Origin of the sequence: Micromonospora sp. NPDC048935, assembly GCF_043197875.1 — a bacterium.
Lineage (GTDB): Bacteria > Actinomycetota > Actinomycetes > Mycobacteriales > Micromonosporaceae > Micromonospora.
Genome location: NZ_JBICTZ010000018.1, coordinates 1 through 57,335, shown reverse-complemented (window position 1 = coordinate 57,335; position 57,335 = coordinate 1). Strand labels below are relative to the sequence as shown.

Genomic DNA, 57,335 nt, shown 5'->3' with positions numbered 1-57,335 from the left:
CTGTTGTACCAGGCCGAGGTGATCGACGAGCCGGGCGCGAAGATGTCCAGGCAGGTGCCGACGTTGGAGAACGACGACCGAGCGTCCGAGCTGGTCGTCGAGCCCACCGTGATGGCCTCCGTGGTACGCGCCGGTGAGGTGTTGCACGCGTTCGCGCCGTTGTCGTTGCCGGCCGCGAGGCCGTACGTGACACCGGAGGCGATCGAGTTGCGCACGGCGTTGTCGAGCGAGCTGTTCGCCCCGCCACCGAGGCTCATGTTCGCCACCGCCGGCTTGATCGCGTTGGCGGTGACCCAGTCAACGCCGGCGATCACACCGGCGTTGGTGCCGCTGCCGGAGCAGTTCAGCACCCGGACGCCGACGAGCTGGACCGCCTTGGCCACCCCGTACGACGATCCGCCGACGGTGCCCGCGACGTGCGTGCCGTGTCCGTTGCAGTCGTCGGCCGCCCCGCCGTCCACCGCGTCGTAGCCGGACGTGGCCCGACCACCGAAGTCGTTGTGGGAGAACCGGATGCCGGTGTCGATGATGTAGGCGTGCACGTTGCTGGCCGTGTTCGGGTAGGTGTATGAGCTGTCCAGCGGCAGGTTGCGCTGGTCGATCCGGTCCAGGCCCCAGGAGGGCGGGTTGGCCTGTGTGCCGGAGATGGAGACGGTGTGGTTCTGCTCGACGTACGCCACCGCCGGGTCGGCCGCGATCCGCGCCGCCGCGCTCGCGCTGACCTTGACCTCGAAGCCGCGCAGCGCCGCGCCGTAGGTGCGGGCCACCGTGCCGCCGTGGCGGCCGGAGAGCCGCTTCGCGGTGTCACCGACCCGGTCGCGGGCCACGGCGCTGTCCTTGAGAACGACGATGTAGCTGTCCGGCACGGCGGTGGCTCCGCCGGCGGCCCTGACCTCACCCGCGGGTTCGGCGGCCAGGGCCGGCGTGCCGACGGCCAGCACGGTCGCCGTGGCCACCCCGACCAGTACGGACCTTCGTGGAAGACCCATTTCCTACCTCCCTCTGACCGGTGGTGGAACGTGACCACCGGTCCCAACATCAATCGACAGTTGCCGATCTAGCTGAGAGTAAGTCAGTGACCAGGTAGTTGGACATGCCGGAACGTCCATATCTCGGTGCGATGACCCCTACGGGCCTGCGGTCCGGGGCGAACAGGGGGCCGGCCCGGATTCGCACCGGCGCGATTCGGGAAAGACTCTCGAGCATGGAGAGTCAACTCACCATCCTGCTTCCGGTAGCCGCCGTCTGGTTGGCCGCCGGCGTTGTGGCCGACGGGCTCCCCCGGCTGCGCACCACCTGCATGCTGCGCCGGCGTACCGGATGGTTGCTGGTGTTGGCTCTGACCGGCACGGCGCTCACCGCGGCCGTGCTCGGCGCGGGCCTGTTCAGTGCCGGCACCGCGCCGGTCGACCGTGCCGCCGCCGGGCTCACCCTGGTCGCCGGTCCGGCGCTGGTGGCGACGGTCTGCTCCCTCCGGCGGATCAGGCGGCTGCGGGCCGGGGCGGGAGCGTTCGTCAGTGCCCCCGGCACGCCGACGCCCCACGGGCTGCGCGCCGCCGCGGCCCACCCGCTCGTCGGCCTGCCGCTACAGGTGACGGCCCTGGCCACGGTGCCGGCGGTGATCGGGGCGATCGGCACCGATCTCGGCGCCGACCCGGGTGTCACCGGGCCGGCGATCACCGTGGGCGCGCTCGCGGTGATCGCCATCGGGGTCCGGCACGCCCTGCGGCACAGCCGGTTCGCCGAGCGGGCCCAGCCCGACGTTCCGCGATCAGCGCGGGCGGCCGGCCCCCTGCACGTATAGCAGTTCCAGGATCGCCCTGGTCGCCTCGAACCAGCGGTCCAGCCAGCCGGGCGGCGGCACGCTGCCCCTCGGCGGCAACTCCATCAGCAGGCCGCGCAGCAGCGGGTGGTCGGCCAGCGACCCGCTGGGCTCCATCGGCCAGCCGGTGGGCGGAAACGACGGCTCCACCAGCGGGTTCGGGTCCAGTGAGGGCAGCGAGAGCGGAATATCGGCCGACTCGGAGGCCGACGCGTCCCGCCCGTTCATCTCCTGGTCGGTCGACACCACCTCGGTCAGTACGCTGTCCCGACGCGCTCCGCGGTACTTTCCACCGAACCGCTCCGGTTTTCCCGGACCGCTGGTGAGATTGTCTGACCCGATCGTCGTCATCCGTCTCGCCTACCTCGCTCGGTTGCCGGTCGGGGCGACGGGTCGTCGACCCGCGCCGTACCGACCGGTTCAACGAGACGGGCCGGCTGTGGCGACGGGAATCCCGGCGGAACCTCGCCCAGCCGCCCCGGGCCCGGTCCTCCCGGACACGGCAAGGTCCCCGTCCGGATCCGAATCCGAACGGGGACCTCGGTTGACCACTCGGTCAGACCGCGCCGAACGCACCGCCTCGGGTGCCGCCGACGAAGGCATGCCAGTCACTCGGTGCGAAGACCAGGGCTGGGCCTGCCTTGTCCTTCGAGTCCCGCACTCCGACCGCCCCCGTCACGTACGCCACCTCCACGCAGTTGTCACAGTTCGGCCCGCTCTTCGAGCTCTTGAACCATGCTGCCTGCGTCAGGTCCACGGGGAACCCTTTGGTCGCCATTTCCACAACGGCTCCTCTGCCAGTTTTGCGATGTGTGCGACAGACTCCTCTGGACGTATGGCCGCAGCGCGGATGTGATCGAAGATGAAGCTGTACTTCTGCAGTTCGTCGCTCTTCTCGAGGAAAAGCCCACCCGTGGCGTTCTCCGCGTACACAACATCCGGATCACCGGGCTCAGGGAAGCTGAGGATCGTGAAGGTGCCGTCCATGCCGGCGTGCGCGCCCACCTCGAAGGGCAGGATCTGCAGCGTCACGTTCGGCAACTCGGCAGCCTCGACCAACCGCTTGAGTTGGCCACGCATCACCTCATCCCCGCCTACCGGCCGACGTACCACCGCCTCATCGAGTACCACCCACAGATCGACCGGATCGTCCTGGGTCAACAACGACTGACGGCCCAAACGGACACGCACCCTCTGGTGCACCTGATCGGCGGTGAAGTCCGGCCGGGCCGCGCGGATCATCGCCGACGCGTACTCCTCGGTCTCCAGGAGACCCGGCACGACCTGCTGTTCGTACGCCCGAATCGAACTCGCCGCCGCCTCCAGACCGACGTACGCGCCGACGAGCACCGTGCTGTACGGATGCCACCAACCTTTTTGTCGGGCCTCCCGGGCGATCTGCACGAGCTCGTCACTCTCAGCGCCGACCACCCCGTAGATCCGCAGCATGTCCCGGACGTCGCGCGGGGTGGCGGTGGTGTGCCCGGTCTCGATCCGGGAGACCTTCGACGCCGAGCACTCCAACTGCTCGGCGACCACCTCGATGGTGATCCCGGCGGACTCACGCTGGCGGCGCAGCTCGGCACCGAGCCTCCGCCGCCTGATGGTGGGACTGCGCCGCTCACTCATCGCGCGAACCGCGAATCGCTGATCCCCGCCGCTGGCTGCTCGACCCCACTCGGGCTACCTCCGGTCGCCGCGCCACTGATGACACCCGCCGGGGGCGCGACCGTCGTCCGGCAAGCGTTCGCGACGAGGGGTGGTGCCGGTCCTCGGCCGGCCGCGACGGGCGAAACCGGCTCCCAGTGTGCCGTCCGTACGCGGAAGGCTTCAATAGGCCTTTCGCGGGACCCGCTCACGTATCGGCAAAAGTCGACGTGCAACTTGCATGTGGCACGTCCCTCATGCACTCTGTCCGTATGGCCCGGGTTACACAGCGTCTCCGTCCACTCCCTCGCAGTGGTGACCCCACCGAGCCGGGAGCACCGGGCGCGACGCGGGCCCGGCCGACAAGACCCAGACCTGCTCCGGGGGTAAAGACCCCGCTGCTGCAAGCCGGCAAGCTGCGGCGGCGGGCGCGGTCCCCGGAAGCATCCGGGTGGTGGTCGGGTGGCGGCACGCCACCAGCGAGGTACGGCCCGGCCACCGCCATCCGCACCACCGGTTCACGAGGCACGACCCCGTCACCGGCCGAGACGTCCCCCGTTCAGGCACCGCCGGCACAGCTGCCGGCCAATCCTCCCCAGGAGCCCATGTGCTTCCCCGCACCGGTGACGTACTGCTCGTGACTCGCGCGGCGAGTGTCCAGTTCCTCCGGCCCATCAAGTTCCGTGTGATCCGGGTGTTGGACTGGCCCACCTACGACGGCTGGCTCTGGCTCGACGGCTACGAGTTGAACGCCGCGGGCGACGCGGTCAACAGACGGTCGATCTTCGTCCAGCGGGCAGGGCTGCAACAGCTACAGGCAGCCCCCGAGCCGCGCCCGCACACCGTACGCGGCCGACGACCGGTCACCCGTACCCCGATCCGGGTTGGCTGACCGACCCGATCCGCCGCCGGTGGGCGTGCCGCCACCATAGAATTGGTACGCCCACCCCGGCACTGTTCCATCCGTGCGTCCAGGACCCTGACCCTGGGATGGTCATGGTCAATCAGCCCGCCCTGCGGCGGCACCACCGCTCCCTCATCGCCTACGCAATCGGACTGCTCGCCCTCCTCGGGGCGGTGGCCACGATCCTGGTCCTCGTCCGCGACCCGGCGATGTCGTCCACCCGGCTGACCACACCGGTGCCCGCACCTGAGATCACCGTGGTCGACGCCGACCCGTCGGCGGACGACGGTCCACCGGCGCACGAGGAAGCCGACTGGATCGGCGCCGACGACCCGGGCGAGCACGCCGCCGGCACCGACCCGACCGGGCCGGTGGTCGGCGGTGGCGCCGGCGGCCAGTCCGACGGCCGTCCGGCACTCACCGAGGCGGCTCCGGCCCGGGACACCGCGCCGGACGTCCGCCGCTCCCTGTTCTGGTCCGGGATCGTCGGTCTCGCCATCTCCGCCGCCGGCCTCAGCCTGGTCGGCACCCGCCGGCGTAGGTGGTGACCACCGGGATCAGGTCAGCGTCGGCCTGATCGGCACCCGTCGGCGGTGGCGGTCAGCACCGGTCAGGGCGTGCTCGTGACCGTCGGACTCGGCGCGGTCGGGCTCACCCCGGTCGAGGGCCGGGCCTGGGAGACGATCAACGACACCTCGTCGTCCGTCGACACCTGCGTGCCCGTTCCCGGCTCGGTGCCCACCACGGTCCCCGGTGGCAGCTCCGACGGACGGTATACCACCTGGTAGGTGATGCCGAGCCGGCTCAGCAACCCCTCGGCGGTGGCCTGCGGCAGCCCGGCGAGCGGCGGCACCGGCACCTCGTCCGGCGCGCTGGTGGTCGGCGAACTGCTCGGTGTCTCACTTGTCGGTGCCGCCGAGCTGGGGGATGCGCTGGTCGGTGCGGCACTTGTGGCACGTGTCGCACTGGCTGACGGGGCTGACGGGGTGACACCCGGGTCGTCCCGGTCGTCATCGCGCTGGGCGAGCACCAACCAGAGCGCTCCCCCGAGCAGCCCGACGAGCAGCAGCGCGAGCACACCCCACAGGATCGGCAGCCACCAGCGCCGGCCGCCCTGCTCCTCGACGTACCACTCTCCGCCGGATTCCGGCCGGGACGGCCGCACCTCGGCCCGCCCGGACCACGACGACGAAGTCGACTGCTCCACAGGTATCCGGGTCGTCTGGTCCGCAGGCGTGCCCGGCGTACCCGGGGTGGCCGGCGGCGGGCCCGACCCGACCGGCGGGCCCGGCTGGGTATCGGCGGAGCTGTCGATCGGCATGGTCTGGTCGGGCGACGCGGCGGGATGAGCCGGGACGGCCCGGTCGACAGGCGCCGTCTCGTCCGGTGCGCTGGCGGGTCGGGTCGGTTGGGACGGCTCCGCCCGCTCGGTGGACGGTGGCAGGGGGCGGGTCCGGTCGTCGTCGTCCTCGCCGGCGTGCGGCTCCTGGCGGTCGTCGCTCATCGCACGTCCTTTCCCGAACCGGACGGGCGTCCTGGCCCTCGACCGTCAACCCAGGGCCTGTGTCAAACCCCTGGCTGGCCTGCGGCGGGCCTCGGCTCGACCGAGGACTCTGACACAGACCCTAGTCGCCCAACCGGCCATCGGTGGGGATCAGCCGGCCGAGCCGCGCCGCCCGCGCGCAGGCGCGGCGCGGCGATCCCGCCGGACCGCCCCGAGAGTCGGCTCGCCGGCCCGAGATCAGGGAGTGGGCTTCGCCGTCGGTTGTTCGGGGGCACCCGACCCGCACCAGATGCTGACCTCGTCGTTCCAGCGGGCCGGGCCGTCCTCCACCGGATCCTGCCGGGCGACCTTTCCGTTGCGGCCGCTGATGTAACGCGGGTAGAGGCCCTCGTCGATCAGATCGTCGGCAGCCTTGGCGCAGTCCTTCCCGACCACGTCCGGCACCTCGGCCGCTGGCGCCGGCCCAGCCACCTGGAGTTGCACGGTCGTACCCCGGGCGACCTCGCTGCCCACGGTCGGTAAGGTGCTCTCGACCGTGCGACCGGCCCCGCCGCCGAACACCAGACGCCAGCCCAGCCGCTGCTCGCGCAGCATGTCCCGGGCCTGTTCGAAGTCGGTCCCGATCACCGGTGGCACGGTCAGACCGGACCCCTTGGTCGCCGCGGCGGACGTGCGGACCGCCGACGGCGTGGCCCGGCCGGTGCTCGGCCGGGTCGCGGTGGTCCGGCTGGTCGGCGGAGCGGTCGTGGTCGCGGCGGCCAGCGGATCCCCCGAGGGCGGGTCACCGTCGCCGGCCAGCAGCCAACCGCCGGTCGCGCCGATCGCGGCGAGCAGCACAACGGCCAACCCACCACCCAGCAGCACGCTGGCCCGGCTCGTGCCGCCGCCCGCGGCGTCCTGCGAGCCCGTGCTCGTGTCCGTCATACCGCCCACCGCCTCATCACCGCCGACCGTACCGCCCGCCGCCCAATCCGCCGCACCGACGGTCCGTCCATACCGGCGGGTCGTTGCGACTCGCCGCGCCGACGACGGGACGTTACGCTGCCCGGCATGGCCAGACAGGGCTGGGGAGTGTCGATCGCGACCGCGATCGGAATCGCTGCCGGCGCGGGCGCCGCGCAACTGGGCTTCGGCTACGGGCTCGGCGTCATCACCTGGACGCCCACCGACCTCGGGGCCACCGACACGGCCTGGGCTGACGGCCTCGCCTGGGCCACCTGGCTCGCCGCCAGCTCGACGGCCCTCGGGGCGGTCTGGGCGCAGCGGCTACACCAGCGCGGCGCACCCTCGACGCCCACGCCGCCGGTGACCGGTCGGGAGGCGACCGAGGTTTCCGACGCCGCGCGTCCACCCGCCACCGACACCGCCGACCCGGAGGCGACCGACAGGCGATCACCCCAGCCGACCGAGGTGCCGGCCGACGACCGGGCCGACCCGGAGACGACCGGAGGGCGATCACCACATCCGGCCGAGGTGCCGGCCGGCGATCGGGGCGGCCTGCTGCGGCGGGTGGTCCTGGCGGTCGGTGCCGGGGTCGGCGGGCTGGTCACCGTACTCCTGATCGCCGTTCCCGCGCGGGTCGCGACAGGTGCCGACACCGGCGAACCGCAACGGACCGCCGCCGTGCAGGCGACGCTCGGCGTCCTGATCGGTGTGCTCGTCGCGGTCTGGGCGCTCCGCTCCCGGGCCGCCGCGGTCAACGTGACCGCGACCGCCGCCTGGCTGTGGCTGCTCGCGGTGGTCTCGGTGATCGACGGGGTACGCGTCGGACGAGGGCTGACCGGTGCCCAGCTCGGCACCTGGCAGCTCGATCCGGACCAGCCGCGGTACTGGATCGCCGACCAGCTCTACTGGCCCGGTGCACTGTTGGCACTCGTGCCCGCGCTGCTGATCGGTGTGCTGGCCGCCCGGGGCAGCGCCCGGTCGGTCGGGCACCGCGTCGGGGCCGCGGCCTCCGGCGCCGCCGGTCCGGTGCTCGTCGCGCTCGCCTACCTGACCACCCTGCCGCACTGGTCGACGCTGGGCCCCGCGCAGCTGTCCACCCAGCTGATCGCCCCGTACGCGGTGCTCGCCGGCATCGGCGGGTCGGTGCTGGCGGCTGTCCTCGCCGAACGCGCCGAGCGGAGTCGGGGTGCGGCTGCCCCGGTCCCGAGGACGGACGCGCGCCCGGCTGCTCAGGTGGACTCGGCCCGGGCCACCGTCGACGGGCCGACCCCTCGGACCGATCCGGCTCCGAACGCCGAACCCGACTCCGAGCCGTCGACTTCCCGCTCGTCCATCGCCACCTCGGGTCGACGCGGCAGGACCGCCGCCGCACCCCGGACAACCACGGCGGGCGCCGCACCGGGTGCGGAGGCAGCGTCGGGTGCGGAGGCAGCGCCGGGTGCGGAGGCGGCGCCGTGGGTGCCCGCACCGAGGGTGCCCGCGCCGCGCACCGAACCATCCATCTCCGCACCCGCGGAGGAGCCGACACCAAGCGCCCGTCGCCCCCGCGCAACCCGCCGATCCACCCGGCCCACCTCCGACTGACCCACCCGCCCCCGGCCCCTCCCCGCCTCATTGATCATGAGGTTGTTGCCATCCGGCACGGGGCGTGTCGCGGCAATAACCTCATGATCGACGCGATCGGGGGTGGGGTCAGGGGACCGGCCAGGTGTGGACCGGTTCGTTGGTGCGCTGGAGTTCCGCGTAGCGCTGGACCATGTGGTGCAGCGCGGCCGACCGGTCCATGCCGAGGCGCCGCTGGGCCGCCCACACCGCCTCGGTCTGCCAGACGGCACCGTTGCGGCCGGTGCGGCAGCGTTGCTCGATGATGCCGAGCAGCCGGTCCCGCTGGGCCGGTGCGACGCCGAACCCGTCCAGGCCGGCCGCGGCGGTGGGCAGCAACCGCTCCAGCACCAGCTTGGTGACGGGCACGTCGCCGAGCCCGGGCCAGTGCAGCACGGCATCGAGGCCCCGCCGGGCGGCGGCCTGGAAGTTCTCCTCGGCGGAGCTGAAGGTGAGCTGACTCCAGATCGGACGGTCCGCCTCGGCCAGACCTCGCGCCAGCCCGAAATAGAAGGCAGCGTTGGCGAGCATGTCCACCACCGTCGGGCCGGCCGGCAACACCCGGTTCTCCACCCGCAGGTGCGGTCGGCCGTTCATGATGTCGTAGACCGGGCGGTTCCACCGGTAGACAGTGCCGTTGTGCAGCCTCAACTCCCCGAGCTGCGGCACACCGCCGGCGTGCAGCACCTCCACCGGGTCCTCGTCCTCGCAGATCGGCAGCAGCGGCGGAAAATACCGAACATTCTCCTCGAAGAGATCGAAGATCGAGGTGATCCACCGCTCACCGAACCACACCCGGGGCCGTACGCCCTGGGCCTTGAGTTCGTCCGGGCGGGTGTCGGTGGCCTGCTGGAACAGGGCGATCCGCGTCTCGGCCCACAGTTGACGCCCGTACAGGAAGGGGCTGTTCGCCCCGACCGCCACCTGCACGCCGGCGATGGCCTGGGAGGCGTTCCAGTAGTCGGCGAAGCTGTCCGGTGCCACCTGGAGGTGGAACTGGAGGCTGGTGCAGGCGGCCTCGGGGGCGATCGAGTCGGTGTGCGTCCGAAGCTGCTCGACACCGCGGATGTCCAGCTCGATGTCCTCGCCGCGGGCACCCACGATCTGGTCGTTGAGCACCCGATAGCGTTCGTTGGTGGAGAGGTTGTCCTCCACCAGGTGCCCCTCGGTGAGGGTGGGCAGGATGCCGACCAGGACGATCTTCGCGTCGGACGTGGCCGCGCGCTCGTCGGCTCTGGAGAGGCTGCCCCGCAGGTCGTGCTCGTAGTCGGCGAAGCCGGTGCCCTCGATCAGCCGGGGTTCGGCATTGAGTTCCAGGTTGAACTGCCCCAGCTCGGTCTGGAACAGCGGGTCGGCGATGTCGGCGAGGATCTCCTCGTTGCGCATCGCCGGCTCGGCCGCCGAGTCGACCAGGTTGAGTTCGATCTCCAGGCCGGTCATCGGCCGGTCGGCGTCGAACCCGAAGTCGTCAAGCATGAGGGCGAAGACATCCAGGCACCGTCGCACCTTCTGCCGGTAGCGGACGCGATCATCGCGGGTGAAGGCGCCCTGCACGACGTCCCTGCCCATGTGTCCTCCCGACAGCCGGCGCGGTCGGGATTCTGCCCTCCCGGCAAGCGCATTGTGAACCCTTCACGGTAAGAGCGCCCACCTGACCGGGCCAGAGGCCGACGGGGGTGATCCGACGTCGACCGGAGCGGACGCACTCGTGGCGCCATCTGTACCCCGTCGTCGACCGGCAGGACCCGGGAGCGGTGCGAACAAGTCGTGACAATTACCACGACCTCGACGGTGGCGGTGGAGACGACGCCGGGCCCGCGCCGACGTGCGGCGCGGGCCCGGCGTACCGGCGTTCCGGGGCAGGTCAGGCCTGACGGACTGCCTCGCCCTCGATCTCGATCTTGATCTTGCGGCTGACCAGCACGCCCCCGGTCTCCAGGGTGACGTTCCAGGTCAGACCGAACTCCTCACGGTCGATCTCGGTGCTCGCGGAGAAACCGAAGATGTCCTGACCGAACGGGCTGCGGCCGACACCCTCGAACTCCACCTCCAGCTCGACCGGGCGGGTGACGCCCCGGATGCTCAGCTCACCGGTGAGCACGAACTCGCTGCCACGACGGGACTTGACCCCGGTGCTGCGGAACTCAAGCGTCGGAAACTTCTCCGCGTCCAGGAACTCGGGGCTGCGCAGGTGCGCGTCCCGGTCGGTCTGGGTGGTGTCGATGCTGGCCGCCTGGATGGTGGCGGCGACCGACGACTGCATCGGGTCCTCGGCGATGGTGATGGTGGCGGTCGCCTCCTTGAACTCACCGCGGACCTTGCTCACCATCATGTGCCGCGCGACGAAGCCGACCCGCTTGTGCGCCACGTCCAGCGCGTAGGTGCCAGCCGCCGGGATGGTGAGGCCGTCCCAGTCGCGGGTAACCACATCGGTGCTGCTGGTCATGCTGCTGTCCTCCAGGGGGAATGTTGAATAGCCCAACGACTGCCGGAGCAAATATAACCGCAACAATATTCCCCGTGTCAAGTACTGCTAGGATGTACGAGTGACCAACGTCTTCGACGATCCCCGGATCACCGCCGTCGGCCTGCTCTTCGAGGCATACGCCGGGCTGTCAGCCCGGTTCACCGCCCAACTCGAGGAGCATGGCCTCTCCGCGGTCGAGTTCGAGGTCATCACCCGACTGGCCCGCTCGCCGGGCAACCAACTACGGATGACCGACCTCGCCGCACAGACCTCGTTGTCGACAAGCGGCGTGACGCGCGTGGTCGACCGGATGGAACGTGACGGGTTGCTCACCCGGCGGGCCTGCCCGAGCGACCGGCGCAGCTCGTACGCGGTCGTCACCGCCTCCGGAATGCAGCGACTGAACGAGACGCTGCCCGGGCACCTACAGATGATCGAGCAGTGGTTCACCGGCCAGCTCGAGCCGGAGGCACTGGCGGCCCTGCTCGACGGGCTACGCCGGGTCCGCGACGCCGCGCATCCGTGCGCCACCGCCGGCAGCGACGACATCATCCCCGAGCAACAGACCGGTGCCACCCAGCCCTGAGCACCCGGGGCGGTGATGGTCACCAACAGCGGCAGAAAAAGCGGCAGAACTGAGCCGGCCAAGCCGAAGAATGCCACCTAACCCGACTTTCTGCCTCCCTCGCGGTGGCAGGCTTCCTACACCGGGGATCAACCGGGGGGTGACGGCGCGGGCGATCAGCGAGGGGTAGCACCAAGGGGGCTCTTCGTCCGCGCCACTCTCCCCGCCCCGACGCCCATCAGCCGCGCTCGCGAGCGGCAGATCCTAGGGTGCCTCCGGGCCACTCCGGGTGGCGGTCAGCGCGTAGAGCAGGCCCGACTCCTGTGGCAGCAGCCGAATGCCACTCTCCTCGCAGACCCGCTCCAGCCGGTCCAGAACGGCCGGGTTCGCGGTGCTGGCCGCCAGTCCCACAAGCGCCTCCACCACATCTCGATGATCCTGACCCTTGGCGTCGACGGCGGCGGCGAACCACTCGGCGGCCAACTCCCGGTCACCCTGGTGCAGCGCCAGATTGCCCTCGATCAGCGCACAGAGCCCAGCCTCCGGCCCACCCGAGGACAGCGCCGCGTCCTCCGAGCGTTGTCGCGGCACCACGCCCCGCCGAGCCGATGCTCGCGCCGATTCGGCCGCCATCGCGTCGACAGTCCCCCCGCGCAGCTCGGTGAGCACCTCTGCCGCTTCCGCGCCCCGCCCGTCCTGGGCCAGCGCCAACCCGAGCTTCCCGAGCACCCGGCGGCGTCTCGGATCACCCAACTCGGACAACGCCGCGATCGCCCGCCGGCCCTGGTCGACGGCGTCCGCGTACCAGCCCTCCAGGCGGGCGACCTCGGCCCGGTTGGCCCAGGCCAGCACCCGAAGTCGCCGCTCGCCACTCTCGGCGGCGAGTCGGTCCACCGCGGCGAGCCTGCGCCGGGCCGCGGCCAGGTCACCCGTCCGGATCTCGTGCCAGGCGAGACTGTTCTGGGCTACCGCCAGATCCCGGGTACGTCCGTTGCGGGCCGCCAACCGCAGCGCCGTCTCGGCCTGCTCGCGGGCCTCGTCCTGCCCGCCGACGGTGATCAGCAGGATGCCGAGCATGTTTCGCGCCTCCAACTCGCCGGTGACGTCGCCGGCCTCCCGGAAGATGTCCAACGCCGCGCGTGCCGTCGACAGCTCCTCGGCGCCCGCGCCGTGCTCGGCCGCCAGCCGGGCAACCCCGAGCGCGGCCCAGCCCCGCAGGATCGGATCGGCGTGCACGGTCCGCGGGTCCGCCAGCAACCGCCGCAGCCACTGCCGCCCGGCGACGTCGCGCCCGCGGAACCGCCACCACCGGGGCAGGCACGCCGCCAGCCGCAGCGCGGTCAACGGGTCGTCGGTGGCCGCGTGGACCAGCGACGAGCTGATGTCACTGCTGATCTCGTCCAGCCGGTGCACCGCGTCGGGCAGCCGGGGGCCGACCAGGTCGCTCGCCGTCCGGGCCACCAGCCGCGCGATCACCTCGGCGTGCCGACGTCGGATGCCCGTCAACTCACCCGCGCCGGCCGCCTGCTCGACGGCGTAGTCGCGGACCGCGTCGAGCAGCCGGAACCGGAACGGCCCGGTGCCGCGTACGCTCAGCAGCCCGAGCTCGACGAACCGGTCCAGCAGTGCGACGGGGTCGATCGCCACCGTGCCGTCCCGGTCGGCCTCGTCGCCGAGCATCTCCTCGGCCAACTCCACCGACCAGCGGTCGCCGAACACGGCGAGCCGCCGCAGCGCTGCCTGCTCGTCCGGGGCGAGCAACCGGTAGCTGGTCGCCACCGCCTCGCGCAGGGTGACCGAGCCCGCCGCCGAACTCGTGTCGGCTTCGCCGGTGACGCCGGTGAGCGCATCCGGGGCGTCCCAGCCGGGGTGGACCGCCGGCTCGGCGGGGGTGGCGAGGTCGAGCACCCGGTCGCCGTACCGGTCGAGCAGTTCGACGAGGTCCAGGAGTCGGCCCCGGGCGGCCATCAGCTCGATGGCCAGCGGCAGCCCGCCCAGCCGGCGGACCAGCGCGGCAAGCGCTGGCAACTCGTCGCGGGTGGGCGGCTCCCGACGGACCTGGGCGAGCCGGGAGATGAACAACGCGACAGCCGGCCACGTGTCGAGCGGGGTCGATCCGGAGCGTTCGGCACCCAGTGGCGGCACGTCGAGAGGCGCGACCGGCCACACTCTCTCGCCCGGCAGTCCGACCGGGTGCCGCCCGGTGACCAACACCCGCAGCGAGGGCAGTGCGGCGAGCAGCCGGTGCAGCGTCGTGGCCACCGGGCCGGGCGCACGCTCCACCGCGTCCATCACCAGCAGCGCCGGCTGCCCGGCGAGCCGGGTCACGAGTTCCGGTAGCCGCGCCGCGCCGAGTACGCCCGTCGAGGCGGCGAGCACGTCCGGCCCCTCCGAGCCCTCACCGACAAGCATCCCGGCCACACCGGCCGGGTGGTCGACGGCCACCAGATGCGCCACCGCCGTCGCCAGGGCGGTCTTGCCGACCCCGGCCAGCCCGACCAGGCTCACCAGCCGGGGCCCCCGCTCGGCGGTCAGCATCTCGGCCAGCTCCGTGAGGTCGCGATCCCGGCCGACGAGCGTGATCGGCGGCGGGAGTGCGGCCGGCAGGTCGATGGGTGCCGCCTCCGCCGGCGTCCTGCCCTCGATCCCGAGCGCCGTCGGGGTGGCGTCCCCCCGGGGTGACTCGACGCCGGCGGGGCCACGGGCCGCGGCCAGGAACGCCGCCCGGCTGGTGCCGGTCAGCGCCAACGCCGCGGCGAGCAGATCGACAGTGGTGCGCTGCGGCCGGACCGACCGGCCGCGCTCCAGGTCACGCACGGTCCGCACACCCACCCCGGCCCGGGATGCCAGCTCGGCCTGGGTCAGGCCGGCGGCGCGTCGATGCCCGCGGAGCAGCTCCGGCAGGGAGGTACGCCCAGCCGGGCTCCGTGACCGATCATGATCCGGAGTCATGGCCACGAAGAGTACGGATGGACTACGACCGTCGGCAGCCGAACGTCGGGCTACCGACGTCCGTCGGCCGATAATCCGACAGCCCTACGGACAGCCCGCTCGGGGCCGATTGGTCGGCCTACCCGGTGGGCCTCTCAGAGGCCCAGATCACGAGCGATGATCATACGTTGCACCTCGCTGGTGCCCTCGCCGATTTCCAGGATCTTGGAGTCCCGCCAGAATCGGGCCACCGGGTACTCGTTCATGAAGCCGTACCCGCCGTGGATCTGGGTGGCCTCCCGGGCGTTGTCCACCGCGATCGTGCTGGCGTGCAGCTTGGCGATGGCGGCCTGCCGTTTGAACGGCTCGCCGGCCAGCATCCGGGCGGCGGCGTCGTAGTAGGCCAGCCGGGCGGTGTGCGCCTTCAGCTCCATGTCGGCGATCTTGAACTGGATGGCCTGGTTGGCACCGATCGGCTGGCCGAAGGCGTGCCGCTCCTTCGCGTACTTGATGGACTCGTCGACGCAGCCCTGGGCGAGGCCGACCGCGAGCGCCGCGATGGCGATCCGGCCCTCGTCGAGGATCCGCAGGAACTGGGCGAAGCCGCGGCCCCGTTCGCCGAGCAGGTTGGCCGCCGGCACCCGGCAGTCGTCGAAGGTCAGCTCGTGGGTGTCCGACGCGGTCCACCCCACCTTGGAGTAGCCGGGTGCCACGCTGAACCCGGGCGTGCCGGTCGGCACGATGATCGTCGACAGCTCCTTGGAGCCGTCCGGGGTCGTGCCGGTCACCGCCGTGACGGTCACCATGGCCGTGATGTCGGTCCCCGAGTTGGTGATGAACGCCTTCGAACCGTTGATCACCCACTCGTCACCGTCGAGCACCGCCCGCGTCTGGGTGCCGGCGGCGTCCGAGCCGGTGCCCGGCTCGGTGAGCCCGAACCCGGCCAGCGCCTCGCCGCTGAGCAACCGGGGTAGCCACGTCGCCTTCTGCTCGGCGGTGCCGAACCGGTAGATCGGCATCGCGCCCAGCGAGACCGCCGCCTCCAGCGTGATGGCCACGCTGGAGTCGACCCGGGCCAACTCCTCCAGGGCCAGGCAGAGCGCGAAGTAGTCGCCGCCCATGCCGCCGTGCTCCTCGCCGAAGGGCAGCCCGAACAGGCCCATCTTGCCCATCTGCCGGATCACCTCGTACGGGAAGGTGTGCTGCTCGTAGTGCTCGGCGATGACCGGGGCGACCACCTCGCGCGCGAAGTCCCGCACGCTCTCCCGCAGCGCCGCTTGGTCGTCGGTGAGCCGGAAGTCCATCTCATCCTCCTGTGGGGACGGTGCCGTCGGGCGCTCGTGACGCCGGGGACGGGTGGCGGGACGCCGTCGGGTCAGACCGGGGTGACGCCGTGCCGACGACGGGAGAAGTGCCGATCCTTGGTACGCGCCGCCGCGAAGCGACGGACCAGCTCGGTGCGCAGGTCGTGCGGCTCGACGATGGCGTCCACCACCAGCTCGCTGGCGAGCCGGACGACGTCGATGTCCTGCTCGTACTCGGCACGCCTGGCGGCCACGAAGGCGGCCCGTTCGGCCTCGTCCTCGATCGCGGCGATCTTGTTGGCGTAGACGGCGTTCACGGCGGCCTCGGCCCCCATCACCGCGATCTTCGCGCTGGGCAGGGCGATGGTGGCGTCCGGCTCGAACCCGGGGCCGGCCATCGCGTAGAGGCCGGCGCCGTACGCCTTGCGGACCACCACGCAGATCTTCGGCACCGTCGCCTCGGAGATCGCGGTGATCATCTTGGCGCCGTGCCGGATGATGCCCTGCTTCTCCACCGCGCTGCCGACCATGAAGCCGGGGACGTCACTGAGGAAGAGCAACGGCACGTTGAACGCGTCGCAGAGCTGCACGAACCGGGTGGCCTTGTCGGCGGAGTCGACGAAGAGCACGCCGCCCTTGAACATCGAGTTGTTGCCGAGCACGCCGACGACCTGACCGTCCAGACGACCGAAGCCGATGGTCAGCTCCCTGGCCCACAGCGCCTGGATCTCGAAGAACGAACCCTCGTCGAGCAGGCCCTTGACATACCGTCGCATGTCGAACGCCTGCCGCTCGCTGGCCGGCACCAGCGCGGCCAGGTCGACCTTCGCGGACGCCGGGACCGCCGGTGCGGCCGGCGGCGCCTGCGTCCAGTTCGCCGGCAGGTACGACAGGTAGGTCTTGACCACGTCGAGCGCGTCGGCCTCGGTCTTGCAGAGGAAGTGCCCCACGCCGGACTCGGCGGTGTGCACCTTGGCCCCGCCCATCGCCTCCAGGGTGGTCTTTTCGCCGGTGACCATCTCGACCATCCGGTCCGAGCCGAGATACATGCTCGCGTTGCCGTCGACGAGCGCCACCACGTCGCAGAACGCCGGAATGTACGCCCCTCCGGCGGCGCTCGGGCCGAACAGCGCGCACACCTGCGGGATCGAGCCGGAGGCGCGGACCTGGTTCCAGAAGATCTTGCCGGCACCGCGGCGGCCGGGGAAGAGGTCGACCTGGTCGGTGATGCGCGCGCCGGCCGAGTCGACCAGGTAGACCATCGGCACACCGGCGCCGTACGCCCGCTCGATGATCCGGATGATCTTCTCGACGGTGCGGGCACCCCAGCTGCCGGCCTTGACCGTGGAGTCGTTGGCCATCAGGCAGACCTGCCGGCCGTCGATGGTGGCGGTGCCGGTGACCACGCCGTCGGCGGGCAGCCCCTCGGCGAGCGCGTTGGCGTAGAGGCCGTCCTCGACGAACGAGCCCTCGTCGACAAGCAGTGCGACCCGCTCGCGGGCGAAGAGCTTGCCCTTGGCCGCGTTGGCGGCATGGTATTTGTCCGCGCCGCCGGACCGGGCTCGCTTGCGCAGCTGCTCCAGTGCCTCACCGTCGAGCGTCACGCCGACTCCTCCGCCATACTGACCTGAACGATCGTTAGGCTAGCGCATCGGCGCGACCGACCGCGACCCATGAGCGAATCAGACGGGCGAGGCCCAGCGCAAGACATTGAATAACGTGAATACTTGTCGCTAGGCTCCTGGCACCCCCTCCTCCCGGATTGGAGTCAGCGATGACCTCACGACTCAGTCGGCTCGCGGTCGCCCTGGTGGCGACGGCAGGTGCCACCCTCGGCGTCACGGTCGCCAACCCCGCGCCCGCGTCCGCCGCCGCGACCATCTGCTACAACACCAGCCAGGCAGGCGCCTACGCCGGCACCGCCAACCAGGCCGCCTCGATCTGGAACAACGCCACAGTCAACCTGACCCTCTCCGCCAACTGCGGCTCCAACCTGCGGATCTACCAGATCACCGGCGGGGGCTCGTACGCCGTGCGGACCAGCCTCGGCAACGGCCGGGTCTACATCGACACCCAGCAGGCCGCGCAGTACAGCCCGCTGCGGATCATGACCCACGAGATCGGGCACATCCTCGGGCTGCCGGACAACTACAACGGCAACTGCGCGATCCTGATGTCCGGCGGCAGCGCCGGCACCGGCTGCACCAACCCGTACCCGAGCAGCGCCGAGGCGAACCGGGTGAGCAGCCTCTTCGCCGGCACGTTCAGCGCTACCGACCGTAGTGCGGACATCTTCCGGGACAGCTGGCCGAGCGTGCTCACCCCGGTGAGCTGATCGACCTGGCAGGTGGGAGGGGCCGGCGCGTGCGCCGGCCCCTCCGTCGCGTCCTCAGCTCGGCAGCGGCGTCAGCCGGGTACGTGGGCCGGCCCGCAGCACGCCGGACGGCAGCTTCTTGCCGAGCAACTCCTCGGCCAGCTCCGCCACCTCGATCAGAGCCGCCAGGTCGATGCCGGTGTCGATGCCCATGTCGTGCAGCATGTGCACGGCCTCCTCGGTGGCCAGGTTGCCGCTCGCCCCCGGCGCGTACGGGCAGCCGCCCAGACCACCGACGCTGGCGTCGAACTCGGTGACCCCCAGCTCCAGCGCGGTCAACAGGTTGGCCAGCGCCGTACCCCTGGTGTTGTGGAAGTGCAGCAGCACCGGCACCCGCGCGTCGCGGTCGCGTACCGCCGTCAGCAGCTCGCGCACCCGACGCGGCGTGCCCATGCCGGTGGTGTCGCCGAACGCGACCCGGTCCGCGCCGTCACGGACGACCCGGTCCACGATCCCGGCCACCCGCTTCGGGTCGATGTCCCCCTCGTACGGGCAGCCGAAGCTGGTCGCCACGATCACCTCGACCCGCGCGGAGGCGCCGTGCAGCAGATCGATCAGCTCGGCGATGTCGTCGAGTGACTCGTCGGTGGACCGGTTGACGTTGCGCCGGTTGTGCGTGTCGCTGGCCGAGACCACCACCTCGATCTCGGTGAAACCGGCCGCGAGGGCGCGCTGGGCACCCCGGGTGTTCGGCACCAGCGCCGAGTAGCGCACCCCGTCGGCCCGCACCGCCCGCTGCCACACCTCGTCGGCGTCGGCCATCTGCGGAATCGCCCTGGGGTGCACGAACGACACCGCCTCGATCCGGCGTACGCCGGTGCCGGAGAGGGCGTCGAGCAGGCGCACCTTGGCCTCGGTCGGGATCGGGTCCTCGTTCTGCAACCCGTCCCGTGGCCCGACCTCGCGAATGGAGACGAAATCTGGCAATTCCGCCATGGGGTCACCTCACTATCTGCCCTGGTGGGACAACGGTAGCGACACCCCGGCCCGCATAACCGCCAGCGTCGAGGGCGGTACGGACACGGTGTGCGACGGCCGCACGCCGGGGTGGCCCGTCCAGTTGGCGCCGGACCACCCTTCGGCGGATGAATCAGGCCAGAAGGATGCCATCACGGGCGGCGGAATGGAACTGCGAGCGGTCGGGTGGCTACCTTGATGCCGGCGGGACTGCGGGGCCAGCCATCGGCTCGACCCCGCAGTCCGGACGCCTCCGGTGGTCAGCGCTGCGACGGTCCTTCCAAGAGCTCCGCAGCGCATCGGAGTGCGGTCGAGAGGGCGCCTGCGCACGCGGCGGCGCCCTCTCGACCCACGAGCAGGGCCACCACCACGGCGCCATCGGTGCCGAGCGACGCTTTCCGCAGAATGCGGACCGCACGCCGCCCCTCACTCAGCCAGTCTGCACCAATACTGTTCATCCCTCTTCCTCCGGCAATCGGTCCGCATTGCGGCGCTGCGGTTAACGTCGATGGAAGTTCCACGACTTATTCCACGATCAACAACCAATCTGGATCGGGTATTGGACGTTTCCATCCCCCTGGCAACGACCCGACCCGACGAACATGACGATCTTGTGACCGGGTTGCCGAAGGACTACCCGGCCAAACCCGACAGATGGCAGCGCCGCGAACACGGCCCGGCCAAATTGGTCTGGTGTAAGGGCTGAACGCAGGCTCATCGTGACAACCCGGCCAGCCACCCGGCCAGAATCTGACTTACGACACAGCTTCAGATACCCGATTGCTCGATCTGAGGCGGTAGAAATGTTGATCCCGGCGTCATGTGAGCTCTTGGAAGGACCCTCATGGCGCGGTTTGCGGGGGAGTCCATGACCACCGGATCGAAAGGAGCGATGTGAACGCCGAGGAAAATCTGCCACCCTCAGCAGAACGCACCCAAAGGCACCGGCTGGTCCCGCGGTCGACGCTCGAAGCGCAATATCGCCAGCGCTATCACAACCCCGCCGTGTCGGCGTACGCGCTGGCGGTCCGCGAGATCGTGGAGACCTGCCCCGAGATCGGGCCGATCGACACCTGGCAGAAACTGGCGGACCGGATCTACACGCCCCAGTCCGATCCCGACCGAGCCAGTCGGAGCAGGAAACAGTCCCTTCTGCGCAAGAAGCTGTCGCGACACTTCACCGCCGAGAGCAAGGGGCCGCCCTGGCAGACGGTGATGCTGGTGGTGAAGCACGCGCTGCCGCCGGAGTTCCGACGACAGTGGCTGGCCGACCTCGCCGAGTTGTACGAACTGGCCCGCGGCGAGCGGCCCCCGAATGGCGTTCGCGACGAACCCGCCGAGAACAGGACCGAGGTGCGGGACGGCCATGATCTCGAACGGTGCCTGCGCCAGAAGATCGCCGACCTGGAACGAGAGTGTCTCGACCTCCGGGTGGAGGTCAGCGAGTTGCGGGCCGCCCAAACAACTCGGTCCCTCGGCCCCACGTCAGACGATCTGCCTCGACAGCGCGAGCCGTTGAGCGGCTCGTCGACCCCGACGCCCAACGCCAGGCACTTCCCGCCCAACCAGGCCAGGGCTGGTGGTCCGGCCCAGAGCCACTACCAGGCACCGCGGCTGGACACGGGTTCGCCCGGCCTACCCGGGCAGAACAGGGGAGACCTGGGCCGCCTGGTCGACAAGCCCTGGCACGTCCGACAGCCCCAGCTCGACTCCCCCAACAGTCCACACCAACAGCCGTAACCCCCCACCCCGTCCAGCAACGGTGATCAAGAGGTTTGCGTCGTCCGGGACCGGAATCCTGACGCAAACCTCTTGATCACCGAGGACAAGGCCGGGGGTGGGGGCAGGGTGGGGGGGTTAGCGCATGCGGGGGACGATGCCGGTGTCGTAGGTGCCGGAGCGGAACTCTTCGTTGCTCAGCAGCTCGGTGAAGAAGGGAACGTTGTTCTTCGGGCCCTCGATCTGGAAGGCGGCGACCGCCTCCTGCGCGCGATCGAGCACTTCGTCTCGGGTGGTGCCGGTGACGATCAGCTTGGCCAGCAGGCTGTCGTAGAACGGCGTGACCGTGTTGCCCTCGGTGTAGCCGGAGTCCACCCGCACCCCCGTGCCCGTCGGCTCCACCCAGGTCCTGATCACGCCGGGGCCGGGCAGGAAACGCTTCGGGTCCTCGGCGTTGATCCGCATCTCGATGGCATGGCCACGCGGCGTCAGCGCGTCCGGGTCGAACGTCGGGCCCAACCCGGACGCCACCCGCAACTGCTCCTCGACCAGGTCGATGCCGTAGACGTACTCGGTCACCGGGTGCTCGACCTGGAGCCGCGTGTTCATCTCCAGGAAGAAGAACTCACCGGAGGCCGGATCCAGCAGGCACTCCACCGTGCCGGCGTTGCGGTAGCCGACCGCCTCCCCGGCGCGCACCGCCGCCGCCAGGAGGCGGGACCGCAGCTCCGGCGAAACCCCCGGCGACGGGGACTCCTCGACCAGCTTCTGGTTGCGCCGCTGCACCGAGCACTCCCGCTCGCCGAGCGCCACCACCCGGCCGTCGGCCAGGCCGAGGATCTGCACCTCGACGTGCCGCACCCGGGGAAAGAACCGCTCGATCAGCACCGAGCCGTCAGCGAACATCCGCTCGGCAAACGCCCGCACCCTGTCGTACTCGGTGCGCAGCGCGGTCTCGTCGACGGCCACGGCCATGCCCATGCCGCCACCGCCGGCCGCCGCCTTGACCATCACCGGGTAGCCGATCTCGGCCGCGGCCGTCACCGCCGCGGCCAGGTCGGGGGCCGGATCGGTGGTGCCGGGCGCGACCGGGACACCGGCCGCCGACATCAGGTTCCGGGCATTGATCTTGTCGCCCATCGCGGTGATCGCATCCGCGCCGGGCCCGACCCAGATCAGGCCGCTCGACCCGACGGTACGGGCGAAGTCGGCGTTCTCCGACAGGAAGCCGTACCCGGGGTGGATGGCCTGCGCACCTGTCGACTTCGCGGCGGCGAGGATCGCCTCGGTGTTGCGGTAGCTCTGCGCCGGGGCCGGTGGGCCGATGAGGACCGCCTCGTCCGCCTCGGCGACGAACGGCAGGTCGGCGTCGGCCTCCGAATACACGGCGATCGCGCGGATGCCGAGCCGCTTGGCGGTGCGGATGATCCGGCGGGCGATCTCACCCCGATTGGCGACCAACAGTGACTCGATCATTTTTCCTCCCGACGTCCGGATGTTGGGACGATGTCAGGGAATCATGACCGGCCTGCCTCTGACGAGTCGGCTCAGGCGAGCAGCGCGGCCAGGGTCGCACCGCGCAACAACTCGGCACGACGTCGCCGGTCCACCTCACCACCGAGGAACGGGGTCGAGTTCATCAGGCCGAACGCGGCGTGCGCGAGCACCCGCGCCTCGCCGTCGGGCATGCCCGGGTGCAGCGCCGTGAGCACTGTCACCCATTCCTCGACGTAGAGCCGTTGCAGGCGGCGAATGCGCCGCCGCGGCTCCTCCGGCAGGCGGTCCAACTCGTGCAGGTGCAACGCGATCACCGCCGGGTTGGCCAGCGCGAACTCGACGTGAAAATCGATGAGCGACTCCAGCACTCCGCGCGGGTCGTCCGGCCGTCCGGCGGCGCGTTCCCGCCCGCCGGCCAGCAACCCCTCACTCACCGGGATGAGCGCGGCGGCCAGCATGGCCTCCTTGCCGGCGAAGTGGTGGTAGAGCGCCGGACCGGTAACCCCGGCGGCCCCGCCGATGTCATCCATCGACACACCGTGATAGCCGCGGGCGGCGAACAGGCCGACCGCGATCTCCAGAATCTCGTCCTTGCGGGACCTGCGCCGGCCCGCACCCCGTGTCTGCTGCTCCACCGTCACCGGGCAAGCCTAGACCGCGAACCGCGTGCGGTGGTTGCCCGTGAGTTTCGCTCGCGCCGGGGTCGGGCCGCCCCTGACCTGGTCGGGGGCGGCCCGCTCCGGGTCAGTCGTCCTCGTCCAGGTCGTGCTCCGCGCGCAGTGCGGCGGCCTCCGCGGGCCGATCGAGCAGATCCAGCGCACGAGCCAGCAGCCAGGCCGTCTGGCGGACCGGCTGCGCGTCGGCCGGCAGCCCACCGAGCACCCGGCGCAGGAGCGCCTCCGCCTCGGCCGGTCGCTCCAGGCGCAGCAGCAGCTCACCGGTGAGGCGCTCGGCCATGGCGGCCTCACTGAACGCCCCGATCGACCGCAACCGGTCGGGCACCCCGGCGAGCCGGCCCAACGCCTCGTCCAGTCGACCCGCACCGGTGAGCACCCGTGCGCCGACCTCGGCCGCCATCGCCAGCTCGTACGTCACCGACGGCTCGGTCTGCCCGGCGAGCTTCGCCGCCACCCCGTCCACCACCTCGACGGTCCGCAACGCCGTGTCCCGGTCGTCGGCCCAGAGCCAGGCGTACGCCTCCCGCCGACGGGCGCGCAGCTCGTCCAGCGGCAGGTCGCCGAGCCGGTACTCCTCAGCCGCGGCGGCGAACCGCCCACCCGCCAGCGCGTCCCGGTCGGCGTCGAAGAGGATGCCGCCGGCCTCCTCCAGCACCTGCGCCCGGTAGGGAAGGTTGTCCGGGCCGTCCAGATTGACGGCCAACTGCTCCAGCAGGGCCAACGCCGGGTCGACCGCACCGAGCCTGGCGTAGACGCCGGCCAACAGGTGCCGGCAGCGGTCGGCCTCGGCCTGGGCGCCCATCCGGTCCAGGCCGAGCACGGCCTCCTCGGCGACCTCGGCGGCCTCGGCGAGCCGACCCACCATCTGGTACGCGTTCGCCAGCTCCCACCGCAGGAACGCGTCTCCCGCGGCACCCTGCTCCACGCACAGCGTCACCGCCTCGACGAAGTCGTCCACCGCGTCCACGGCCCGGCCGGCCGACTGTAGGGCCCGGGCGCGGGCGACTCGGACCGGCAGCTCGGCGTCCGCCGGTGCCGCCTCCAGCGCCTCGTCGCAGGCGGCCACGGCGTCCGCCGGCTCCTCCGCCAGCCGCGCATGGGCCAGGCAGGCGGTCACGAGCACCTCGCCGACGCCCAGCTCACGGCCGAGCTGGCGGGCCTCGTCGACGGCGGCGCGGGCCTCGTCGACGCGGTCCAACTGCTCCAGCAGGTGCGCCCGGTACGTCGCGATCCGGGCCAGCAGATGCCGGTCGCCGCCAGCGTCTGCTGGTGCCCGGTCGAGCGCGGCGAGCGCGTCCGCCCAGCGCTCCCGGTGCAGCAGCGCCGACGCCAACCGGACGTGTCCGCCCGCACGCTCCCGGGCGTCGCCGGACCGGTCCAGGGCCTCGGCCGCCTCGCGGGCCAGCGTCAGCCCCTCCTCGGCGCTCTCGTCGGACCGGGCCAACAGCACGCCGAGCCGCCCGGCGACCACCTGGGCGGGCACGTCCTCGCCCACCTCCCGGTACAGCGTCAGCGCCGCCCGGTTCAGCTCGACCGCGCTCTCGAAGTCTTCCTCGTCGGCACGCTCGCCCGCCCGCAGCGCCAGCCGGTGCGCGGACGTACGTGCGGGCAACTCGGCGGAGCCGAACCGTTCGTCGAAGGCGACAAGCGCCGCCCGGAAGGTGGTCTGGTCGTGTCGACCCCAGCTCCGGTCCGCGAGGTCCAGCAGGTCGTCGGGGCCGGCGTCGGCGGGCAGGTCGACGGTGGGTCGTGCACCCCTGCCGGGCCGTACCCGCTCGGCCCGGTCGGCGGTCCGACCGGTCGGGCGGCGGCGGACACTCGCCGACAGCGGCAGATGCTCCCCGCTCGCCCGCACGGCCAGCCGACGGGCGATCCACTCCGACTGGTGGGCGGTGCCGTTACGGGCGTCGAAGCGGGCGGCCAGACCTGTCGCGGTCTCGGCCAACTCGTCCGCCAGCGCCGCCGCGGACACCTCGGCGGCGGGCCGGCCCTCGGCGGCCCGGCGGTACACGGTCAACTCGCCGGCCTGCCGCAGCGCCGCGGCGGCGGTCGCCGCGAAGTGCATGGCGGCGGCCGGCGACGGCGGCTTGTCCAGCCAGTCCAGGTGTCGCTCGACCAGCTCCACGGCCCGCGCCTCGTTGCCGGTCAACGTGCAGAACTCGACGTGGTCGCCGATGTCCCACAGGTCGGCGAGGTTGCCGCGCAGCCGGCGGTACGCCTCCCGGTGCGCGTCCCGCGCCTCCTCGGCCCGCCCGGTCCGCAGGTACGGCAGGAGCAGCGCGGTGAGGATCGCCTGCGGCTGCTCGTTGCAGTTGAGCCGACCGGCGAGCACCGGCTCGGCCAGCTCCACCGCCTCGGCGTCCCGCCCGGTGTCGGCGAGGTAGCCCACCTGGCCCGTCGGATCACAGCCGGCGCAGTCGGACAGTTCGTCGCGCGGGGTGGTCTGCCAGAGCCGGTACCAGTGCGCGGCCGCCTCGGCGTCGCCCACGTGGTCGGCGACCCGGAACCGGTGCTTGTGCACGGCCTGCAGGCTGTGCCCGCCGGCCCGGTAGCGCCGCTCCATGTCGTCCAGCACGGCGTACGTGCGGTCGAGCGGCACCTCCGGGAAGTTCAGCAGGCCGTTGACCATGTACTTGAAGTGCCACAGCAACTGGTGCAGGTGGTTCTGGTGGTAGGGCTGCGGGTCACCGTCGAACTCGGACAGACACCAGGAGAAGGTCACGAAGGACTTCGCCGGCTCGCCGCCGTAGATGTAACCGGTGGTGGCCTGCATCCTGGTGACGAACGCGAGTTGCCGGTCGTCGGAGGCGTCCACCCGGCGCAGCAGTTGCTCCAGCGCGGCGATCTGCCCCGCCCCGTACGGCATGTCGGCGATCCCGCGCAGCACCCGCCACAGATCCTCGTCGCTCATGCTCACTCCCGTCCCGGAACAGCCCGGCCGAGCAGGCCGAGGAAGGAATCGTTCAGCAGCGCGGCGTCGGCCGCGCGGATCGGATGGTGGCCGAGCAGCAGCGCCTGTCCGTACAGGGCCTCGACGGCGAGACCGACAAGCTCCGGGTCGCTCAGCGTGGCCACCCGTCGTACCAGCGGGTTGCGGTGGTTGAGCACCAACTGCGGGCGGTCCGGCGGGGCGGTGGCGGCGAGCGCGTCGAGCACCCCGCCCCACAGCTCGTCGGCCCGGTCCCGACTGGCCGCGAGCTGGTCGTTGAACGCGGCCGACCGGCTCACCAGGTAGAGCGCGGGCAGCGAGACCGGCTCGTACGCCCGGATGACCACCTCGCAGCCGGACCGTTCGACGGCCCGTTGCGCCGTGGTGAGGAACTGTCGCAGCGCCAACTCCACCTGGGGGTCGAGTGCGTCGAAGCGGGTGGTGAGGTCGCTCGGCTCCAGCCGCTCGATCAGCACCGAGCGGTCCACCACCGGCAGCCGCTCGATCAGCTCGGTGTCGTACGTGTAGCCGGCGTTGACCACCGCCAGGTCCTGCGCGGCGGCCACGGCGGCGAGCTGACGGAACTCGTCGAGGCTCGCCGCGTAGCGGACCACGCCGTAGCGCTCGCGGAACTCGGCGAGGGTGAGCGTGCCGACGTTGCTGTCCATGGGCCACCACCTGTCGACCAGCCGGAGCATCTCGTCGTCGTGCAACGCCAGGGCCTTCACGCCGAGGTGGTGCACCTGGAGGAACTGCGCCAGCCGGTGCGGGTCGTGCCGCGCCAGCCGCACCAGCCAACCGCGTACCTGGTCGCCGAGCGCCTTCCGGGTCGCCGTCAGCAGCGTGTCCTCGTAGAGGGCCTCCCGGCTGGCGGTCGGACGCAACTCGGTCGCGTCCACCACGCAGTGCGCGAAGAACGCCCACTCGGGCAGCAGCCCGTCGGCGTTCTCGGTGAGAAGCATCCGCTTGAGGTAGACGCGGTGCCCCGCCCGGGCCGCCGGGTTCACCGGAGTGGGCAGGATGACGGCGACGCCGGTCAGCCCGGCCTCCGGTACGGCCAGCGGCAGCACGTCGAACGGGTCGACGCCGAGCGTCTCCCGCGCGTACCGGATCAGTGCCGCGCGGTCCGGCGGCGCACCCGGCGTGGTCGGCCACGGCGGTGCCCCGGTGGTGGTGACGACGTCGCCGACGCGGACGGTGACCGGCAGCAGCGCCCCGAAGAGTCGGGCCAGGTCGGTGACGGTCGGGGTGGTGAACCACTGGTCGGCGTCGCGGCGGGGCACCAGCGTGACGGTGGTGCCCGGCTCGGCGCGGGCGGCCTCCGGCGGGGCCAGCGTCACCGCGTAGCGGCCGTCGGCGTACCCGGTCCAGCGAACCGTCGGATTGTCGCCGTGCCGGGTGAGCACCTGGATCTCGTCTGCCACCAGGAAGCAGGAGAGCAGGCCGATGCCGAACTGGCCGAGGAACTCGTGCCGGGAGAAGCCCAGCTCGTCGCGCTTCGAGCTGCGGCCGATGGTGGCCAACAACTCGTGCACCTGCGCCTCGGTCAGACCGATGCCGGTGTCGTGCACCCGCAGCGTGCCGTCCCCGGTGCGGTCCGGGGGTTCGATGCGGACCAGCGCCGGCGCGTCCGGCTCGGCCGCACGTCGGGCGGTGATCGCGTCCACCGCGTTCTGGAGCAGCTCGCGGACGTAGACCCGCGGGCTGCCGTAGAGGTGATGACTGAGCAGGTCGACCACGCCACGCAGGTCGACCTGGAAAGTGTGGTCCACGCCTGTTTCTCCCCGGTCCGGTACCGGCGCCCACCGTACCGATGATCACCGACAGGCGCGTCCCTCTTTCGTCTCGACGGCTTGACCCTCGACCCGGTCGAACCCGCACGGTCACCGGATGACCTCCTCCGCTCTCGGCCGGGACTTCCGGCTGCTCTGGTCCGCCGCCGTCTCGTCGCGGCTCGGGGACGCGCTGCGTACGCCGGCGCTGGCTCTGCTGGCCACGGCGGTGACCCGCGATCCCCGGATCATCGCCGCGGTCACCGTGGCCGGTCAGCTACCGCCGCTGCTCTTCGGCCTGCTCGGCGGCGTGTACGCGGACCGCTGGGACCGCCGTCGGACGATGGCCCTGGTCGACGGGGTACGGGCCATCGTGGTGGCGACGCTGGCCGTGACGGTCGCCCTGGACCGGGTCGGCGTCGCGGTGCTGCTGCTGGCGGCGTTCCTCCTCGCCGCGCTGGGCACCCTCTTCGACTCGGCGTCGTTCGCACTGCTGCCCGCGCTGGTGCCCCCGGACGCGCTGCCCCGGGCGAACGGTCGACTTCAGGCGGGGTCCGCGGTGGCCGGCGGCTTCCTCGGCGCACCCGCCGCCGGTGTCCTCTTCGCCGCCGCCCCGGCCCTGCCGTTCGCCCTCGACGCCGTCACCTTCGCCGCCGCCGCCCTACTCGTGCTGGCCCTGGCACCGGTACCGGTCGCGAGCGCGCCCGCGCGGCGCGGATCGGTGTGGAGCGAGATCACCGAGGGGATGCGGTGGCTGCGCGGGCACCGGACACTGTGGCGGGTCACCCTGCTGGCCGCCGCGAGCAACCTGGCGATCAGCGGGATCATGGCGGTGCTGGTGCTCTACGCGCTGGACGTGCTGCGGGTGCCGCCCGCCGGGTACGGGCTGTTCGCCGCCGCCGCCATCGTCGGCGGTGTGACGGGGGCTCTCGGGGCGGGTCGGCTCGCCGCCCGGTTCGGCACGGTGTCGACGCTGCGTGCGGTGCTCGCCGCGCAGACCGTGGCGCTTACCGGGTTCGCGCTGGCTCGGCATCCGGTGCCGGGCAGCCTCGCGTTGGCCGTCTTCGCCGCCGGCACCGTGGTGTGGAACAGCCTGTCGGCGTCGTACGGGCAGCGGCACGTGCCGACCGGGCTGCTCGGCCGGGTGGGCGCGGCCCAGCGGATGGTCGGTCTGCTCACCGCACCGGTCGGGGCGGTGCTCGCCGGTCTGGCTGCCGCGGCGTACGGCACGGTGCCGGTGGCGGGCGCGGCGGCCGGCACGTTCGCGCTCGTCACGGTGGCCGCGTGGCGGACACTGCGACCGGCCGCGGCCGGAGTGCCGACCCCCACCGGCGTCGGCGTCGGCTAGCCCGGCGTCGGCTAGCCCGGCGTCGGTGCCCGGCGTTGGCTAGCCCGGCGTCGGTGCCCGGTGCGACAGCCCGGACAGGCGCAGCGCGACCTTCCGGCGCGCTGGCGGCAGTGCGCCGAGCACCCGGAGCAGCACGTCACGGGCCGGTCGGCGGGCCGGGGAGACGGTGGCCAGCCGGGTCAGCCCGGCGGCGAAGCTCAGCACGTCCTCGGCCATCGGCCGCTGCCGGGCGCTGTAGTCGTCGAGCAGCGATTCGGGGCCTCCGTCGAGGACGTCCGCCACCGCGGTGCCGAGGGCGACCGCGTCGCAGATGCCGAGGTTCATGCCCTGACCACCGGCCGGGCTGTGCACGTGCCCGGCGTCCCCGGCCAGCAGCACCGGCCCGGCTCGGAAGGTGTCGGCGAGCCGGTGGTGCACCCGGAACCGGGAGCCCCAGAGCACCTCGGTCACCCGGTCGGGACGTCGCGCCGGGCCACGCTCGTCGAGCAACCGCTGGAGGTAGGCCGCATCCGGATCCGCCGGAGCCGTCGCCACCGCGGCGACCAGCCGGACCACTCCGTCCGGGAGGGGCGCCCAGATCAGCGGACCGGACCGGGCGAGGAAGAGCGCCACCTCGTCACCGGGCAGTGCGCTGTCCACCCGTACGTCGGCGAGCACGAAGGATTCCTCGTCGCTCGGGCCGGTGAAGCCGATGCCGGCCGCCTGCCGGACGGTGCTGTGCAGGCCGTCCGCACCGATCACGTACCGGGCGCGCAGCGTCTCCCCGTCGACCCGCGCGAGCACCCGGTCGCCGGCCGGGGTCAGGCCGGTCAACCGCGACGGCCGCCGGACCTGGACGCCGTGGGCGGCCAGGCGGCCGGTGAGGACCGCCTCGGTGACCGACTGCGAGACCAGCAGCGCGTAGGGGAAGGGGGATGGCAACTCGTGGAACGGCACCGCCAGCAACACCCGGTCCCGGTCGCGCACGGTGAAGCGCGGCGACCGCACCCCCTGGGCGACAAGCGGCGCCGCCGCGCCGATCCGGTCCAGCACCTCCAGGGTGTACGCGTGCACGACTGCCGCCCGGGAGGTTGCGGGCGGCTCGGTCAGTTGGTCCAGCACGGTCACCTCGATCCCGCGTCGGGCCAGCGTCAGCGCGGTGGCGAGACCGGTGGGGCCAGCGCCCACCACCAGGACGTCGGTGTTCACGGGCAGCATGGCCACCTCCGGAGAGACTGTTGCCAACGGTTGTTGGCAAACACTTGTTGGCGACGCTAGAAGGCTGCTGATTGTGTGTCAACAGTTGTTGGCATACGGTCGTGGACATGACAGCGTCCGCCCAGCCGACCCACCCCCGCCGCTCCGACGCCACCCGGGCGGCGATCCTGCGGGCGGCCCAGGAACGCTTCGCGGCGGACGGATACGAGCGCGCCACGATCCGGGCCATCGCCGCCGACGCCCAGATCGACCCGTCGATGGTGATGCGCTACTACGGCAGCAAGGAGGGGCTCTTCGCGGCGGCGGCCGAGTTCGACCTGCGCCTGCCCGATCTGGCCCCGGTGCCGCCCGCTCGCCTCGGCGAGGTGCTGATCCGGCACTTCCTCGCCCGTTGGGAGGGCGACGAGACACTCGTGGCGCTCCTGCGGGCCGCCAGCACCAATCCGGGTGCCGCCGAGCGCATGCGGGGCATCTTCGCCGACCAACTCACCGCCGCCGTGGCCACGTTCGGCACCGACCCGGCGCTGACCGCCCGGCGCGCCGGTCTGGTGGCCAGTCAGATCCTCGGCCTCGCGTTCACCCGATACATCGTCCGCCTGCCACCCATTGTGGACGCGCCCGCCGAAGACCTGGTCTCCTGGATCGCACCGACCCTTCAGCGCTATCTGACCGGGTTGCCGGAAAGCTGACCCAACCTTTTACCCCTCCCCGTGCGTCTGGCAGGTGACGCGTGACGCGACGCCGGAAGGGAGGGCGGATGGTACCGACGAGACACGACGGACGCGACGGCTACCTCGCCTTCGTGGAGAGCCACCAACACCGGCTGCTCCGCGCCGCCTACCTGATCTGTGGCAACCGCCACCAGGCCGAGGATCTCCTCCAGGAGGCCCTGCTCAAGCTGGCGCTGCGCTGGGCATCGGTTCGGGACGGCGACCCCGCCGCGTACGTGCGGGCCATCCTCTACCGGGACGCGGTGTCGTGGTGGCGTCGCCGACGCCGGGAATGGCTGAGCGCCACACCGCCGGACCGGGCGACCCACGACCGTGACGGCGCACTGCGGCTGACACTGCACGACGCACTGGGCCTGCTGCCGCCCCGGCAGCGGGCCGTCCTGGTGTTGCGCTACTACGAGGACCTGACCGAGGTCGCCACCGCCGAGGTGCTCGGGGTGACCGTCGGCACCGTGAAGAGCCAGTGTCACGCGGCGCTACGCCGCCTCCGCGAAGCCGCCCCAGATCTCGCCCAGAACACCCGAGCGGGTCAGGGCACGGCCGATCTGGCCACCGGCGTGGAGGTGAACCCGTGAACGAGCAGGATCTGCGCCAACTCCTGACCGCCAGCGTCGAGGACGTCCTACCCAACCAGCCTGCGTCGACGGGATGGGACCGGGCTCGGCGTAGGCGGCGTGCCCGGCGGGCGGTCGGCGGGGTCGTCCTGGCCGTGGCACTGGTCGGCGGTGCCACGGTGGCGACCCTGCGATCGCCCGCCGACCCGCCGCCGAACCACTCGGTGGCACCGACCCCGACCGTCGTCCCGACGCATCCGGGCCCCGTGCAGCATCCGCCCGCCGAACTGACGTTCCCGCCCGATCCGCTGGCCCGACTCAGCGGCCCGGCGACCGTGCCGCTCTCCGAGCAACCGGTCCAGCGGGCGCTGGCGCTGTTCCAGCCGACGGACGAGGAAAATCGCGCGGACGGCCCGGTCCGGGTGCTCGGCAACGACGGTGTGGTGCGCAGTCTCGACGTGGTGACGCTGGCACCCACCCGGGATGCGGGCTACAACGAGGCACCCGCCGTGAAACCGGGCGTGCTGTCGCCGGACGGCAGGTCGGCGGCGTTCGCGCAGACCAGGGAACTGGTCATTGTCGACCTCACCACCGCGGAGGTACGCCGGATTCCGCTCGACGGCTATCTGGAACGGGTGGTCTGGGCGAACGACCGGGTGCTTGTCGGCAGCGAGGACCGCACGTACGCGGTGGACCGGGCCACCGGGACGGCGAGCACGATCGACGTGTCGACCTGGGCCGTGGTCGCACCCGACCCGGCAGCCGGCCGCGAGGCACCGCTGGTGGAGTTGATCGGCGAGCGGAGCAGCCTGAAACTGCGCACCCGGACCGCCCGCGAGGCCACGATCCGTTCCGAGGAACGGATCACCGGCGACGCGCTGCCCTCGCCGTACCAGGTCAACGAGTTCTACGGCCGGGGCTGGCTGCATGGTGGGCGGCTGGCCAGCGCGGCGTGGATCACCAACCGTGAGATCGACGGTGCCGAGGCGGCGGCCGTGCTGGACGCCCGGACCGGAGCGGTGGTGCACGTGCTCGACCTGGGTCGGGAGCGCAGCAAGGGCTGCTGCGAGGTGCTGGGCTGGGACAACAAAGGTTCGGTGCTGCTCCGGCTGGAACCGGCCGCCCTGGCCCGTTGGAACCCGGAGACCGGCGAGATCACCGGGATCATCCGCGACCTGCGGGGCGTACTCGCGGTCGCCGGCTGAAACGACCGTCCCCGCGCGACAGGGCATCGCGCGGGGACGGTCCAAGCCGGCAGCGCCGCTCAGGCGGCCAAGCCGGCAGCGCCGCTCAGGCGGCCAAGCCGCCGGGCTGGTCGCCCTTGACGACGGGTGCCCGGACCAGGTTGCCCCACTCGGTCCACGAGCCGTCGTAGTTACGCACCTGCGGGTAGCCCAGCAGGTGCCGCAGCACGAACCAGGTGTGGCTGGACCGCTCGCCGATGCGGCAGTACGCGATCACGTCGTCGTCGGGGCTCAGCCCGAGCTGGTCGGCGTAGATCGCCTTCAACTCGTCGGCGGACTTGAACGTGCCGTCATCGTTGGCGGCGGACTTCCACGGCTTGCTGACCGCCCCCGGGATGTGCCCGCCCCGCAGCGCGCCCTCCTGGGGGTAGTCCGGCATGTGCAGCGTCTCGCCGGTGTACTCACCCGGGGACCGGACGTCGACGAGCGGCCGGCCGGCGGCGATGTGCGCCATGACCTGCTCACGGTAGGCCCGCAGCGGCGCGTCGTCCCGCAGTGGCACCGGGTAGTCGGCGCGGGGGCGCGCCGGCTTGTCGCGGGTCACCTCGCGCCCCTCGGCGATCCACTTCTGCCGGCCGCCGTCGAGCAGCCGCACGTCCGCGTGGCCGAAGAGCGAGAACACCCAGAGGGCGTACGCGGCCCACCAGTTGAAGTTGTCGCCGTAGAAGACGACGGTGTCGCCCCGGCCGATGCCCTTCGCGGCGCACAACTCGGCGAAGCTCTCGGCATCCAGGTAGTCGCGGGTCACCTGGTCGTTCAGCTCCAGGTGCCAGTCGACCTTCACCGCACCGGGGATGTGACCCGATTCGTAGAGCAGCACGTCCTCGTCGGACTCGACAACCACGAGGCCCTCGTCGCCCAGGTGCTCGGCCAGCCACTCGGTGGTGACCAACCGTTGCGGATCCGCGTACGACTGAAGGCGGGGATCAGGATCGTTCGGCACAGACATGATCCCCAAACTACGCCGTAACCCGGCCCGGTGAACGACCATCGGGGTGCGACTCGGCGCACTCAGGCGCGGCGGTGCACGATCCGACCGGCCACCACGGTCACCAGGCAGGCCCCGTCGGCCGCGTGGACCGCGAGGTCGGCACGCGCGCCCACCCGCAGCGTGGGCGGCACCGCGGCGGGCAGCACGAGCAGGTCACCCCGGTCGACGGCGGCCCGCAGCGCCGGGTCGGCCAGGTGGTCCACCAGCACCGCCGTCACCCCGATGCGCAGCAGCGCGTGCACCCGCTCGCGTGGGGTGGGCGCCGCCGGCAGCGCAGCGTCGTGCAGCAGGCCCGGCCCCAGCGTGCCGGGCCAGCGGCGGACGCGGACACCCGCGTACGCCGCACTCAGGTCGGCCAGCGGACCGACGGCCTCGACGCGGTCGCCGCCCACCAGCACGGCGTGCTCCGGCTGCGACTCACCATCGGCGGTGAATCGCAGCAGCGGCGCGGTGTGCAGGGTTCGCACGATCAGTCGACGAGCGGCCCGAGCAGCGGACGTTTCGCCGTCACGGTGTCACCGGACGACCGTCCGGTGAGCCGCCGCTTCACCCAGGGTGCGAGGTGCCGACCGGCCCACCGCACGTCGGCGGCACGGGCAGCCAACCACGGCGACGGCGCCGGGTGCGGCGGGACCATCAGCCACTCCTCGTCGCACCCGACCCCGAGCGCGTTCAGCACCTGCCCCGCGACCCGCCGGTGCCCGGCCGGGGAGAGGTGCAACCGGTCGGTGCTCCAGAGCATCGGGTTGAGGAAGGTGTCGTCGGCGTACAGGTCGACCATGATGGCGCCGTGCCGCTCGGCGGTCTCGCCCACGGCCTGGTTGAGCAACTGCACCCGGGGGGCGACGAGGCGCTGACCGGGCAGTCGGGCCATCACGTCGGCGAACCGGAAGAGCAGCACGTCCGCGCCGCCCGAACGCAGTTGCCGGACCACCTCGTCGAAGCGGGCCACCAACGTGTCCGGATCGAAGGTGCGGCGCAGCACGTCGTTGCCGCCGGCCGCGAAGCTGATCAGGTCGGGCTTCATCGCCACCGCCGACGGCACCTGCTCGGCAACGACGCTGGGAAAGAGCCGGCCCCGGATGGCCAGGTTCGCGTACCGGAAGTCGGGGCCCGTCTCGGCGGCGAGCCGGGTCGCCACCAGGTCCGCCCAGCCCCGGAAGGTGCCGTCCGGGTACGCGTCATCCATGCCTTCGGTGAAACTGTCCCCGACAGCGACAAAACTGCGCCAACGCACCCGCGCCCCCTCACACCGTTCGTTGCCTGCGGCGACAAGTCTGTCACCGCGGGCGCGGTGCGCAGTGCCCCGATCGGGCGACGTGGCGGAGGTCATGGGGCGACGAACCGGTTCGACCCGTCGGCTCTGTCGCCAATCCGGCTGGTCGCGGAGTGCCGTGACTCGCCCCCAGGCCCCACAATGGGGGGCCGATCGCCGGTCCGAGCAACGGGGAGGGCCTAGTTGAGCCAGGAAAGTGAGCCGAGCCCGTCGGGGTCGGCCCCTGCGGTGACCAGTTCGCCGCGCACCGCACGGGCCCGCCAGCTCCGACTCGTCGGGCTCGTCGTCGCGCTGGCCGTGCTGGCCGCCGCCCTGGTCCCGATCGTCCTCGCGACCGGCCCGCCGACCCGCGACGAGTTGCTGGAGCAGGCCGGCCTCAAGGGCAAGCAGCAACTCGTCATCGGGGTGAAGGACGACCAGCCGGGCATCTCGCAACGCCTCTCCAACAACGTGTGGAAGGGCTTCGACGTCGACATCGCCTACCTGATCGCGGGCTACCTCGGCTTCGACCACTCCCAGGTGCGCTTCGTGCCGATCGAGAGCGAGGACCGGGCGCGTCGGCAGGCCCGCGACAACGACGGGTTCGTCATCGTCGACATGGTCATCGCCTCATACAGCATCAACGACAAGCGCCGCGAGGAGGGCGCCGTCTTCTCCGCCGCGTACCTGCACACCGAGCAGTCGGTGGTGACGTTGAAGAGCTTCAAGGAGCAGGTGAGCAGCCTGGAGGATCTCCGTGGCCTGACGGTCTGCTCGCTGACCACGTCGACGTCCATCCAACGCCTCGGTGAGGCCGGGGCCAAGCCGGTGGGCCGGAACCGGATCAGTGAATGCATCCAGGAGTTGTACGACGGCAGGGTGCAGGCCGTCACCACCGACGCGGCGATCCTCGCCGGCTTCGTGACCGGCGACCAGCCGGGCGACGACGGTCAACGCTTCCCGGTGACCCTCAAGAACGTCAAACCGTTGCAGCACTGGGACATCGGCTCGTCACCGCAGGAGAAGTGGGGTGTCAACGTCGGCCCCAACCAGGCCCTGCTCGACCTGGTCGACCTCGCGCTCTACGCCTCGGCCACGGACGAGGAAAACTCGACCTGGGAGAACGCGTACAACGCCAACCTCCGTTGGCAGCAGCGATACAACCTCCCGCAGCCGGTCGCGGAGCAGCAACAACCCGAGGCGAGGAAGGTGGAGGTGCGACAGTGGCCGTGGGAGAGGACCGCGCTGCCGCCCCCGGCGTACCCCGGATCGTCACCAGCTTCGGCGAGACCGGCCGCCCGCGCCGGATGGCGGGGGCGCGGCAGGCGCAGCAGTGGCTGCTGACCCTCCTTCCCGCCTTTCCCGTCCTCCTCCTGGTGCTGCGGCTGTGGCAGCTCAGCCAACAGGACATGTCCACGATGCTGCTGCTGGTCCAGTACGTCAGCCCACTCGGCCTGCTCAGCGCCCTGCTGATCGCCCTGGTGTGGGCGTTCCCCGTCGTCGTACTCACCTTCGGGGTGCTCGGTCGACTGCTCCGGCTCAGTGCCCCTGACCGGTTCGACCTGGAACGCTCCCTCCTGGCCTCCGGGACGGCACGTACCCCCGGTTGGGTGATCACCGCAGCGGTCGCGCTGGGGGCGCTCACCTGGCAGCTCCGCTTCCTGCCGTCGTTGCTGATGCTCGCTCTCTGGCTGCTTGCGCTGCGTACGCGCTATCTGCACCCGGACCAGCCGAACCGGGTCCTCCTGGTCAGCGTGGCCCTGCCGCTGGCAGCGGCGGTCCTGGCGTACAGCGTGCTGGGCCCGGCGATCTGGACGGCGTACCAGGATCGCGAGTTGGCCACTGCCGCGCTGCTGGCGGTGCCACCCGCCGCGACCCTGCTGCTGACCGGCCCGATCCCGGGCTGGATCGCCCCGGCGCTGACCCATGGTCTGGCGTTCACTGTCGCCGCCGTGCTTCCGGTGGTGATGGGAGCGGTCTTCCTCCGGGTGCCGCTGCTGCCCACCGCCGCGGTCGAGGTGCTGCCGAGGGAGTCCGGCGTGTCGACCCCGCGGGCCCCGGCCGCGACGACACCGGCTGGCGGCGAAACGGTGCCCCCGGCCAGTGGGGCCGTCCCGCCACCGGTGGCCGACGCTGGCCGGGAGGTGGTGCTCGGCGCGCTGATCGCGGTCACCGACACGTCGACGATCATGCTGGACCGGGCCGCCACCGTGCGGTTCGTGCCGAACGGGTGGGTCGAGTCGCAGGTCCTCTGCCCCCAGCCGGCGGCGGTGCCGTACAGCCTGGTGTCGGTGCGGGGTTGGCCGGTCGAGGAGACCGCGCTGGACTGGATGATGCCCCGGCGGCTCGTGGCCGATCCGGACGTCCGCTGCGAGGGCCGACTTCCCGGCACACGCTGAGGCCCGGCGCCGCTCCTGACGAATTGGTTCGCTCGGCCGGTCGGCGCGGCTCTAGGCTGCGCGCATGCTGCTGCGCATGTCGACCCTGTTGCTGCGAACCCTGCGCGAGGACCCGGCCGACGCGGAGGTGCCGAGCCACCGGCTCCTGCTGCGCGCCGGTTACATCCGTCGCGCCGCGCCGGGCGGCTACACGTGGCTGCCGCTGGGCAAGCTGGTGCTGGACCGGATCACCGACGTGGTGCGTGGCGAGCTGTTCGCGATCGGCGACCAGGAGGTGCACTTCCCGGCGCTGCTGCCGGCCGATCCCTACCGGACCAGCGGCCGGTGGACCGAGTACGGCGACGACATCTTCACCCTCACCGACCGGCGGGGCGCCGAGCACCTGTTGGCGCCCACCCACGAGGAGATGGCGGCGCTGCTGGTCAAGGACGTGTTCACCTCGTACCGGGACTTCCCGGTGACGCTGTTCCAGGTGCAGACGAAGTTCCGCGACGAGGCGCGGCCCCGCGCCGGGCTGCTGCGCGGCCGGGAGTTCCTGATGAAGGACGCGTACTCCTTCGACCTGGACGACGCGGGGTTGCGGGACGCGTACGCCCGGCATCGCGCCGCGTACCAGCGGATCTTCGACCGGTTGGGCCTGGACTACGCGGTGGTGCACGCGATGTCCGGGGCGATGGGCGGCTCCGCGTCGGAGGAGTTCCTGGCGGCGACACCTGTCGGCGAGGACACCTTCGTCGGCTGCACCGGCTGCGCCTACGCGGCCAACACCGAGGCGGTGGTCACCCGGGCGCCGGCCGCCGGTGACCCGAGCGCGCAGCCGGCCGTCGAGGTGCACGACACTCCGGAGACCCCGACGATCGCCAGCCTTGTCGAGTTGGCGAATGTTCGCCGGTTGGGCGGTCGGGACGGCTGGATCGCCGCCGACACCCTGAAGAACGTGGTGCTGTCCGTCCGGCAACCGGGTGCCGACCGGGCCGAGCCCCTGGTGATCGGGCTTCCCGGGGATCGGGAGGTCGACCTGAAACGGGTCACCGCCGCGCTGGCGCCGGCCCAGGTGGCCGTCTTCGACGAGTGGGCCGAGCATCCGGAGCTGGTCCGCGGGTACCTCGGTCCGCAGGTGCTCGACAAGCTGGGCATCCGCTACCTTGTCGATCCCCGGGTGGTGCCCGGCTCCGCCTGGCTGACCGGGGCGAACGAGCCGGGCCGGCACGCGACAGACGTGGTCTGCGGGCGGGACTTCACACCGGACGGCACGATCGAGGCGGCCGAGGTGCGCGCCGGTGACAACTGCCCCGACTGCGCCGACGGCGAGCTGACGATCCGGCGGGGCATCGAGATCGGCCACATCTTCCAACTCGGTCGCCGGTACACCGACGCGTTCTCGGTCGACGTGCTCGGGCCGGCCGGCAAGCCGGTCCGGCCGACCATGGGCTGCTACGGCATCGGGGTGTCCCGGGCGGTCGCGGCGGTCGCCGAGCAGCACCACGACGACCGGGGGCTGGTCTGGCCGGCGGCAATCGCGCCGTGCGACGTACACCTGGTGGTCGCCGGCAAGGGCCCGCAGCTCGACGCGGCGCTGGAGCTCGGCGGGCGTCTCGACGCCGCCGGCCTGCGGGTGCTCGTCGACGACCGGACGCACATCTCGGCCGGGGTCAAGTTCACCGACGCCGAGCTGATCGGCATCCCCCGGGCCGTCGTGGTGGGCCGCCGGCTCACCGAGGGGTACGTCGAGCTGCGCGAGCGGGCCGGCGACGGGCGCACCGAGGTGCCGCTGGACGGGCTGGTGGACCTGCTCGTCCGCGAGGTACGCCAGGCACGTGGGAACCTGGTGTAGCTGCCGCGTCACGGGGTAGTGCAGTTGGATCGAGTAGAAACGTCTTCGGAGGCTCTCATGACCGGTTACCGGGTCAGTGACGTGATGACCAAGCAGGTGGTCTACCTGCCGGCCGAGACCACCCTGGACGAGGCGGCCAGGGTGATGAAGGAGGCGGACATCGGCGACGTGGTGGTCACCGACGGCGCCAGCCTCGCCGGCATGCTCACCGACCGGGACATCGTGGTGCGGGCCGTTGCGGAGAACAGCTCCCCGGCGGCCACCACCATCGGCTCGATCGTCACCCGCGAGGTGGTCATGATCGAGCAGCACTGCACGGCGGGTGAGGCGGCGACGCTCATGCGGGATCGGGGCATCCGCCGCGTGCTGGTCTGTGACAGCGACCGCAAGCTGGTCGGGATCGTCTCGCTCGGCGACCTGGCCATGCAGCTCGACCCCACAAGCGCCCTCAGCGAGATCAGCGAGCAGTCGCCGACGGTGTGACGAACGGACCGGCCGGTCGGCTTGCTCGCGGGGGCTCCGCTCGACGGCGGTAGCCTCGACGCATGGCTGACATGCCGGCCCGACTGGCCGAGATCGTCGACGAGTTCGCTGCCGCGCCGCGCGACCTGGTGCTGGAGATGCTCCTGGAGTACGCGGACGTCATCCCGGTGCTGCCGGAGGGCGCCGTCGAACGCGAGGGCATGGAGCAGGTGCCCGAGTGTCAGACGTCGTTCTTCCTGCGGGCCAAGGTGACCCCGGAGGGCACGGTGGCGACGATCTTCGACTGCCCGCCGGAGGCGCCGACCACCCGGGCGTTCGCCGGGATCCTCGCGGAAGGGTTGGCCCTGGCGAGCCCGGAGGAGGTGCTGGCCGTGCCGGACGACCTCTACCAGCGGATGGGGCTGGCGCAGGCGATCAGCCCGCTGCGGATCCGCGGCGGCACGGCGATCCTGGGTCGACTCAAGCGTCAGGTGCGGGAACAACTCGCCTGACCGCGAGGTTGGCACCGATCATGGAGATCGAGATCTACGCGGACGTCATCTGCCCGTGGTGCTACATCGGCAAGCGCCGCCTGGATGAGGCCCTCGCCAGCTATCCCGGCGAGGTGACCGTCCGCTACCGGCCGTTCCAGCTCGACCCGTCGCCGGTGCCCGAGCCCCTCCCGCTGGTGGAGGCGCTGGCCGGCAAGTTCGGCGGCCCGGAACGCGCCCGACAGATGATCGCCCACGTGACCCAGGTCGCGGCGGGTGACGGTCTTCGACTGGATTACGACCGCGCGGTGATCGCCAACACCTTCGACGCGCACCGACTGGTTTCCTGGGCCACCGACCAGGGCAGGGCGGCCGAGATGGTGGAGGCGCTCTACCAGGCGCACTTCAACCACGGGGTCGACGTCGGGTCGCGGGAGGCGCTGGCCACCCTGGCCGGCGAGATCGGCCTGGACGCGGCCGACGCACGCCGGTTCCTCGACTCCGACCTGCGGGTCGCCGACGTCGCCGCCCAACTGGCTGCCGCGCAGGGCCTGGGCATCAGCAGCGTGCCGACCTTCGTCCTGGCCGGAAAGTACGCCGTCTCCGGCGCACAGGAGGTGCAGACACTGCTCGCCGCACTCAGCGAGGTCGAGCAACGCGAGGCCGCGGCCCACTGAGCCACCGGGGCACCCGGCATCGATGATCACGATGTTTCACGTGCAACAACATCGACGCCTGCCACTGTTCAGGCTGGCCTGGCCAGCCCTTCCACCACCTGCGCACCGGGCAGCGCGCCCAACGCCGGCCCCGGCAGCGCGATCTTGCTGTGCCGTACGCCGGAGCCGATGATGACGTGCGGGGTGGCGATGACCCGGGCGTCCACCAGGATCGGCCACTGTGCCGGCAGCCCGATCGGGGTGATGCCGCCGTACTCCATCCCGGTCAACTCGACCGCGTCGGTCATCGGGGCGAAGCTCGCCTTGCGGACGTCGAGCGTCCGGCGAGCCACCCCGTTCACGTCCGCCCTGGTGGTGGCCAGGACGATGCAGGCCGCGTAGCGGACCACACCCTCACGCTTGCCCGCCACCACGACACAGTTGGCCGACACGTCCAGCCCCACCTCGTACGCCGCGCAGAACGCCGCGGTGTCGGCGAGCTCCGCGTCGATCGGCGCGACCAGCACGTCGTTGACGTCCACCGGCGCGTCGGCGGGCCACTGGGCGATGGCCTCCGCCACCGGCGCGGCGAGCAAGTCGAGGCGGGTGCGGGCGGGTTCGGTCTTCAGCGTTCCCATCACGGGTGCGATCCTCGCATCCGGCACGCCGAACCGCCCGGCGGCTCCCGGGTCGTCCCGCGACACCGCCGGCCGGGGCCGGACCGATCCGGTGCTCAACTGCCGGCGAGGAAGGCGTTGTCGCGCATGAAGGAGCGGTCGCGGGCCGCCGCCAACTCCTCCTCGCGCCGGGCCCTGGCTCGTTGCAGCTCCAGGTCCTCCATGGCGTGCCGGACACCCAGCCGGATCACGCCGTAGAGGAAGACGAAACCGAAGACGTAGAGGATCACCGTGGTGACGACAACGAACATGCCGTCACCGTAAGGCGAACGTGAACCGCCGTTGCTCTCATCTCCGCCCGGTTCCCCCGTACGTGTCTGCCCCGGCTCACCCCGAACGGATCAGGTCCAACACGGTCAGCAGCGCGAAGAACGCGATCACGATCTCGTTCACGATCCAGGCGTGCCGCTCGGCCCACTCCCGCATCCGGGTCAGAGTCCGCGCCGCCCGGTCCCCGAGCAGCAGCAACGCCAGCAGCGGCAGGGCGAGCAGAAGCACGGTGAGCAGCACGAACGGCACCAGATGCCACCACGGCAGGTTGTGCCGGGCCACGCTCGCCCCGACGGCGGCCATGGTCAGGTCGTCGGTCGGTGTCAGCACGAAGAGCAACGCACCCAGTCGCAGTGCCGCACGCGGGTCGGCGTGCTCGATGCTGCCCAGCCACCTCGGCGGCCCGGACCGGTCCCGCCGTACCCACACCAGCACGGCCAGGCCGACCAGCAGGGCGAGAACCACCAGATCGATGGCCGGACCGCGATCGACCCTGCCGGCAACGGCACTCGCGTCGGCGGCCAACCCGCCCACCCAACGGGTCAACAGCCAGCTCACCGTCACTCCGGCCGTGACCACCAGGCCAGCCCCGGCGAGGAAGCCCAGCGACGCCGCCCGGGGCCGGTCCGACGAGGCGAGGAAGACCGCCACGACCAACTGGGTCCCGGCGACCATCACCACGGCGAGCGGCAGGACGGTCAGGAAGTTCATCGCCCGCCATCCTCCCGGCACCACCGGGCCGTACGCGGTCGAATCCTCGGATCATCCGCCCGGTCGCGGACTCCCGCCCACCACGACGCGGCCGGCCAACAGCGCGCCGAGCAGCGCCAGGCCCGACGTCACCGCCAGCGTCGCCGTGTAACTGGCCGGGCCCGGCGCGCTCCCCGCGGCCAGCACGGCACCGGTCAGCGCGAGCACTGTCGCCGCGAAGAGGGAGTCGCCCAGTTGCAGCGAGGAGCTGTTACGGCCCTGCTCGCCGGGTGCGGACAACTCCAGCGTGAGCACCGACAGCGACGGGTAGAGCAGCCCCATGCCGAGGCCGGCCGCCGCCCAACCGACCACCGCGACGGCCACCGGAAGCTCGGGCCGGACGGCCAGCGCCACCGTGGCGGTGCCGACCGTGATGCAGCTCAGCCCGACACGCGGCAGGGTGGCCCGGGACGCCGGCACCGGAATCCGACCCTGCAACCAGGAGCCTGCCGACCAGGCCAGCGCGCCGACCGTGAGGACCAGCCCGGCGGCGGTCGGCGAGAGACCCCGCTCCCGGGAGAGCAGCAACGGGATGACCACCTCGGCGCCGACGAAGGCCGCCGACGCCAGCCCGCGCAACCCCACCACCGTGGGTAGCCCCCGGGCCGCCCGCAGAAACCCGGCCGGCAGCAGGCGCGGGGCACAGACCAACAGGCCGACCACGGCGAGCACGATGAGCGAGAGGGCGGTGGCACCGCGCTGCTGACCCCCGATGTGCAGCAGAGCGGCGCTCACCGCCGCCCCGCACGCCCAACCGATCCGGGCCATCGCGCCGGCTGGCGGTCGGGCCGTCACGCTCCGCCCCAGCGACCGCAGACCGGGGTGGATCAGCAACACCGCCGGCACCGCCACTGCCGGCACCGCGAGGAAAACCCAGCGCCACCCCAGGTGCTCCACGATCAGACCGGCCACCGCGGGACCCACGAGCGACGGTACGACCCACGCCGCCGCGAACGCGGCGAAGATCCGCCTGTGCAGTTCCTGCGGGTACGCCTGCCCGACGATCACGTAGAGCGCCACCGACAGCAGCCCGGAGCCGAACCCCTGCACCACCCGCCCGACGACAAGCACACTCATCACGGGGGCGGTCCCGGCGATCAGCAACCCCACCACGAACCAGGCGACCCCGTGCCACATCGGCCCCCGAGGTCCCCGGGCGTCACACCAGATGCCGGACACCACCATGGCCAGCACGCCGGTGGCGAACGGACCACCGAACGCGATCCCGTACAGCGCGAGCCCGTCCAGGTGGTGGGCCACGGTCGGCATCGCCGTACCGACCGCCAACGCCTCGAACGCCAACAACGAGATCAACGCGACGCTGCCCACCGTCATCGCCCGCAACCGGGGCGCGAACAGCCCCGGTGCGGTCGGTGTGGTGGTGGCGATTGTGCTCGGCATGACCCGAGCATGCGACTTCAACCCGGATTCAGGTCAATCGCCGGTGACCCGGCTCTCGTCAGGCGTCCTGGAGCGCCTGCCCGGCCCCGCGCACCAGTCCCGACAGGTGTTGGTCCGCCAGCAGGTGACCGGCGGTGACCACCAGAGCGATCGGCCACTCGATGACCTGGAGTGCGGCAAGCACACCCAGCCCCGCGTAGTAGGCGACCTTGTCCGGTGGCGGCACCGCCACCTCGCCCACCATCGGTAACGCCACCCGCCGGGTGTACATCCGAACGTTCTCGTGCGAACCGTTGAGATGTCGCGTCAGCGTGCTCATGCCGGCCTCCCCATGTCCGGTGATGGTCGTCGGATTCCACGGCCCACCCCGTCCATGCGCCGGCGGCGGCGAAAAGTTCCACCATCGGAGGGGCATAACGGACGGCAGGTCGGGAAGCCAGGCCGCCGGACGTGAGCGCGGTGGGAGGACGACATGGGCAAGGTCAGGACCAGCAGCAACAGGGAGTCGGGCCAGCGTCCGTCCAGCCGTACGCCTCGATGACGGCGGCGGGTCGCGCAGCCAGCCGCATCCTGCCGTCCTTCGGCATGCCGCACCTGGTCGGCGAGGCGTCCCGGACCGTCGGCTCGGCCGCGACCCGGCTCGCCCGCACGGCCGGGCTGACGCGGCGTCGGGTCTGGTCCCGACCGGGCCGACACCACATCGAGGTGCACGGCGTCTGCCAGGACGGCGGAAACAAACTGGCACGTCAGGTGGAGGGCGCGCTGGAACGTCTGCCCGGTGTGGCGTGGGCACGGGTCAACGCCCCCTCCGGGCGGGTGGTGGTTGCCGTGCAGGCCCCCGAGCCGGCACTGCGCGACCTGATCGCCACGATCAGCCGAATCGAACAGACCTGCGACCACGAACCCGACCCGGAGATTCCGCCGCCGCACCCACCGGAGGAGGGGCCGCGAACCCCCCGTACCCTCGGCGCACTCGCCTCGGACGCGCTGGGCCTGACCATCTCGGCGGCAACCCGGATCCTGCCGTTCGCGCCGCTGCCCGGCGAGGTGGCCGGCCTACTCTCCGCGGTTGACCTCCAGCCGAAGCTGCACGAGTTCATCGGCAGACGGCTGCGCTCCGACCCCCGCGCCGACCTCCTCTTTCCCCTGGCCGAAGCGGTGGCGCAGGGCCTGACCGGCCGGTGGACCGGAATCGCCCTGGACGGCGCCCAACGGCTGGTGCAGTGGGGCGAGGCGCGGGCCCAGCTCGCAGCCTGGGAACGGGCCGAGCCACGACTGACCGGCGACCCGGAACGAGCCACCGCCCGCTGGCCGGTCGTCGAGCGTCCCCGGCCCAAGCCGGACGGCCCGGTCGAGCGGTACGTCAACCGCATGCTCGCCGCGGGAGCGGCCACGGGTGTGGCGGCAATGCCGTTCGCCGGGCCGAAACGGGCCGCCGCGCTGGGCCTGTCCACCCTGCCGAAGGCTCCCGGCAGTGGACGTGAGGGATACGCCGCCCAACTCGGCCGGATGCTGGCCCGGCGCGGAGTGATCGCCATGGACCGCAGCGTGCTGCGGGAGCTGGACCGGATAGACACGCTCGTGCTGGACGCCGCCGTGCTCGGCTCGGACCGGGGCGTACTCGCTGATCTGGCACCGGCCCCCGGCGCCGACGTCGACCAGGTGGCGGAGCGGGCCTTCGCGCTGTTCGACCCGGACGACCCGGCCGCTTCACGCACGGCGGACGGCTGGCGGCTCGGACCGCTGGACCGGCTGCCCAACAGCGACCCGAACGCCATCCCGGACGGCGACCGGCTGCGATCCGCCGGCGGACAGCTACTCGGCCTCGCCCACGGCGACCGACTCGCCGCCCTGCTGCGGGTCGAGCCGGAACCCGCGCCCGGCGTCGACGGCCTCCCGGCCGCCGCCCGGCACGCTGGCCTGCGGCTGGTGGTGGCCGGCGGCGACGAGCAGCGGTACGGCTTCGCCGATGCGATGCTGCCCGGCGGAGACCAGTTGACCGAGTCGGTACGCGCGTTGCAGCGCGACGGCGCGGTGGTGATGCTGGTCTCGGCGGACCGCAGGGCGCTCGGCGCGTCCGACTGCGGTCTGGGGCTCGCCGCACCGGAGGCGCTGCCGCCGTGGGGCGCACACCTGCTGGTGGGTGTCGACCTGCGGGTGGTGGCGCTGGTGGTCGAGGCGACCGGGGTGGCCCGGCGGACGGCTCAGCAGAACATCCGGCTGGCCATGGCCGGCACCGGCCTCGGGGCGTTGGGGGCGTTCACCGCTCCGCCGACCCAACTGCCGCACAAGGCGCTCGTCGCGGTCAACGGCGCGGCCGGGATGGCCTTCGCGAACGGGGTCTGGCAGGCCGGCCGGTTACACGACACGTCGGACACCCCGGCACCCGTGACGACCGCCTGGCACCTCATGCCGGTCAGCACCGTGCTGGATCACCTGCGCACCACCCCGGAGGGGTTGGCCAGCGCGGAGGCGCAACGCCGGCAGGACGGCTCGGGTCGCGACAGCCAGGCCGCACCGGGACGTGGCGGTCTGCTGCGCGCCTTCGTGGACGAGTTGTCCAACCCGCTGACCCCGGTGCTGGCCGCCGGGGCGGTGCTCTCCGCGTCGTTCGGCTCGCTCGTCGACGCCGCACTCGTGGGCAGCGTGGTCGGTGGGTCCGCCCTGATCGGCGCGGTGCACGAACGCAACACGGAACGCTCGCTGGCGGAGCTGCTGTCCCGCTCGGCGGTGACCGCACGGGTCCGCCGGGACGGCGCCGAGCGGGTTCTCGCCGCCGAGGACCTGGTCCTCGGTGACGTTCTCGCCCTGGAGCCGGGCGACTCGGTACCCGCCGACTGCCGCGTACTGGAGGCGGTGGGCCTGGAGGCGGACGAATCGTCACTGACCGGCGAATCGCTGCCGGTCGCCAAGTCCCACCGACCGGTGGTCGCCGCCGCCATCGCCGACCGACACTCCATGCTCTACGAGGGCACCACCGTGGCCGCCGGGCACGGCACCGCCGTGGTGGTGGCGACCGGATCGGACACCGAAGCCGGCCGCAGTTTGGCGCTTGTGCGACAGGCACCACCGACAAGCGGGGTGGAAGCCCGGCTCAGCTCGTTGACAAGCGCCGCCATCCCGTTGGCCGCCGGTTCGGCGGTGGCGGTGGCCGGCGCGGGCCTGCTTCGGGGCGTACCCCTTGCCGAAACGGCGGCGACCGCCGCGAACCTCGCCGTGGCGTCGGTGCCGGAGGGGCTGCCGTTCCTGGTCAGCGCGGCGCAGTTGGCCGCCGCCCGGCGGCTCGCCGAGCACGGCGCGTTGGTGCGCAACCCGCGCACCATCGAGGCGCTGGGTCGGGTGGACGTGCTCTGCTTCGACAAGACCGGCACCCTCACCGAGGGCCAACTGCTGCTCGCCGGGGTCGGCGACGGCGTGGGCGACCGGTACGCCCCGGTGGACCGGCTGGACGACCGACTCCGGTTGACGCTTGCCACTGCCCTGCGCGCCACCCCCGCCGCCGCCAACCCGGAGGAGTTGGCGTTGCAGACCGACCGGGCGGTCCGGCGGGGTGCCGGCCTGGCCGGGGTGGTGGAGCAGACCGGTGCCGCCGGGTGGCGGGCTGCGGGTGGGCTGCCGTTCGAGCCGTCCCGCGGCTATCACGCGAGCATCGGAGAGACCGACGGTCACCTGGTGCTGAGTGTCAAGGGTGCCCCGGAGACGGTGCTGCCGCGCTGTTCGGCCCGGCGCACCGACGGCAGCCAGGAGCCACTCGACGACGCCGGCCGTGCGGAGCTGGAGCGGCTGCTCGCCGACCGGGCCGGCGCGGGCAACCGGATCCTGGCCGTCGCAGAGTGCCAGGTCGACGACCCGAAGGTGACCGATGCCGACGTCCGAGGGCTGACCTTCGTCGGTTTCCTGGCCCTCGCGGACGGGGTCCGGGAGAGCGCCGCCCCGGCGGTACGACGGATCCGACAGGCCGGCGTGCACACCATCATGATCACCGGTGATCACCCGGCCACCGCCGAGGCCATCGCGGCCACCATCAGCGAGCACGACGAACAACGGGTGGTCACCGCCGGTGAACTCGACAAACTCGACGACGACGCGCTCGCCGAGCGGTTGGCCAACACCGACGTGGTGGCCCGCTGCACCCCCGCGCACAAGGTACGGATCATCCAGGCGTTGCAGAAGTGCGGGCGAACCGTCGCGATGACCGGTGACGGCGCCAACGACGCCCCGGCGATCCGGCTGGCCGACGTGGGCATCGCCCTCGGCCAACGGGGCACCCCGGCGGCACGGGCCGCAGCCGACCTGGTGGTCACCGACGACCGGTTGGAGACCATCATCGCCACCCTGGTCGAGGGCCGGGCGATGTGGTCCTCGGTGCGGCACGCGCTCAGCATCCTGGTCGGCGGCAACCTCGGCGAGATCGCCTTCAGTGTGCTGACCGCCGCCGCGACCGGCCGCTCCGCGCTCACCGGCCGACAACTGCTGCTGGTCAACCTGCTCACCGACCTGGCACCGGCACTTGCCATCGCGGTCCGGCCACCCGCGTCGGATCGCACCGACACGCTCCTGCGGGAGGGCCCCGACGCGGCGCTCGGCGAGAGTCTCACCAGGGAGATCGGGCTACGGGCGGCGGCGACCACGCTGGGCGCGACCGCGGGCTGGACGTTGGCCCGCTACACCGGACGCCGCCAACGCGCCGGCACCGTCGCCCTGGTCTCCCTGGTCGGCACCCAACTCGGCCAGACCATCCTGGCCGGCGGCACCAGCCCGACCGTGCTGGCGTCCACAGCGGCGTCACTGGGCGTGCTCGTCGTGGTCGTGCAGACGCCCGGGGTGAGCCAGTTCTTCGGCTGCACCCCGCTCGGGCCGGTCGGCTGGACCATCGGGGCCGGGTCGGCGCTCGGCGCGACCTTCGCCAACGGCGCGCTCACCAGGCTGATGGAACACGTGCCCCAGGCCCGACCGGACACCGCGCCCACCGACAGCTGAACCGCATGCGCACGGCCGCATGGTCACCGGCGTACTGATCTCACCCCCGACTGTCCGCCTCGCGGAGCAGCGCGTCTGTCTCGGAGTCGGACATCAGCTCCCGGACCTCCTGCGGGCAGCGGCAGGCGTCGGCGAGCTTGGCAGCCCACGTCAGCGCCTCATCTCGCGTGGCGACGTCGACGACCGAGAACCCGCCAATGACCTCCCTGGTCTCCGGGAAAGGGCCGTCGGTGACCGTTCCGTTCATGGCCACGACGCTCGCCTGCTGCCTTTCGAGCCCGCCGCCGTACACCCACACGCCGGCGTTCACGGCCTCCTGGACCACCGCCTGCACGGCCTTACCCACGTCGGGCATCTCCCCGCCGGGGATGTGGTCCATCGCGCCGTCATTGAACGAGATCAGGTACTCCGTCATCGATGACTCCCTTGTCCCGGGGGGCTTCTCCGGCCACCCTCGCCTGTTCTACGAACGACTCATCGCGGATTCGACATCTCGGCTCGCTTACGCTGGCGAGGATTTCAGCCCTCCCGCACCAGGCGATACAACTCCCGGCGCAACACCGGCCAGTCGTCGGCGACCGCGTACCGCACGGCGTTCAACGCTTCGACGGCCGCTACTCCCTTGCCCGTCGCCGCGTACAGGGCGTGGACGGCACTGGAGCAGGTTCGCAGGTCGGTGCCCTGCGCCCTGAGGTGGCCGATCCTCGACCGGGTCTCCTCAGCCAGGGTCAGGCCCCGCTCGACGGCCTCCACCGCCTGCCTCACCAACTCGTCGTCGCCGAACCTGAACCGCGTCGTCACCGCCCGCACCGCAAGCGCCAACGCCGCCCGCCGCACCCGCTCCGGCGCGGCCCGCAGTCGCGCGTCGAGATCGGGCTCGTCGTGGCCAAAGCTCGACGGCGGCCTCGGGTCCGGCCGAATCGAGCCAAGCCGCACCGTCACCCACGGCCCGGCCTCCGGATCTGCCCCCTCGTCGCTCAACCGCCACTCAGTCCCCAGCCATTCCGGAACCTGCGGCCCCCGCCGGAGGCGCTTCGTCGTCCGATCGCTCACCAACGGCAAGGCCGCCCACAATTTGTGGACCTCCGTATTCGCTCCGGCGGAGCGTCGCCCCATCGAAGAAGGGGTCGCCGCTGAACGACGCGCCATCGAAGAAGGCGTCGCCGTTGAACGACGCCAAGCCGAACCCGGCGTCGCCGTTGAACGTGGCATTCTCGAACCAGGCGTCGCCGTTGAACGTCACCCTCACCAACAGGGCGTCGCCGTTGAACGTCGCTTTCACCAACAGGGCGTCGCCGTTGAACGTCGCCCCGTTGAACGTGACGCCGCCGTTGAACGTCGCCTTCTCGAACCCGGCGCCGCCGCAAAATGTCGCCCCGTCGAACGTGACGCCGGCGCTGAACGTCGCACCGCTGAACGTCGCGCCGCCGCCGAACGTCGCACGGCCAAACAGGGCGACGCTGCGGAACGTCGCACCGATAAACACGGCGCCGCCGCGGAACGTCGCACCGCCGAACACAGCGCCGCCGCGGAACGTCGCACCGCCGAACACAGCGCTGCCACGGAACGTCGCACCACCAAACACGGCGCTCCCGCTGAACGTCGCCCTGTTGAACTCGGCTCGGCCGATGAACGTCACCCTGCCGAAGGTGGCATTGTGGAGATGACACTCCGTGAAGTCGGCGTCTATGAGGGTTGCCTCGGTGAGGTCCAGGACGATCCTTGGCCCCCAGTAGCTGGGGTTGGCGGCTTCGTTCTCGGTACCGGGTCGGAGGTGTCGGGCGAGGATGCGTTGGGCAGCGAGGCGAACCTGATGTTCCTCGCGGGCACCGGTGGCTGGTTCGCCGGCATCGTCGGTGTCGGCTGTCTGCACCTGCGAACCAGGTCCGGTTGACGTTTCCCCTGCTGGGGACGGGTGGTCGGTGCCGGGCGCGGAATGATCGTCAGGTGGGGTGTAGGGCATGCGCAGATAGGCACAGATGACCTCGACGATGCTCTGCCGGTGGACCGGGTTGTCCTGAGCTAGGCGTTCCAGGGCGTACAAGCCGGCGAGGCGCACCGGGGCCTTGTCGGCGCCGAGCTGGTCGGCAGCTTTGACATACAGCTCGGTGACCCTCTTCTCGCCAGCGTCGTACTCGGTGGCCTGCTGGGTACGCTCTGCCAGCTGCTGCCGGCGAACCGCCAGCAGCAGTGCAAAAGCACCGGTGACGGCGGCTCCGATGGTCAGACCGGTCCGGATGCTGTCCACCCGCAACCTTGCCCGCTGCACCTGGTCACCAGCCGCGGGCAGAGTGTTCTGCAACCAGAGCACCGCCGCCCCGGTGACGACTGCCACGACAACCGCTCCGACCAGGATCATCCACGAGTGCAATGGCTGCATCTGCCGGTCCGGTGGCGTCGGTGCCGCCGAAGCCTGGTGACTTTCCTGGTTGGTCCGCCACCACAGCCGTGCGCCCAAGAGCAACAGCGCCAGACTCACTGTGGCCGGCAGTAGCACCGACCACCCAGAGGCCAGAACACGCCACCACGATGCGGGAACCTGGGCCAGCAGTACGCCGAGTAACCCCGCCGCACCGACAGCGATCAGGAGAAGACTCAGACGTCTCGTCACACTGAAATCATGCCCGTACAAGGCAATCAACCCCGTGCTCGTAGCGGGGCGCCGATCCGGCGGGTGTGCTCCTGGCGTGGCCAGCGCTCCTGACATTCCCTGAGGCTTGTCCCGAAGCGGCGGCAGTTCCAGGTGCTCGTCAACGCTGGCGGCCCACCTCCGGCCGCTTCACTGGCTTCCTCGGGCCCCGCCGTGTGCGCCGGGCCGCAGGCCCAGCGTCTGCTTCGACACAGAACGGTGCGCATCACGTTTGAGAGGCTCGTGTAATGGCTGCCGAAGCGAGACCGGCTCAGCGGCATCATTGGCTCGGGCCTGGGCTCGGAGGCGAGACGTGCCAACAAGGCGACCATCGGGTCGCAGGATCATTACTGACCTGCGCCCGTCTTGCGCCCATTGATCTTGCGAGGAGGAGTCGCCTGGTCAGAGGCGATGCTGGTGGAGCCCAGGGGACTCGAACCCCTAACCCCTGCCTTGCAAAGGCAGTGCTCTGCCAGTTGAGCTAGGGCCCCGTAGACGGCCGTGACGCCGATCACTCGGCGTCGGGCCGGACCTCAGCGCAGGTCGGGCGCGGTGGTTGCCTCGTGCCAGAGTGCACGCTCGTCGTTCGATGCCTTGATCTTGTTGATCACGACGGCGGCCACGCCGACGACGCCAGCCAGAATCAGCAGCTTCTTGAACATTGGGGCGACCCCTCGTGCTCGACTAACGTCGGACGACCGTGCGGTGGGGCTAGATGGAATCGAACCATCGACCTCAGAGTTATCAGCTCTGCGCTCTAACCGACTGAGCTATAGCCCCGCGTTGCGACGAGCAAGATTAACCCATCCGCTAGGCCCGCCCCAAATCGGGGTCCGGACCGACGAGCCGGGCCGTCGACGCCTGCAAAAACTACCTGAGTACGGGACGCCGGAGCGACCGCTTTCCGCGGTGCCCCGGCGTCCCGGTCACTCAGTCCCGCTCGGCGAGCGTCAGCTCGATCCCGCCGACCAGGTCGGCGCAGACGTTGTAGACGAACGCCCCCAGCGTGGCCAGCGCGGTGAACAGCACCACGTTGACCAGACCGATCAGCGCCGAGCTGAGGATCACGCCCTTGGCGGTGATCTGGAAGCTGCTGGTGCTCTGCCCACCACCGGCGTTCACCAGGTCGCCCAGGCTGTCGTTGACGCTCTTGAACACGCCCATCGCATCCAACGCCAGGTAGAGCACCGAAGTGGCGACCACCACGACGATGAAGAGCACCACCGAGACGGCGAACGCGAACTTCATCACCGACCACGGGTCGATCCGCTTCAGGTTCAGCCGCGCCCGACGCGGCCCACGGGACGCCGCCGAGCTGACCGACGTACGCGCCGCACGCACCGCGTCACCGACCCGGGCAGCCCCGACGGCGGACGCGTTGCCGATCCCCGGCGGCAGGCCACCCCCGCTGGCCGGGCGGCCGGCAGCGGAGGTACGCGTCGCATCCGACGGCGGCTGCGTCATGCCGGGCATGATCCGCGGCTGAGTGCCGGTGGTCCCGCTCGACGCCGCCTGACCCGGCCGGACGTTGATCGGCTGGGTGGTCGCCGGACGGGCCGAAGGCGCCGCCGAACCCGGAGGTGTGGCGACGGCGGACGTCGGCGCCTCGTCACCGGACGCCTCCGTCTTGTCACCCGAACCAGCGTCTTCACTGCCCGGCTCCGGCGGGGGTGTCATGCCCGGGGCCCTCGTGAACTTCGGGGCAGGCGCGTCGGCGGGGACCGTTGCCCGGCCTACGGCCGCGCGGCCAGTCGCTGGTGTGCCGCCCTTGGCGGCCTCCTCGTCGACCGGGTTGGCCGAGGTCCCCGTGTTCCCCGACTTCGCCTGTGTCTCCGTCATTCAACTAGTCCTGTTCGTCAGGCTCGTCGGCATTGCGAGCAATCGCCACGATAGTCACGCCGTCCGGGAGGTCCATCAGCTTGACCCCCATTGTGTTCCGGTCACGCGTACGGCGTACAGGCTTCACCGGAGTCCGAATGACACCACCGTTGCTGGTGATCGCGAACAGCTCGTCGTCCGGATCGATCACCACCGCGCCAACCAGACCACCGCGCCGTTCGGTGATCTTCGCAGTCAACACGCCCTTACCTCCCCGGCCCTGCACCGGGTATTCCTCGATCGGGGTCCGCTTCGCGTATCCCCCGTTCGTGGCCACCAGAACGTCCAGCCCCTCCCGCACGACCTCCATGGCGAGCAGGACGTCGTCGTCCGTGAAGCGCATGCCGATCACACCCGAGGTGGCCCGACCCATCGGCCGCAACGCCTCGTCCGAGGCGTTGAACCGGATCGCCTGTGCCTTCTTCGAGACCAGCAGCAGGTCGTTCTCCGGCGCAACCAGCGCAGCACCGACCAGCTCGTCCTCATCGCGCAGGTTGATCGCGATGATGCCGCCGGAACGGTTGGAGTCGAACTCCTCGAGCCGCGTCTTCTTCACCAGGCCGTTCTTCGTGGCCAGTACCAGATAGGGGGCTACCTGGTAGTTCGGGATCTCAATGATCTGCGCTATCTGCTCGTCGGGTAGGAAGGCGAGCAGGTTGGCCACGTGTTGGCCCTTGGCTACCCTACTGGCCTCCGGCAACTCGTACGCCTTGGCCCGGTACACCCGGCCCTTGTTCGTCAGGAACAGGATCCAGTCGTGGGTCGAGCAGACGAAGAAGTGGCTGACGATGTCGTCCTGCCGCAGCGTAGCGCCACTGACGCCCTTACCCCCGCGTCGCTGCGAGCGGTAGAGGTCGACCTTGGTCCGCTTGGCGTACCCGGTCCGGGTGATCGTGACGACCACGTCCTCGCGGGCGATGAGGTCCTCCATCGAGACCTCACCGTCGAACGGAATGATCTGCGTCCGCCGGTCGTCACCCCACTTGGCGACGATCTCACCAAGCTCCTCGGAGACGATCTTCCGCTGCCGTTCCGGCTTGGCCAGGATGTCCTTGAGGTCGGCGATCTCGATCTCGAGCTTGGCCAGATCGTCCACGATCCGCTGCCGCTCCAGGGCGGCCAGGCGACGCAGCTGCATGTCCAGGATCGCGGTCGCCTGGATCTCGTCGATGTCGAGCAGCCGGATCAGGCCCTGCCGGGCGTCGTCCACGGTCGGCGACCGCCGGATCAGCGCGATCACCTCGTCCAGCGCGTCCAGCGCCTTGCCCAGACCGCGCAGGATGTGCGCCCGCTCCTCGGCCTTGCGCAACCGGAACGCGGTCCGCCGGCGGATCACGTCGATCTGGTGCTCGACGTAGTAGCGGATGAACTGCGCCAGGTTGAGCGTGCGCGGCACCCCGTCGACCAGGGCCAGCATGTTGGCGCCGAAGGTCTCCTGGAGCTGGGTGTGCTTGTAGAGGTTGTTCAGCACGACCTTCGCGACCGCGTCGCGCTTGAGCACCAGCACGATCCGCATGCCGGTACGCCCGGAGGACTCGTCGCGGATGTCCGCGATCCCGGCGAGCTTGCCCTCCTTGATCAGCTCGGCGATCCGCTCCGCGAGGTTGTCCGGGTTGACCTGGTAGGGCAGCTCGCTGACGACCAGGCAGGGGCGACCCCGCTTGTCCTCCTCGACCTCCACCACGGCACGCATCCGGATCGACCCGCGACCGGTGCGGTACGCGTCCTGAATAGCGGTGGTGCCGACGATCAGGCCGTGGGTCGGGAAGTCCGGGCCCTTGACGATGCCGAGCAGGGCCTCGAGGGTGGTCTCCTCGTCCTCCTCCGGGTGCTCCAGGCACCACTGCACCGCCGCGCCGATCTCCCGCAGGTTGTGCGGCGGAATCTTGGTGGCCATGCCGACCGCGATGCCCTCGGAGCCGTTCACCAACAGGTTCGGGATCCGCGACGGCAGGATCGTGGGCTCCTTGGCCCGACCGTCGTAGTTGTCCTGGAGGTCGACGGTGTCCTCGTCGATGTCCCGCAGCATCTCCATGGCGAGCGGATCGAGCTTGCACTCGGTGTTGTGGCTGACGAACCCGTCCGAGACGAACGAGTGGTCCTCGGTGTCGACCCGGACGCTGTAGACCGACTGCACGCCGGCGTCCGTGATCTGTGCCACCTCGGCGTAGTAGAACCGTCCGTCGACCAGCGGCTCCACCACGTCCAGGATCCCGGGCTCGGTGATCCGGGCCGCGATCTCGTCGCGGTCCCGCTCCCACCGCTCGACCCGGTCCACGTTGTGCCGACGCAGCCAGTCCTGCTCGGTCCAGCGCGTCGCCCCGTGCGCACGGATGAAGTCGGCGACGAGCGGCACGTGGTCGCTGGAGAGCGCGGTGCTGCTCGCCGGCACCTGGGCCAGCTCCGCCTCCAGCTTGGCCTGCTTACGACCGAGGAAGCCGACGTGCGCGGCGAAGATCCGGGCGTCGCGGCGGTTGGTCACCACGACCTTGGTCTCGCCGTCGTCGTAGCGGGTCTGCCGGCTGATCACACCGAACTCCAGCAGCAACTGCTGGACCTCGGCCGCCAGCCGCTCACTACGTGTCGAGTACGAGATTTGGATGGTCTTGCGCGGCAGCAGCGAGGACGAGCCGTCGCCCTCGAAGAGCGCCTGGAGGAAGGCCCGCTTGACCGCGGCCGGCCCCTGCCAGACAAACTCGGGAACGAACTTCGCGGCGCTGCGGGCGCCGACCATGTCACCGAGGATGCTCTTGCGCAGCGCGGTGAGGTCCTGCACGTCGAGTTCGTGCAGGGTGCTGCCGGAGGCGATGACCCGTTCGCTGACGTAGCGGGGCCCGCCCACCGCAAGGTCGTAGGCCGCGAGGACGCGGACGAAGAACTCTCGGTCCACGTTGTTGAAGCCGGCACGGCCTGGCGAGACCCAGCCCTCGCTGACGAACGCACCTGCGAGGACGGCCGCCTCGACGTGCTCCAGCATCGGGTAGCCGATCTCGTCCGGCACGCTGCGCTGGAGGACCACGCGGTCGCCGGGGGAGATCTCGGCGAGCAGCTTCCACAGCAGGGTCGGCACGCCGGCCACGTCCACCAGGCAGAGCACCGGGTGGTTGTGGGTACCGGTCAGCTCGTACCCCTCGCGGGTGCGCAGCCGCAGCGTCGGGTGCTCGCCGGAGTGGAAGAACTTCGAGGCGCGGACCAGGTCGCCGTTGCGGTCGCGGACCTTCAGGTCGATGTCGGTCTCGCTGGACGGCGCGGCGTCGGCCACCACGTCCGCGATCCGCACGCTGCCATCAGCGGTACGAATGCGGACATCTCCTGATACGCAGTAACGCATAGCCGCAGCCGGATCATTACCCGGCGAGCCGAAGTTGCCGTTGCCGTCGACCAGCGGGTAGCGCAGCGACCAGGGCTGCGCCATCCGGACCAGCGCGTCGTAGATGGCCGAGTCGCCGTGCGGGTGGAACTGGCCCATCACGTCGCCGACGACCCGGGAGCACTTCACGTAGCCGCGGTCCGGACGGTAGCCGGAGTCGAACATCGCGTAGAGGATCTTGCGGTGGACCGGCTTGAGCCCGTCCCGCACGTCCGGCAGCGCACGCCCGACGATGACGCTCATCGCGTAGTCGAGGTAGGAGCGCTGCATCTCCACCTCGAGCCCGACCGGTTCGATCCGGTCGTGCGCGACCACGGCGGCGATGGCCTCGGCGGGGACCTCGGGCTCGTTAGGTGTGGACTCGGGAGAATCGGTCACTGTATACCCTTATCAGACTCAGAGTCGTTTTCGTGCTGTGGATAACCGCTGTGGATACCGGCCAAGCTGTGGATAACTCTGTGGACCGGCGGAGTGGGGGGGGCGCGCCCCGCCCCCGCCGCCCCCGAGGGGAGTTTTTAAGGTACACGGCCGGCCATGGGGTTGGGGGGTTTTAAATCCCGCGCGCGGAGGCCGGCGAAACCAAACACCCACCAAAAAAAAAA

General features: G+C 71.4%; 49 protein-coding genes and 2 tRNA genes (1 of these 51 running past the window's edge). 18 read left to right on the top strand and 33 right to left on the bottom strand.

The window, feature by feature from the left end:
* A protein-coding gene (locus ACGFIW_RS32225; RefSeq protein WP_393323925.1) for a S8 family serine peptidase crosses the window boundary here: on the bottom strand, positions 1-989 show its 5' portion. Its footprint begins 568 nt before the window's first position; only the first 989 of its 1,557 coding nucleotides appear in the window; the start codon lies at positions 987-989; its stop codon lies beyond the left edge, outside the window.
* A gap of 215 nt (positions 990-1,204) precedes the next feature.
* Here ACGFIW_RS32225 and ACGFIW_RS32220 point away from each other — a divergent pair, with 215 nt between their 5' ends.
* Positions 1,205-1,804, top strand: coding sequence for a hypothetical protein (locus ACGFIW_RS32220; RefSeq protein ID WP_393323922.1), 600 nt, complete (start codon positions 1,205-1,207; stop codon positions 1,802-1,804).
* Here ACGFIW_RS32220 and ACGFIW_RS32215 read toward each other — a convergent pair.
* From ACGFIW_RS32215 to ACGFIW_RS32205, 3 genes are all read right to left on the bottom strand, one after another.
* Positions 1,772-2,173 carry a hypothetical protein gene (locus ACGFIW_RS32215; protein WP_393323919.1) on the bottom strand — a complete coding sequence of 134 codons (402 nt, stop codon included), beginning with the start codon at positions 2,171-2,173 and terminating at the stop codon, positions 1,772-1,774. The genes ACGFIW_RS32220 and ACGFIW_RS32215 overlap by 33 nt on opposite strands.
* A 205-nt stretch (positions 2,174-2,378) precedes the next feature.
* Positions 2,379-2,600, bottom strand: a complete 222-nt coding sequence (locus ACGFIW_RS32210; RefSeq protein WP_357066294.1) for a DUF397 domain-containing protein — start codon at positions 2,598-2,600, stop codon at positions 2,379-2,381.
* Positions 2,570-3,451 (bottom strand): helix-turn-helix domain-containing protein, encoded by an 882-nt coding sequence (locus ACGFIW_RS32205; RefSeq protein WP_393323916.1) that lies wholly within the window; start codon positions 3,449-3,451, stop codon positions 2,570-2,572. The genes ACGFIW_RS32210 and ACGFIW_RS32205 overlap by 31 nt, the downstream gene beginning before the upstream one ends.
* Positions 3,452-4,076: 625 nt before the next feature.
* Here ACGFIW_RS32205 and ACGFIW_RS32200 point away from each other — a divergent pair.
* Complete coding sequence (locus ACGFIW_RS32200; protein ID WP_393323913.1) at positions 4,077-4,361, top strand: hypothetical protein; 285 nt, start codon at positions 4,077-4,079, stop codon at positions 4,359-4,361.
* A 98-nt stretch (positions 4,362-4,459) separates the two neighbouring features.
* Complete coding sequence (locus tag ACGFIW_RS32195) at positions 4,460-4,921, top strand: hypothetical protein (protein WP_393323911.1); 462 nt, start codon at positions 4,460-4,462, stop codon at positions 4,919-4,921.
* Positions 4,922-4,983: 62 nt separating this feature from the next.
* Here ACGFIW_RS32195 and ACGFIW_RS32190 read toward each other — a convergent pair whose 3' ends face one another.
* Both ACGFIW_RS32190 and ACGFIW_RS32185 read right to left on the bottom strand, forming a co-directional pair.
* Entirely contained in the window at positions 4,984-5,877 is an 894-nt protein-coding gene (locus ACGFIW_RS32190; RefSeq protein WP_393323909.1) for a PASTA domain-containing protein, read from the bottom strand.
* Positions 5,878-6,114: 237 nt separating this feature from the next.
* Positions 6,115-6,801 (bottom strand): PASTA domain-containing protein, encoded by a 687-nt coding sequence (locus ACGFIW_RS32185; protein WP_393323906.1) that lies wholly within the window; start codon positions 6,799-6,801, stop codon positions 6,115-6,117.
* Between the two features lie 126 nt (positions 6,802-6,927).
* On the opposite strand from ACGFIW_RS32185, the gene ACGFIW_RS32180 reads away from it, so the two are divergent.
* Positions 6,928-8,406 carry a hypothetical protein gene (locus ACGFIW_RS32180; RefSeq protein WP_393323903.1) on the top strand — a complete coding sequence of 493 codons (1,479 nt, stop codon included), beginning with the start codon at positions 6,928-6,930 and terminating at the stop codon, positions 8,404-8,406.
* A gap of 108 nt (positions 8,407-8,514) precedes the next feature.
* On the opposite strand, the gene ACGFIW_RS32175 is transcribed toward ACGFIW_RS32180, so the two are convergent.
* Complete coding sequence (locus ACGFIW_RS32175) at positions 8,515-9,993, bottom strand: glutamate--cysteine ligase (protein ID WP_393323901.1); 1,479 nt, start codon at positions 9,991-9,993, stop codon at positions 8,515-8,517.
* A 295-nt stretch (positions 9,994-10,288) separates the two neighbouring features.
* A complete protein-coding gene (locus ACGFIW_RS32170; RefSeq protein ID WP_393323899.1) occupies positions 10,289-10,870 on the bottom strand; it encodes a YceI family protein in 582 nt (193 codons plus the stop codon).
* Positions 10,871-10,970: 100 nt separating this feature from the next.
* On the opposite strand from ACGFIW_RS32170, the gene ACGFIW_RS32165 reads away from it, so the two are divergent.
* A complete protein-coding gene (locus ACGFIW_RS32165; RefSeq protein ID WP_393323897.1) occupies positions 10,971-11,477 on the top strand; it encodes a MarR family winged helix-turn-helix transcriptional regulator in 507 nt (168 codons plus the stop codon).
* Positions 11,478-11,720: 243 nt separating this feature from the next.
* Here ACGFIW_RS32165 and ACGFIW_RS32160 read toward each other — a convergent pair whose 3' ends face one another.
* The 3 genes from ACGFIW_RS32160 to ACGFIW_RS32150 all read right to left on the bottom strand — a co-directional run bounded on the left by ACGFIW_RS32160 (position 11,721) and on the right by ACGFIW_RS32150 (position 17,295).
* Positions 11,721-14,408, bottom strand: coding sequence for an ATP-binding protein (locus tag ACGFIW_RS32160; protein WP_393323895.1), 2,688 nt, complete (start codon positions 14,406-14,408; stop codon positions 11,721-11,723).
* Positions 14,409-14,542: 134 nt separating this feature from the next.
* On the bottom strand, positions 14,543-15,691 hold the full coding sequence (locus ACGFIW_RS32155) for an acyl-CoA dehydrogenase family protein (RefSeq protein ID WP_393323892.1): 1,149 nt from the start codon (positions 15,689-15,691) through the stop codon (positions 14,543-14,545).
* A gap of 71 nt (positions 15,692-15,762) precedes the next feature.
* Positions 15,763-17,295, bottom strand: coding sequence for an acyl-CoA carboxylase subunit beta (locus ACGFIW_RS32150; protein WP_393323889.1), 1,533 nt, complete (start codon positions 17,293-17,295; stop codon positions 15,763-15,765).
* A 170-nt stretch (positions 17,296-17,465) separates the two neighbouring features.
* Here ACGFIW_RS32150 and ACGFIW_RS32145 point away from each other — a divergent pair, with 170 nt between their 5' ends.
* Positions 17,466-18,026, top strand: coding sequence for a snapalysin family zinc-dependent metalloprotease (locus ACGFIW_RS32145; RefSeq protein ID WP_393323888.1), 561 nt, complete (start codon positions 17,466-17,468; stop codon positions 18,024-18,026).
* Positions 18,027-18,080: 54 nt separating this feature from the next.
* Here ACGFIW_RS32145 and ACGFIW_RS32140 read toward each other — a convergent pair whose 3' ends face one another.
* A complete protein-coding gene (locus ACGFIW_RS32140) occupies positions 18,081-19,001 on the bottom strand; it encodes a hydroxymethylglutaryl-CoA lyase (protein ID WP_393323885.1) in 921 nt (306 codons plus the stop codon).
* A 1,026-nt stretch (positions 19,002-20,027) separates the two neighbouring features.
* On the opposite strand from ACGFIW_RS32140, the gene ACGFIW_RS32135 reads away from it, so the two are divergent.
* Positions 20,028-20,762, top strand: a complete 735-nt coding sequence (locus tag ACGFIW_RS32135; protein ID WP_393323883.1) for a hypothetical protein — start codon at positions 20,028-20,030, stop codon at positions 20,760-20,762.
* Between the two features lie 117 nt (positions 20,763-20,879).
* On the opposite strand, the gene ACGFIW_RS32130 is transcribed toward ACGFIW_RS32135, so the two are convergent.
* The 4 genes from ACGFIW_RS32130 to ACGFIW_RS32115 all read right to left on the bottom strand — a co-directional run bounded on the left by ACGFIW_RS32130 (position 20,880) and on the right by ACGFIW_RS32115 (position 27,616).
* Entirely contained in the window at positions 20,880-22,217 is a 1,338-nt protein-coding gene (locus ACGFIW_RS32130; RefSeq protein ID WP_393323880.1) for an acetyl/propionyl/methylcrotonyl-CoA carboxylase subunit alpha, read from the bottom strand.
* Positions 22,218-22,288: 71 nt separating this feature from the next.
* On the bottom strand, positions 22,289-22,879 hold the full coding sequence (locus ACGFIW_RS32125; protein ID WP_393243947.1) for a TetR/AcrR family transcriptional regulator: 591 nt from the start codon (positions 22,877-22,879) through the stop codon (positions 22,289-22,291).
* A 103-nt stretch (positions 22,880-22,982) separates the two neighbouring features.
* Positions 22,983-25,826, bottom strand: a complete 2,844-nt coding sequence (locus ACGFIW_RS32120) for a hypothetical protein (RefSeq protein ID WP_393323878.1) — start codon at positions 25,824-25,826, stop codon at positions 22,983-22,985.
* Positions 25,827-25,828: 2 nt separating this feature from the next.
* Positions 25,829-27,616, bottom strand: coding sequence for an HSP90 family protein (locus tag ACGFIW_RS32115; RefSeq protein ID WP_393323875.1), 1,788 nt, complete (start codon positions 27,614-27,616; stop codon positions 25,829-25,831).
* A 118-nt stretch (positions 27,617-27,734) separates the two neighbouring features.
* Here ACGFIW_RS32115 and ACGFIW_RS32110 point away from each other — a divergent pair, with 118 nt between their 5' ends.
* Entirely contained in the window at positions 27,735-28,964 is a 1,230-nt protein-coding gene (locus ACGFIW_RS32110) for an MFS transporter (RefSeq protein WP_393323872.1), read from the top strand.
* 39 nt (positions 28,965-29,003) lie between these two features.
* Here ACGFIW_RS32110 and ACGFIW_RS32105 read toward each other — a convergent pair whose 3' ends face one another.
* Positions 29,004-30,161: an FAD-dependent oxidoreductase gene (locus ACGFIW_RS32105; protein ID WP_393323869.1), complete on the bottom strand. Its 1,158-nt coding sequence runs from the start codon at positions 30,159-30,161 to the stop codon at positions 29,004-29,006.
* A 107-nt stretch (positions 30,162-30,268) separates the two neighbouring features.
* Between ACGFIW_RS32105 and ACGFIW_RS32100 the strand changes: the two genes are divergently transcribed.
* The 3 genes from ACGFIW_RS32100 (at position 30,269) to ACGFIW_RS32090 (ending at position 32,651) form a co-directional block, all read left to right on the top strand.
* Positions 30,269-30,850, top strand: coding sequence for a TetR family transcriptional regulator (locus ACGFIW_RS32100; protein WP_393323866.1), 582 nt, complete (start codon positions 30,269-30,271; stop codon positions 30,848-30,850).
* A 68-nt stretch (positions 30,851-30,918) separates the two neighbouring features.
* The gene (locus ACGFIW_RS32095; RefSeq protein WP_393323863.1) at positions 30,919-31,467 is read left to right on the top strand and encodes a SigE family RNA polymerase sigma factor; all 549 of its coding nucleotides are present in this window, start codon (positions 30,919-30,921) and stop codon (positions 31,465-31,467) included.
* Positions 31,464-32,651: a hypothetical protein gene (locus tag ACGFIW_RS32090; protein ID WP_393323860.1), complete on the top strand. Its 1,188-nt coding sequence runs from the start codon at positions 31,464-31,466 to the stop codon at positions 32,649-32,651. Before ACGFIW_RS32095 ends, ACGFIW_RS32090 begins: the two co-directional genes overlap by 4 nt.
* An 85-nt stretch (positions 32,652-32,736) precedes the next feature.
* Here the strand turns inward: ACGFIW_RS32090 and ACGFIW_RS32085 are convergent, their stop codons facing one another.
* The 3 genes from ACGFIW_RS32085 to ACGFIW_RS32075 all read right to left on the bottom strand — a co-directional run bounded on the left by ACGFIW_RS32085 (position 32,737) and on the right by ACGFIW_RS32075 (position 34,918).
* Positions 32,737-33,639 (bottom strand): sulfurtransferase, encoded by a 903-nt coding sequence (locus tag ACGFIW_RS32085; RefSeq protein ID WP_393323857.1) that lies wholly within the window; start codon positions 33,637-33,639, stop codon positions 32,737-32,739.
* Between the two features lie 62 nt (positions 33,640-33,701).
* A complete protein-coding gene (locus ACGFIW_RS32080; protein WP_393323855.1) occupies positions 33,702-34,148 on the bottom strand; it encodes a hypothetical protein in 447 nt (148 codons plus the stop codon).
* Positions 34,149-34,150: 2 nt separating this feature from the next.
* Complete coding sequence (locus tag ACGFIW_RS32075) at positions 34,151-34,918, bottom strand: SGNH/GDSL hydrolase family protein (RefSeq protein ID WP_393323852.1); 768 nt, start codon at positions 34,916-34,918, stop codon at positions 34,151-34,153.
* Between the two features lie 267 nt (positions 34,919-35,185).
* On the opposite strand from ACGFIW_RS32075, the gene ACGFIW_RS32070 reads away from it, so the two are divergent.
* The 6 genes from ACGFIW_RS32070 to ACGFIW_RS32045 all read left to right on the top strand — a co-directional run bounded on the left by ACGFIW_RS32070 (position 35,186) and on the right by ACGFIW_RS32045 (position 40,799).
* The gene (locus ACGFIW_RS32070; protein ID WP_393323849.1) at positions 35,186-36,280 is read left to right on the top strand and encodes a transporter substrate-binding domain-containing protein; all 1,095 of its coding nucleotides are present in this window, start codon (positions 35,186-35,188) and stop codon (positions 36,278-36,280) included.
* A complete protein-coding gene (locus ACGFIW_RS32065; protein ID WP_393324053.1) occupies positions 36,166-37,335 on the top strand; it encodes a hypothetical protein in 1,170 nt (389 codons plus the stop codon). The genes ACGFIW_RS32070 and ACGFIW_RS32065 overlap by 115 nt, the downstream gene beginning before the upstream one ends.
* Positions 37,336-37,399: 64 nt before the next feature.
* A complete protein-coding gene (locus ACGFIW_RS32060) occupies positions 37,400-39,169 on the top strand; it encodes a proline--tRNA ligase (protein ID WP_393323846.1) in 1,770 nt (589 codons plus the stop codon).
* A gap of 57 nt (positions 39,170-39,226) precedes the next feature.
* Positions 39,227-39,652, top strand: coding sequence for a CBS domain-containing protein (locus ACGFIW_RS32055; protein ID WP_357410435.1), 426 nt, complete (start codon positions 39,227-39,229; stop codon positions 39,650-39,652).
* A gap of 62 nt (positions 39,653-39,714) precedes the next feature.
* Positions 39,715-40,143, top strand: coding sequence for a SufE family protein (locus ACGFIW_RS32050; RefSeq protein WP_393323842.1), 429 nt, complete (start codon positions 39,715-39,717; stop codon positions 40,141-40,143).
* A 20-nt stretch (positions 40,144-40,163) separates the two neighbouring features.
* Positions 40,164-40,799 carry a DsbA family protein gene (locus ACGFIW_RS32045; protein ID WP_393323839.1) on the top strand — a complete coding sequence of 212 codons (636 nt, stop codon included), beginning with the start codon at positions 40,164-40,166 and terminating at the stop codon, positions 40,797-40,799.
* A gap of 68 nt (positions 40,800-40,867) precedes the next feature.
* Here the strand turns inward: ACGFIW_RS32045 and ACGFIW_RS32040 are convergent, their stop codons facing one another.
* The 5 genes from ACGFIW_RS32040 to ACGFIW_RS32020 all read right to left on the bottom strand — a co-directional run bounded on the left by ACGFIW_RS32040 (position 40,868) and on the right by ACGFIW_RS32020 (position 44,195).
* Positions 40,868-41,416: a YbaK/EbsC family protein gene (locus ACGFIW_RS32040; protein WP_393323836.1), complete on the bottom strand. Its 549-nt coding sequence runs from the start codon at positions 41,414-41,416 to the stop codon at positions 40,868-40,870.
* A 95-nt stretch (positions 41,417-41,511) separates the two neighbouring features.
* Complete coding sequence (locus ACGFIW_RS32035; protein ID WP_282263502.1) at positions 41,512-41,706, bottom strand: hypothetical protein; 195 nt, start codon at positions 41,704-41,706, stop codon at positions 41,512-41,514.
* 76 nt (positions 41,707-41,782) lie between these two features.
* Positions 41,783-42,436 carry a GAP family protein gene (locus tag ACGFIW_RS32030; protein WP_393323833.1) on the bottom strand — a complete coding sequence of 218 codons (654 nt, stop codon included), beginning with the start codon at positions 42,434-42,436 and terminating at the stop codon, positions 41,783-41,785.
* Between the two features lie 51 nt (positions 42,437-42,487).
* A complete protein-coding gene (locus ACGFIW_RS32025) occupies positions 42,488-43,876 on the bottom strand; it encodes an MFS transporter (protein ID WP_393323830.1) in 1,389 nt (462 codons plus the stop codon).
* Positions 43,877-43,934: 58 nt separating this feature from the next.
* On the bottom strand, positions 43,935-44,195 hold the full coding sequence (locus ACGFIW_RS32020) for a hypothetical protein (RefSeq protein WP_393323828.1): 261 nt from the start codon (positions 44,193-44,195) through the stop codon (positions 43,935-43,937).
* Between the two features lie 218 nt (positions 44,196-44,413).
* Here ACGFIW_RS32020 and ACGFIW_RS32015 point away from each other — a divergent pair, with 218 nt between their 5' ends.
* Complete coding sequence (locus ACGFIW_RS32015; protein ID WP_393323825.1) at positions 44,414-48,856, top strand: HAD-IC family P-type ATPase; 4,443 nt, start codon at positions 44,414-44,416, stop codon at positions 48,854-48,856.
* A 40-nt stretch (positions 48,857-48,896) separates the two neighbouring features.
* On the opposite strand, the gene ACGFIW_RS32010 is transcribed toward ACGFIW_RS32015, so the two are convergent.
* The 8 genes from ACGFIW_RS32010 to gyrA form a co-directional block, all read right to left on the bottom strand.
* A complete protein-coding gene (locus tag ACGFIW_RS32010) occupies positions 48,897-49,271 on the bottom strand; it encodes a YciI family protein (protein WP_393323822.1) in 375 nt (124 codons plus the stop codon).
* A 104-nt stretch (positions 49,272-49,375) separates the two neighbouring features.
* Positions 49,376-49,837, bottom strand: a complete 462-nt coding sequence (locus tag ACGFIW_RS32005) for a hypothetical protein (protein WP_393323819.1) — start codon at positions 49,835-49,837, stop codon at positions 49,376-49,378.
* A gap of 7 nt (positions 49,838-49,844) precedes the next feature.
* The gene (locus ACGFIW_RS32000; RefSeq protein WP_393323816.1) at positions 49,845-51,467 is read right to left on the bottom strand and encodes a pentapeptide repeat-containing protein; all 1,623 of its coding nucleotides are present in this window, start codon (positions 51,465-51,467) and stop codon (positions 49,845-49,847) included.
* 433 nt (positions 51,468-51,900) lie between these two features.
* Positions 51,901-51,976 (bottom strand) — tRNA-Ala (locus ACGFIW_RS31995).
* A 42-nt stretch (positions 51,977-52,018) separates the two neighbouring features.
* A complete protein-coding gene (locus ACGFIW_RS31990) occupies positions 52,019-52,147 on the bottom strand; it encodes a DLW-39 family protein (RefSeq protein WP_393323813.1) in 129 nt (42 codons plus the stop codon).
* Between the two features lie 44 nt (positions 52,148-52,191).
* Positions 52,192-52,265: transfer RNA gene (locus ACGFIW_RS31985), tRNA-Ile, on the bottom strand.
* 150 nt (positions 52,266-52,415) lie between these two features.
* Entirely contained in the window at positions 52,416-53,324 is a 909-nt protein-coding gene (locus tag ACGFIW_RS31980) for a DUF3566 domain-containing protein (protein ID WP_393323810.1), read from the bottom strand.
* Between the two features lie 4 nt (positions 53,325-53,328).
* Positions 53,329-57,111, bottom strand: coding sequence for an intein-containing DNA gyrase subunit A (gene gyrA, locus ACGFIW_RS31975; RefSeq protein ID WP_393323807.1), 3,783 nt, complete (start codon positions 57,109-57,111; stop codon positions 53,329-53,331).
* Between the last annotated feature and the right edge of the window lie 224 nt (positions 57,112-57,335).

Coding starts and splice junctions, on each gene's coding strand:
- ACGFIW_RS32130 (WP_393323880.1), bottom strand. CDS start 22,217: ATGATCGAGTCACTGTTGGTCGCCAATCGGGGTGAGATCGCCCGCCGG.
- ACGFIW_RS32215 (WP_393323919.1), bottom strand. CDS start 2,173: ATGACGACGATCGGGTCAGACAATCTCACCAGCGGTCCGGGAAAACCG.
- ACGFIW_RS32210 (WP_357066294.1), bottom strand. CDS start 2,600: ATGGCGACCAAAGGGTTCCCCGTGGACCTGACGCAGGCAGCATGGTTC.
- ACGFIW_RS32025 (WP_393323830.1), bottom strand. CDS start 43,876: ATGCCGAGCACAATCGCCACCACCACACCGACCGCACCGGGGCTGTTC.
- ACGFIW_RS32015 (WP_393323825.1), top strand. CDS start 44,414: ATGACGGCGGCGGGTCGCGCAGCCAGCCGCATCCTGCCGTCCTTCGGC.
- ACGFIW_RS32035 (WP_282263502.1), bottom strand. CDS start 41,706: ATGTTCGTTGTCGTCACCACGGTGATCCTCTACGTCTTCGGTTTCGTC.
- ACGFIW_RS32155 (WP_393323892.1), bottom strand. CDS start 15,691: ATGGACTTCCGGCTCACCGACGACCAAGCGGCGCTGCGGGAGAGCGTG.
- ACGFIW_RS32095 (WP_393323863.1), top strand. CDS start 30,919: ATGGTACCGACGAGACACGACGGACGCGACGGCTACCTCGCCTTCGTG.
- ACGFIW_RS32170 (WP_393323899.1), bottom strand. CDS start 10,870: ATGACCAGCAGCACCGATGTGGTTACCCGCGACTGGGACGGCCTCACC.
- ACGFIW_RS32040 (WP_393323836.1), bottom strand. CDS start 41,416: ATGGGAACGCTGAAGACCGAACCCGCCCGCACCCGCCTCGACTTGCTC.
- ACGFIW_RS32030 (WP_393323833.1), bottom strand. CDS start 42,436: ATGAACTTCCTGACCGTCCTGCCGCTCGCCGTGGTGATGGTCGCCGGG.
- ACGFIW_RS32145 (WP_393323888.1), top strand. CDS start 17,466: ATGACCTCACGACTCAGTCGGCTCGCGGTCGCCCTGGTGGCGACGGCA.
- ACGFIW_RS31990 (WP_393323813.1), bottom strand. CDS start 52,147: ATGTTCAAGAAGCTGCTGATTCTGGCTGGCGTCGTCGGCGTGGCCGCC.
- ACGFIW_RS32085 (WP_393323857.1), bottom strand. CDS start 33,639: ATGTCTGTGCCGAACGATCCTGATCCCCGCCTTCAGTCGTACGCGGAT.
- ACGFIW_RS32055 (WP_357410435.1), top strand. CDS start 39,227: ATGACCGGTTACCGGGTCAGTGACGTGATGACCAAGCAGGTGGTCTAC.
- ACGFIW_RS32100 (WP_393323866.1), top strand. CDS start 30,269: ATGACAGCGTCCGCCCAGCCGACCCACCCCCGCCGCTCCGACGCCACC.
- ACGFIW_RS32220 (WP_393323922.1), top strand. CDS start 1,205: ATGGAGAGTCAACTCACCATCCTGCTTCCGGTAGCCGCCGTCTGGTTG.
- ACGFIW_RS32175 (WP_393323901.1), bottom strand. CDS start 9,993: ATGGGCAGGGACGTCGTGCAGGGCGCCTTCACCCGCGATGATCGCGTC.
- ACGFIW_RS32205 (WP_393323916.1), bottom strand. CDS start 3,451: ATGAGTGAGCGGCGCAGTCCCACCATCAGGCGGCGGAGGCTCGGTGCC.
- ACGFIW_RS32120 (WP_393323878.1), bottom strand. CDS start 25,826: ATGAGCGACGAGGATCTGTGGCGGGTGCTGCGCGGGATCGCCGACATG.
- ACGFIW_RS32195 (WP_393323911.1), top strand. CDS start 4,460: ATGGTCATGGTCAATCAGCCCGCCCTGCGGCGGCACCACCGCTCCCTC.
- ACGFIW_RS32050 (WP_393323842.1), top strand. CDS start 39,715: ATGGCTGACATGCCGGCCCGACTGGCCGAGATCGTCGACGAGTTCGCT.
- ACGFIW_RS32060 (WP_393323846.1), top strand. CDS start 37,400: ATGCTGCTGCGCATGTCGACCCTGTTGCTGCGAACCCTGCGCGAGGAC.
- ACGFIW_RS31980 (WP_393323810.1), bottom strand. CDS start 53,324: ATGACGGAGACACAGGCGAAGTCGGGGAACACGGGGACCTCGGCCAAC.
- ACGFIW_RS32180 (WP_393323903.1), top strand. CDS start 6,928: ATGGCCAGACAGGGCTGGGGAGTGTCGATCGCGACCGCGATCGGAATC.
- ACGFIW_RS32160 (WP_393323895.1), bottom strand. CDS start 14,408: ATGACTCCGGATCATGATCGGTCACGGAGCCCGGCTGGGCGTACCTCC.
- ACGFIW_RS32010 (WP_393323822.1), bottom strand. CDS start 49,271: ATGACGGAGTACCTGATCTCGTTCAATGACGGCGCGATGGACCACATC.
- ACGFIW_RS32190 (WP_393323909.1), bottom strand. CDS start 5,877: ATGAGCGACGACCGCCAGGAGCCGCACGCCGGCGAGGACGACGACGAC.
- ACGFIW_RS32045 (WP_393323839.1), top strand. CDS start 40,164: ATGGAGATCGAGATCTACGCGGACGTCATCTGCCCGTGGTGCTACATC.
- ACGFIW_RS32020 (WP_393323828.1), bottom strand. CDS start 44,195: ATGAGCACGCTGACGCGACATCTCAACGGTTCGCACGAGAACGTTCGG.
- ACGFIW_RS32105 (WP_393323869.1), bottom strand. CDS start 30,161: ATGCTGCCCGTGAACACCGACGTCCTGGTGGTGGGCGCTGGCCCCACC.
- ACGFIW_RS32140 (WP_393323885.1), bottom strand. CDS start 19,001: ATGGCGGAATTGCCAGATTTCGTCTCCATTCGCGAGGTCGGGCCACGG.
- ACGFIW_RS32110 (WP_393323872.1), top strand. CDS start 27,735: ATGACCTCCTCCGCTCTCGGCCGGGACTTCCGGCTGCTCTGGTCCGCC.
- ACGFIW_RS32185 (WP_393323906.1), bottom strand. CDS start 6,801: ATGACGGACACGAGCACGGGCTCGCAGGACGCCGCGGGCGGCGGCACG.